Annotated in this window: 47 protein-coding genes and 1 pseudogene (1 of these 48 running past the window's edge); 28 read left to right on the top strand and 20 right to left on the bottom strand. The window is 72.2% G+C overall.

Features of this window, described 5'->3' with window-relative positions:
* Positions 1–129 precede the first annotated feature (129 nt).
* From PVK37_RS07965 to PVK37_RS08060, 20 genes are all read left to right on the top strand, one after another.
* Positions 130–1,356, top strand: coding sequence for an LPXTG cell wall anchor domain-containing protein (locus PVK37_RS07965; RefSeq protein WP_275033129.1), 1,227 nt, complete (start codon positions 130–132; stop codon positions 1,354–1,356).
* Positions 1,357–1,480: 124 nt separating this feature from the next.
* Entirely contained in the window at positions 1,481–2,713 is a 1,233-nt protein-coding gene (locus PVK37_RS07970) for a PT domain-containing protein (protein ID WP_275033130.1), read from the top strand.
* 69 nt (positions 2,714–2,782) lie between these two features.
* Complete coding sequence (locus tag PVK37_RS07975) at positions 2,783–3,493, top strand: demethylmenaquinone methyltransferase (RefSeq protein ID WP_275033131.1); 711 nt, start codon at positions 2,783–2,785, stop codon at positions 3,491–3,493.
* 149 nt (positions 3,494–3,642) lie between these two features.
* Positions 3,643–3,873 (top strand): DUF2267 domain-containing protein, encoded by a 231-nt coding sequence (locus PVK37_RS07980; RefSeq protein WP_275033132.1) that lies wholly within the window; start codon positions 3,643–3,645, stop codon positions 3,871–3,873.
* 136 nt (positions 3,874–4,009) lie between these two features.
* Positions 4,010–5,284 (top strand): geranylgeranyl reductase family protein, encoded by a 1,275-nt coding sequence (locus PVK37_RS07985; protein WP_275033133.1) that lies wholly within the window; start codon positions 4,010–4,012, stop codon positions 5,282–5,284.
* Positions 5,285–5,392: 108 nt separating this feature from the next.
* Positions 5,393–5,758 (top strand): NADH-quinone oxidoreductase subunit A, encoded by a 366-nt coding sequence (locus PVK37_RS07990; protein WP_275033134.1) that lies wholly within the window; start codon positions 5,393–5,395, stop codon positions 5,756–5,758.
* A 14-nt stretch (positions 5,759–5,772) separates the two neighbouring features.
* The gene (locus tag PVK37_RS07995; RefSeq protein ID WP_275033136.1) at positions 5,773–6,450 is read left to right on the top strand and encodes a NuoB/complex I 20 kDa subunit family protein; all 678 of its coding nucleotides are present in this window, start codon (positions 5,773–5,775) and stop codon (positions 6,448–6,450) included.
* A 55-nt stretch (positions 6,451–6,505) separates the two neighbouring features.
* A complete protein-coding gene (locus tag PVK37_RS08000) occupies positions 6,506–7,243 on the top strand; it encodes an NADH-quinone oxidoreductase subunit C (protein WP_275033138.1) in 738 nt (245 codons plus the stop codon).
* Complete coding sequence (locus tag PVK37_RS08005; protein WP_275033140.1) at positions 7,240–8,556, top strand: NADH-quinone oxidoreductase subunit D; 1,317 nt, start codon at positions 7,240–7,242, stop codon at positions 8,554–8,556. Before PVK37_RS08000 ends, PVK37_RS08005 begins: the two co-directional genes overlap by 4 nt.
* Positions 8,553–9,605, top strand: a complete 1,053-nt coding sequence (nuoE, locus tag PVK37_RS08010; RefSeq protein WP_275033141.1) for an NADH-quinone oxidoreductase subunit NuoE — start codon at positions 8,553–8,555, stop codon at positions 9,603–9,605. Before PVK37_RS08005 ends, nuoE begins: the two co-directional genes overlap by 4 nt.
* On the top strand, positions 9,602–10,918 hold the full coding sequence (gene nuoF, locus PVK37_RS08015; protein ID WP_275033142.1) for an NADH-quinone oxidoreductase subunit NuoF: 1,317 nt from the start codon (positions 9,602–9,604) through the stop codon (positions 10,916–10,918). Before nuoE ends, nuoF begins: the two co-directional genes overlap by 4 nt.
* Complete coding sequence (locus PVK37_RS08020) at positions 10,918–13,410, top strand: NADH-quinone oxidoreductase subunit G (RefSeq protein WP_275033143.1); 2,493 nt, start codon at positions 10,918–10,920, stop codon at positions 13,408–13,410. The genes nuoF and PVK37_RS08020 overlap by 1 nt, the downstream gene beginning before the upstream one ends.
* Complete coding sequence (gene nuoH / locus PVK37_RS08025) at positions 13,407–14,756, top strand: NADH-quinone oxidoreductase subunit NuoH (RefSeq protein ID WP_275033144.1); 1,350 nt, start codon at positions 13,407–13,409, stop codon at positions 14,754–14,756. The genes PVK37_RS08020 and nuoH overlap by 4 nt, the downstream gene beginning before the upstream one ends.
* A gap of 1 nt (position 14,757) precedes the next feature.
* Positions 14,758–15,399, top strand: coding sequence for an NADH-quinone oxidoreductase subunit NuoI (nuoI, locus tag PVK37_RS08030; RefSeq protein WP_275033145.1), 642 nt, complete (start codon positions 14,758–14,760; stop codon positions 15,397–15,399).
* Entirely contained in the window at positions 15,396–16,166 is a 771-nt protein-coding gene (locus tag PVK37_RS08035; RefSeq protein ID WP_275033146.1) for an NADH-quinone oxidoreductase subunit J, read from the top strand. The genes nuoI and PVK37_RS08035 overlap by 4 nt, the downstream gene beginning before the upstream one ends.
* Before the next feature lie 118 nt (positions 16,167–16,284).
* A complete protein-coding gene (nuoK, locus tag PVK37_RS08040; protein WP_275033147.1) occupies positions 16,285–16,584 on the top strand; it encodes an NADH-quinone oxidoreductase subunit NuoK in 300 nt (99 codons plus the stop codon).
* 12 nt (positions 16,585–16,596) lie between these two features.
* A complete protein-coding gene (gene nuoL, locus PVK37_RS08045) occupies positions 16,597–18,522 on the top strand; it encodes an NADH-quinone oxidoreductase subunit L (RefSeq protein WP_275033148.1) in 1,926 nt (641 codons plus the stop codon).
* A gap of 64 nt (positions 18,523–18,586) precedes the next feature.
* Complete coding sequence (locus PVK37_RS08050; protein ID WP_275033149.1) at positions 18,587–20,119, top strand: NADH-quinone oxidoreductase subunit M; 1,533 nt, start codon at positions 18,587–18,589, stop codon at positions 20,117–20,119.
* Entirely contained in the window at positions 20,116–21,672 is a 1,557-nt protein-coding gene (nuoN, locus tag PVK37_RS08055; protein ID WP_275033150.1) for an NADH-quinone oxidoreductase subunit NuoN, read from the top strand. Before PVK37_RS08050 ends, nuoN begins: the two co-directional genes overlap by 4 nt.
* A gap of 239 nt (positions 21,673–21,911) precedes the next feature.
* The gene (locus tag PVK37_RS08060; protein ID WP_275033151.1) at positions 21,912–22,997 is read left to right on the top strand and encodes a polyprenyl synthetase family protein; all 1,086 of its coding nucleotides are present in this window, start codon (positions 21,912–21,914) and stop codon (positions 22,995–22,997) included.
* A gap of 135 nt (positions 22,998–23,132) precedes the next feature.
* On the opposite strand, the gene PVK37_RS08065 is transcribed toward PVK37_RS08060, so the two are convergent.
* Positions 23,133–24,341, bottom strand: coding sequence for an MFS transporter (locus tag PVK37_RS08065; protein WP_275033152.1), 1,209 nt, complete (start codon positions 24,339–24,341; stop codon positions 23,133–23,135).
* 185 nt (positions 24,342–24,526) lie between these two features.
* Here PVK37_RS08065 and PVK37_RS08070 point away from each other — a divergent pair, with 185 nt between their 5' ends.
* Entirely contained in the window at positions 24,527–25,309 is a 783-nt protein-coding gene (locus PVK37_RS08070; protein ID WP_275033153.1) for an IclR family transcriptional regulator, read from the top strand.
* A gap of 67 nt (positions 25,310–25,376) precedes the next feature.
* Here the strand turns inward: PVK37_RS08070 and PVK37_RS08075 are convergent, their stop codons facing one another.
* Positions 25,377–27,497, bottom strand: coding sequence for a PhoX family protein (locus PVK37_RS08075; RefSeq protein ID WP_275033154.1), 2,121 nt, complete (start codon positions 27,495–27,497; stop codon positions 25,377–25,379).
* A gap of 232 nt (positions 27,498–27,729) precedes the next feature.
* On the opposite strand from PVK37_RS08075, the gene PVK37_RS08080 reads away from it, so the two are divergent.
* Together PVK37_RS08080 and PVK37_RS08085 are read left to right on the top strand one after the other, a co-directional pair.
* Positions 27,730–28,224, top strand: a complete 495-nt coding sequence (locus PVK37_RS08080) for a sigma-70 family RNA polymerase sigma factor (protein WP_275035018.1) — start codon at positions 27,730–27,732, stop codon at positions 28,222–28,224.
* Complete coding sequence (locus PVK37_RS08085; RefSeq protein ID WP_275033155.1) at positions 28,221–28,901, top strand: anti-sigma factor family protein; 681 nt, start codon at positions 28,221–28,223, stop codon at positions 28,899–28,901. Before PVK37_RS08080 ends, PVK37_RS08085 begins: the two co-directional genes overlap by 4 nt.
* A 207-nt stretch (positions 28,902–29,108) precedes the next feature.
* Here the strand turns inward: PVK37_RS08085 and rarD are convergent, their stop codons facing one another.
* The 4 genes from rarD to eccE all read right to left on the bottom strand — a co-directional run bounded on the left by rarD (position 29,109) and on the right by eccE (position 33,079).
* On the bottom strand, positions 29,109–30,038 hold the full coding sequence (gene rarD, locus PVK37_RS08090; protein WP_275033156.1) for an EamA family transporter RarD: 930 nt from the start codon (positions 30,036–30,038) through the stop codon (positions 29,109–29,111).
* A complete protein-coding gene (locus PVK37_RS08095; RefSeq protein WP_275033157.1) occupies positions 30,035–30,478 on the bottom strand; it encodes a GNAT family N-acetyltransferase in 444 nt (147 codons plus the stop codon). The genes rarD and PVK37_RS08095 overlap by 4 nt, the downstream gene beginning before the upstream one ends.
* 164 nt (positions 30,479–30,642) lie before the next feature.
* Complete coding sequence (locus PVK37_RS08100; RefSeq protein ID WP_423791016.1) at positions 30,643–31,020, bottom strand: phage holin family protein; 378 nt, start codon at positions 31,018–31,020, stop codon at positions 30,643–30,645.
* A 154-nt stretch (positions 31,021–31,174) separates the two neighbouring features.
* Positions 31,175–33,079, bottom strand: coding sequence for a type VII secretion protein EccE (gene eccE / locus PVK37_RS08105; RefSeq protein WP_423791061.1), 1,905 nt, complete (start codon positions 33,077–33,079; stop codon positions 31,175–31,177).
* Positions 33,080–33,346: 267 nt separating this feature from the next.
* Here eccE and PVK37_RS08110 point away from each other — a divergent pair, with 267 nt between their 5' ends.
* Positions 33,347–33,664 (top strand): WXG100 family type VII secretion target, encoded by a 318-nt coding sequence (locus PVK37_RS08110; protein ID WP_275033159.1) that lies wholly within the window; start codon positions 33,347–33,349, stop codon positions 33,662–33,664.
* Between the two features lie 30 nt (positions 33,665–33,694).
* Complete coding sequence (locus PVK37_RS08115) at positions 33,695–33,988, top strand: WXG100 family type VII secretion target (RefSeq protein ID WP_275033160.1); 294 nt, start codon at positions 33,695–33,697, stop codon at positions 33,986–33,988.
* A 160-nt stretch (positions 33,989–34,148) separates the two neighbouring features.
* Here PVK37_RS08115 and mycP read toward each other — a convergent pair whose 3' ends face one another.
* A complete protein-coding gene (gene mycP, locus PVK37_RS08120; protein ID WP_275033161.1) occupies positions 34,149–35,348 on the bottom strand; it encodes a type VII secretion-associated serine protease mycosin in 1,200 nt (399 codons plus the stop codon).
* A gap of 151 nt (positions 35,349–35,499) precedes the next feature.
* Between mycP and PVK37_RS08125 the strand changes: the two genes are divergently transcribed.
* Together PVK37_RS08125 and PVK37_RS08130 are read left to right on the top strand one after the other, a co-directional pair.
* Positions 35,500–38,391, top strand: coding sequence for an SseB family protein (locus PVK37_RS08125; protein WP_275033162.1), 2,892 nt, complete (start codon positions 35,500–35,502; stop codon positions 38,389–38,391).
* Complete coding sequence (locus PVK37_RS08130) at positions 38,388–38,753, top strand: hypothetical protein (protein ID WP_275033163.1); 366 nt, start codon at positions 38,388–38,390, stop codon at positions 38,751–38,753. The genes PVK37_RS08125 and PVK37_RS08130 overlap by 4 nt, the downstream gene beginning before the upstream one ends.
* Positions 38,754–38,876: 123 nt before the next feature.
* On the opposite strand, the gene PVK37_RS08135 is transcribed toward PVK37_RS08130, so the two are convergent.
* From PVK37_RS08135 to acs, 4 genes are all read right to left on the bottom strand, one after another.
* Complete coding sequence (locus tag PVK37_RS08135) at positions 38,877–39,809, bottom strand: alpha/beta fold hydrolase (protein ID WP_275033164.1); 933 nt, start codon at positions 39,807–39,809, stop codon at positions 38,877–38,879.
* A 149-nt stretch (positions 39,810–39,958) separates the two neighbouring features.
* Positions 39,959–42,349, bottom strand: a complete 2,391-nt coding sequence (locus PVK37_RS08140; RefSeq protein WP_275035023.1) for an immune inhibitor A domain-containing protein — start codon at positions 42,347–42,349, stop codon at positions 39,959–39,961.
* A 351-nt stretch (positions 42,350–42,700) separates the two neighbouring features.
* A complete protein-coding gene (locus tag PVK37_RS08145; RefSeq protein WP_275033165.1) occupies positions 42,701–45,493 on the bottom strand; it encodes an immune inhibitor A domain-containing protein in 2,793 nt (930 codons plus the stop codon).
* Positions 45,494–45,783: 290 nt separating this feature from the next.
* Positions 45,784–47,748 (bottom strand): acetate--CoA ligase, encoded by a 1,965-nt coding sequence (gene acs / locus PVK37_RS08150; RefSeq protein WP_275033166.1) that lies wholly within the window; start codon positions 47,746–47,748, stop codon positions 45,784–45,786.
* A gap of 369 nt (positions 47,749–48,117) precedes the next feature.
* On the opposite strand from acs, the gene PVK37_RS08155 reads away from it, so the two are divergent.
* Positions 48,118–48,864 (top strand): Fic family protein, encoded by a 747-nt coding sequence (locus tag PVK37_RS08155; RefSeq protein ID WP_275033167.1) that lies wholly within the window; start codon positions 48,118–48,120, stop codon positions 48,862–48,864.
* A 127-nt stretch (positions 48,865–48,991) separates the two neighbouring features.
* Here the strand turns inward: PVK37_RS08155 and PVK37_RS08160 are convergent, their stop codons facing one another.
* The 9 genes and pseudogenes from PVK37_RS08160 to PVK37_RS08200 form a co-directional block, all read right to left on the bottom strand.
* Positions 48,992–49,579 (bottom strand): TetR/AcrR family transcriptional regulator, encoded by a 588-nt coding sequence (locus PVK37_RS08160; RefSeq protein WP_423791062.1) that lies wholly within the window; start codon positions 49,577–49,579, stop codon positions 48,992–48,994.
* Positions 49,519–50,917: pseudogene (locus PVK37_RS08165) on the bottom strand (methyltransferase). Before PVK37_RS08165 ends, PVK37_RS08160 begins: the two are co-directional and overlap by 61 nt.
* The gene (locus PVK37_RS08170; protein ID WP_423791017.1) at positions 50,914–51,810 is read right to left on the bottom strand and encodes a hypothetical protein; all 897 of its coding nucleotides are present in this window, start codon (positions 51,808–51,810) and stop codon (positions 50,914–50,916) included. The pseudogene PVK37_RS08165 and the gene PVK37_RS08170 overlap by 4 nt, the downstream one beginning before the upstream one ends.
* A gap of 357 nt (positions 51,811–52,167) precedes the next feature.
* Positions 52,168–52,971: an HAD family hydrolase gene (locus tag PVK37_RS08175; protein ID WP_275033170.1), complete on the bottom strand. Its 804-nt coding sequence runs from the start codon at positions 52,969–52,971 to the stop codon at positions 52,168–52,170.
* 352 nt (positions 52,972–53,323) lie between these two features.
* Positions 53,324–54,595 (bottom strand): tyrosine-type recombinase/integrase, encoded by a 1,272-nt coding sequence (locus tag PVK37_RS08180; RefSeq protein WP_275033171.1) that lies wholly within the window; start codon positions 54,593–54,595, stop codon positions 53,324–53,326.
* Positions 54,595–54,867 (bottom strand): helix-turn-helix domain-containing protein, encoded by a 273-nt coding sequence (locus PVK37_RS08185; protein ID WP_275033172.1) that lies wholly within the window; start codon positions 54,865–54,867, stop codon positions 54,595–54,597. The genes PVK37_RS08180 and PVK37_RS08185 overlap by 1 nt, the downstream gene beginning before the upstream one ends.
* Positions 54,868–54,894: 27 nt before the next feature.
* Positions 54,895–56,673 carry a replication initiator gene (locus PVK37_RS08190; protein WP_275033173.1) on the bottom strand — a complete coding sequence of 593 codons (1,779 nt, stop codon included), beginning with the start codon at positions 56,671–56,673 and terminating at the stop codon, positions 54,895–54,897.
* Positions 56,673–56,942 (bottom strand): hypothetical protein, encoded by a 270-nt coding sequence (locus PVK37_RS08195; RefSeq protein WP_275033174.1) that lies wholly within the window; start codon positions 56,940–56,942, stop codon positions 56,673–56,675. The genes PVK37_RS08190 and PVK37_RS08195 overlap by 1 nt, the downstream gene beginning before the upstream one ends.
* A protein-coding gene (locus PVK37_RS08200; RefSeq protein WP_275033176.1) for a DUF2637 domain-containing protein crosses the window boundary here: on the bottom strand, positions 56,939–57,671 show its 3' portion. The gene runs 182 nt beyond the window's last position; only the last 733 of its 915 coding nucleotides appear in the window; its start codon lies beyond the right edge, outside the window; the stop codon is at positions 56,939–56,941. Before PVK37_RS08200 ends, PVK37_RS08195 begins: the two co-directional genes overlap by 4 nt.

The raw sequence follows: 57,671 nt of genomic DNA on the forward strand, positions 1-57,671 counted from the left end.
GCAGGTCATGACACGTTTCCCGCAGGGGTGGCGATGATGATCGCGGACCGCTAACGTGCGGTCCGGCGGTGGCGGACGCGAATCGCGGCCGGCCGCCCATCCTTCCCGTCTTCCATGGGGGAACCCTTCATGATCTTCCGTAACCGTCCGCTGGCGCGGTTCGGCGCTGCCGCGCTGCTCGCCTCCGGCGTGTTCACCGCGCTCGGTACCCCGGCTTACGCCGCCGGCACCGAGACGGACCTTTCGCTCGACGTGGCCGGCACCCGGATCGCCGCCGGCGCCTCCGGCAAGGTCGCCTTCGTCAAGGTCACCAACAACGGGAAGAACACCCCGGGCAGCCTCGCCATCAAGGCCGACCTGTCGAAGGTGGACATCAACAAGGTCGTGCCGGTGCCGGTCGACGAGGGCCCGGACGGATGTGACTACGAGGAGGACGGGGAGACCCTGAAGAGCTGGGTCTGCAACGTCCCCGCCGGTGCGCTGCCCGGTCCGGGCGAGACCCTCGAGCTGCCGATCGTCGTCTTCAAGGCCGGTGAGTCGCTGGAGGGCACGTACCAGGCGCCGGTCAGCTTCACGCTGATCTCGAAGGACGACACCGACGACAGCAACAACACCAAGGACACCGTCGTCGAGCTGACCGACGAGAGCGGCGCGGACCTGACCGTGTTCGCCCCGGACGTCAAGCAGGCCGTCAAGGTCGACCAGGACGGCCTGATCAGCGTCGTCGGCGACCTGCACGCCGGCGAGACCGGCCAGCTCGTGTACGTGGTGGCCAACCAGGGTGACCAGGCCGTGGCCGGCCTGAAGATCACCGTCAAGCTGCCGAAGGGCACGACCTTCACCGAGGCCGAGCCGGGCTGCGAGTACAACGCGGCCAACACCGAGGCGGTCTGCACCTACGGCGAGTTCCCGCTGATCCCGGTCGAGCAGGACGGCGAGGAGAACGACAAGCTGGTCTCGGTCGCCGAGTTCTACCACCTGCTCTCGGTCGGCAAGGACGTCAAGGCCGGCGCGCTGTCCGGCGGCAGCGTCACCGTCGACCCGATCCTGCCCCGTACCGAGCTGCGGGCCAGCGCCCGTGAGCTGCGGAAGCTGCCGGAGAACGCCAAGGCGCTCTCCACCGACGACATCGACGCCAGCGACAACACCGACGGGTACGCCGTCATCGTGGCCGCCAAGGGCGGTACCGGTGGTGGCGACGGCGACGGCGGCAGCCTGCCGGTGACCGGCCCGCAGGCCGGCCTGATCGGTGGCATCGGCGGTGCCGTGCTGATCGCCGGTGGCGTCATGTTCCTGATGGCCCGTCGTCGCCGGGTGGTCCTGGTGACCCCGGGTGACGAGAAGCCGACCGCCTGACGGTCGTCCTCCATCGGCCCAGGAGGGCCGTTTACATAACGCACCGCAGCGGGGGCGGGATGGGTGACCATCCCGCCCCCGCTGTCTCTCCGCTCCGTTCCCAGCTCCCAACCCCGAGGGACCGATGACATCGTCAAACCGATCGGTGCTGGCCCGTGCCGGTACCGTCACCCTGCTCGCCGCCGGTCTGGTCGCCGTCGCCGTCCCGGCACAGGCCGCCGACCAGGCCGACCTGGCGCTCGTGCCGGTCAGCACCCAGCTCGCCAAGGGGGTCACCGAGGCGAAGGCCAAGCCGTTCAGGTTCACCGTGGACAACACCCGTGGCACGGTCGCCGCCCGCAACGTGACCGTCGGCGTGGACGCCCGCAAGGTCAACAAGAAGAAGGTCGGCTTCGTCGTACCGGAGGGTTGCCAGCAGCAGCGGGCGGCCATCTACTCGTGCGTCCTCGGCGACCTGGCCGCCGGCACGAGCGAGGACTTCTTCATTCCGCTGTTCAGCAAGGGCGGCCGGGGTGACGCCGGCACGCTGACCGTCACCATCAACTCCGAGACCACCGACCCGGAGCTCGAGGACAACACCGTCGATGTCGACCTGACGGTGACCAAGCCCGGGTACGACCTGGTCACCTGGGCCCAGGACGTCTACGCCAACGTCGAGGTGGACGGCGCGGCCACCGAGACCGACCTGAAGCCGGTCCGGCCGGGGCAGACCGCCCCGCTGGACTGGGTGGTCTACAACGGCGGCAGCCGGCGGGCGACCGGTGTGTTCTACGGCATCACCCTGCCGGCCGGCGTCAGCTTCGCCGAGGTGCCCGCCACCTGTGTCGTCCAGGACGTCGCCGGCTTCGTGCAGGCGTTCTGCGAGGACCGCGCGGTGGTGCTGAAGCCGGGCGAGTACTACACGGACAAGGTCACCGTGAAGGTCGCCGACGACGTGACCGAGCCGGTGCTGCGGATCGGCAACGTCTTCGCGTACGGGCTGGACCGTGCGGTGGAGGGTGAGCCGCTGGAGGAGCCGCAGGCCGCCGACTCGGCGCAGCGGCGTACCTTCACCGAGGCGGACGGGGCGGACAACAGCGCCGTCTTCGACGTCTTCGTCGACCTGTCGGCGGCACCGACCCCGACGCCGGGTCCGACCGGTGAGCCCACCGGTGAGCCGACCGCCTCGCCGACCGTCTCGCCGGGCACCGGCGGTGAGGGCGGCGGTGACGGCGGACTGCCGGTGACCGGCGCGCAGGCCGGCCTGATCGGCGGCGTCGGCGGTGCCGTACTGATCGCCGGTGGGGTGATGTTCCTGATGGCCCGCCGTCGCCGGGTGGTGTTGGTCACGCCGGACGACGAGACCTCGACCCGCTGACTCTCCACGACGGCCGGGCGGGGTGGTCCCGCCCGGCCGTCGGCGTCCGGCGGCTGGCAGAGTGGAGGGGTGAGCCGTACCCCGCAGGGCCAGCGCGCTGGTCTGGACAAGCAGCCGCACGAGGTCGCCGCGATGTTCGACGGCGTGGCCGCCCGCTACGACCTGACCAACACGGTGCTCTCCTTCGGGCAGGACCGCCTCTGGCGGCGGGCGACCCGGGCCGCGCTGGAACTCCGTCCCGGGCAGCGGGTGCTGGACGTCGGGGCGGGGACCGGGGTCTCCACCGAGGAGCTGGCCCAGTCCGGGGCGTACGCGGTCGGCGCCGACCTGAGTCTGGGCATGCTCGCCGCCGGTCGGCGGGTCCGCCCGGAGGTGCCGCTGCTGGCCGGGGACGCGCTGCGGTTGCCGTTCGCCGACGCCACCTTCGACGCGGTGACCATCTCGTTCGCCCTGCGCAACGTCACCGACCCGGATGCGGCCCTGCGGGAACTGGCCCGGGTGACCCGGCCGGGCGGCCGGCTGGTGGTGTGCGAGTTCAGTACCCCGACCAACCCCGCCTTCCGGACGGTCTACCTGTCGTACCTGATGCGGTCCCTGCCGGCGGTGGCCCGGACGGTGTCCAGCAACCCGGACGCCTACGTGTACCTGGCGGAGTCGATCCGGGCCTGGCCGGACCAGTCGGCGCTGGCGGCGCGGGTGGGCGCGGCCGGCTGGGGTCGGGTGGCCTGGCGCAACCTCACCGGCGGGGTGGTCGCCCTGCACCGCGCGACCCGCGACTGACCGCTGCGGGCAAGTGCCGGGCGACCCGCGACCGACCGGTGCCGGCGAGGGCCCCGCGACCGACCGCTGCTGGGCGGACCGGGATCGGCATCGCGTTCACGTTCCGTGTTATCCGTTTTAGGGGTGCTTCGTCCCAGTAGGCTGCCGCCATGGCAGGAGCAGACGAGACGGTCGGGTCGACCGGCGACGAGGACGACACGCGCGAACTCGTCGCCCAGCTGCGGCAGCTCGCCGGGGCCGATCCGGCGACCGTCCGGCAGGTGGTGACCGAGGTGCTGACCGCCCTGGACCGGGCGGCCGGCGGGTCGTTGCGGGACCATCTCCCCGAGGCGATCCGGCTGGACACCGGCCGTAACGCCACCACCGGTAGTCACTCCTGAGTTACCGCTCAGCGCTCCCGGAGCGCTCTCCAGGCGAGTTAGGGTCACCTAACCCCTGGCACCTGTAACGACGGTCATAGACTCCTCTCCGGTTGGCTTGTGAAGCATTTCACGAGCGTATGGGGAGGAGGCCCGGATGACATCGGTCGAGCGCGACGCCGACGTGATCGTCGTGGGCGCCGGACCCGGCGGCTCGGCGACCGCGTACCACCTGGCGCGGCACGGAGTACGGGTGCTGCTGCTGGAGAAGACCGAGTTCCCCCGGGAGAAGGTCTGCGGTGACGGCCTGACCCCACGGGCGGTCCGCCAGTTGATCCGGATGGGCGTGGACACCTCGCCCGAGGCCGGTTGGCTGCACAACCGGGGCCTGCGGGTGATCGGCGGCGGCCTCCGCCTGGAACTGGACTGGCCCGACCTGGCCAGCTTCCCCAACTACGGCCTGGTCCGCACCCGGCTGGACTTCGACGACCTGCTCGCCCGCCAGGCCGTCACGGCCGGCGCGGAGCTGCGTACCGGGGTGAACGTGATCGGCCCGGTGCTCGACGGCGACGGCCGGGTGACCGGGGTGACCGCCGAGGTCGGGCCGGACAAGACCCCGGCCACCTTCCACGCCCCGCTGGTGGTCGCCGCGGACGGCGTCTCCGGCCGGTTCCCCCTCGCGCTCGGCCTGGCCAAGCGGGAGGACCGCCCGATCGGCGTCGCGGTCCGGCGCTACTACAAGTGCCCGGCCAAGCACGACGACAACTACCTCGAGTCCTGGTTGGAACTGCGGGCCAAGGGCAGCGACGCGCTGCTGCCCGGGTACGGCTGGATCTTCGGCCTGGGTGACGGCCGGGTCAACGTCGGCCTGGGCGTGCTCAACTCCTCCGCCGCCTTCGGCAAGACCAACTACCGGCGGCTGCTGACCGACTGGCTGGCGAACACCCCGGCCGACTGGGGCATGACCGACGAGGCGAACGCCGAGGGCCCGATCCTCGGGGCCGCGCTGCCGATGGGCTTCAACCGGGTGCCGCACTACACCCGGGGCGTCATGCTGGTCGGCGACTCCGGCGGCATGGTCAACCCGTTCAACGGTGAGGGCATCGCGTACGCGATGGAGTCCGGCGAGGTCGCCGCCGAGATCGCGGTGCAGGCCCTCGCGCGGCCGGCGGGCGCGGAGCGCGAGCGGGCGCTGCACGCGTACCCGACGGAGCTGAAGGCGCGGTTCGGCGGCTACTACCGGCTCGGCGGCATCTTCGTGAAGCTGATCGGCCGCCCCGAGATCATGCGGATCGCCACCCGGCACGGCATGCCGCACCCGATGCTGATGCGCTTCGTCCTCAAACTGCTGGCCAACCTGACCGACCCGCGGGGCGGGGACGCGATGGACCGGGTCATCAACGCGATGACGAAGGCGGCCCCAGCGGTCTAGGAGACACACCCCGGCGCACGTTGCCGGAGGTGAAGTTAATAGTGTGATTTCGCCAACCACCGACCGACGCCAACCACCGAGGGCAGGGAAGGACGAGCAGGAGACCACATGACGCTCTCGCCTTACGCACCCATCATCGGGCTGTTCGCCCTCGCCGCGGCGTTCGCGCTCTTCTCGATCGCCGCCGCCCGCCTGACCGGGCCACGCCGGTACAACAAGGCCAAACTCGAGGCGTACGAGTGCGGTATCGAGCCGAGCCCGCAGCCGGTCGGCGGCGGCCGGTTCCCGATCAAGTTCTACCTGACGGCGATGCTCTTCATCGTCTTCGACATCGAGATCATCTTCCTCTACCCCTGGGCGGTCTCCTTCGACGCCCTGCCGATCTTCGGCTTCGTGGAGATGGTCCTGTTCATCGTCGCGGTCTTCGTCGCGTACGCCTACGTGTGGCGGCGCGGCGGCCTGGACTGGGACTGAGGGAGGAACCTCACATGGGTATCGAGGAGAAGCTTCCCGCCGGCATCCTGCTGACCTCGGTGGAGAAGCTGGTCAACTGGTCGCGGAAGTCGTCGGTCTGGGGCGCCACCTTCGGCCTGGCCTGCTGCGCCATCGAGATGATGGCCGCCGGTGGCCCGCACTACGACATGGGCCGCTGGGGCATGGAGGTCTTCCGGGCCTCGCCCCGCCAGGCGGACCTGATGATCGTCGCCGGCCGGGTCAGCCAGAAGATGGCCCCGGTGCTGCGGCAGATCTACGACCAGATGGCCGAGCCCCGCTGGGTGCTCTCGATGGGCGTCTGCGCCAGCAGCGGCGGGATGTTCAACAACTACGCCATCGTGCAGGGCGTCGACCACGTCGTCCCGGTCGACATGTACCTCCCCGGCTGCCCGCCCCGGCCGGAGATGCTCATCGACGCGATCCTCAAGCTCCGCGAGAAGATCGGCCACGAGCCGCTCGGCCCGAACGGCCGCAAGATGCTCGAGGCCCGGCAGGCCCGCGGTGACGTCCCGGTCGTCCCCTACGGCTCGATGCCGTCGTCGTACCGGGAGGACAAGGCCCGGCGCGCCGAGTGGACCCAGGCGGTCAAGGAGGGGCGCGAGGAGCAGCTCCGGATCGAGAACTGGATGAAGGCCCAGAACCACCTCCACCCGCACGGGGGCATCAAGTGAGCGCGAGGAGTGCAGCGGAGCGGAGCCCCGCAGTCGCGAACGGAGGGCATGCACGGTGACCGCACCGAACGACAAGCCGAACGACGGCGGCGTGCCGGTACCGGTGACGCCGGCCGGCGCGAGCACCGGCGCGCCGGCCGAGTACCCGCCGGCCAGCCCGGCCGGTCGGGGCATGTTCGGCATCCACGGCTCCGGCGACACCTCCGGCTTCGGCGGCCTGGTCCGGCCGCGCGTCCCGATCGAGGAGGCCCCCCGGCCGTACGGCGGCTACTTCGACGAGGTCCGGGACGCGCTGGAGGAGGCGTACCCGGGCTTCAACGAGGCGATCGAGAAGGTCGTCGTGGACCGGGGTGAGCTGACCCTGCACATCCGCCCGGAGAAGATCGTCGAGGTCTGCCAGGTGCTCCGGGACGACCTGGCGCTCCGCTTCGAGCTGTGCTCGTCGGTCTCCGGCGTCGACTACCTCGGCGCGGACGAGCGCCGGCTGCACGTGGTCTACCACCTCACCTCGATGACGTACCGCCGCCGGCTGCGGCTGGAGGTCGCCGTCCCGGCGGACGCCCCGCACCTGCCGAGCGTGACCAGCGTCTACCCGACCGCCGACTGGCAGGAGCGGGAGACGTACGACATGTTCGGCGTGGTCTTCGACGGCCACCCCGCCCTGACCCGGATCCTCATGCCGGACGACTGGGAGGGGCACCCGCAGCGTAAGGACTACCCGCTCGGCGGCGTGCCCGTCGAGTACAAGGGCGCGGAGATCCCACCGCCAGACCAGCGGAGGTCCTACCAGTGAGCTACGCCACCGAGCGCGAGACGACCGAGGGTCGGGTCTTCACCGTCACCGGCGGGGACTGGGACACCATCGTCTCCAACACCGATCCGATCAACGACGAGCGGATCGTGGTCAACATGGGTCCGCAGCACCCGTCCACGCACGGGGTGCTGCGGCTGATCCTGGAGCTGGAGGGGGAGACCGTCCGCGAGATGCGGTCGGTCGTCGGGTACCTCCACACCGGCATCGAGAAGAACCTCGAGTACCGCAACTGGGTGCAGGGTTCCACCTTCGTGACCCGGATGGACTACCTCTCGCCGATCTTCAACGAGACGGCGTACGCGCTGGCGGTGGAGAAGCTGCTCGGCATCGAGGAGCAGATCACCGAGCGGGCCTCGGTCATCCGGGTGCTGATGATGGAGCTGAACCGGATCTCCTCGCACCTGGTCTGGCTGGCCACCACCGGCATGGAGCTGGGCGCGATCTCGATCATGCTGTACGGCTTCCGTGAGCGGGAGTACATCCTCGACATCTTCGAGACCATCACCGGCCTGCGGATGAACCACGCGTACGTCCGGCCCGGCGGGGTCGCGCAGGACGTGCCGGACGACGCGATCGTCAAGATCCGCAAGTTCCTCAAGGACATGCCGAAGAAGCTTAAGGAGTACGAGGACCTCCTCTCCGGCCAGCCGATCTGGATCGAGCGGACGAAGAACGTCGCCGTCCTCGACGTGACCGCCTGTGTGGCGCTCGGCGTGACCGGGCCGGTGCTCCGCTCCGCCGGGCTCCCCTGGGACCTGCGCAAGACCGACCCGTACTGCGGCTACGAGACGTACGAGTTCGACGTGCCGACCCACCCGGACGGCGACGTCTGGGGCCGGTACGTGGTCCGGCTGGCTGAGATCCGGGAGTCGCTGAAGCTGGTCGAGCAGGCCGTCGACCGGCTGAAGCCCGGCCCGGTGATGGTGGCCGACAAGAAGATCGCCTGGCCGGCGCAGCTCGCCATCGGCGTCGACGGCATGGGCAACTCCCTGGAGCACGTCGCCAAGATCATGGGTCAGTCGATGGAGTCGCTGATCCACCACTTCAAGCTCGTCACCGAGGGCTTCCGGGTCCCGCCGGGCCAGGTGTACGTGGCGATCGAGTCGCCCCGGGGCGAGCTGGGCGTGCACGCGGTCTCCGACGGCGGTACGCGGCCGTACCGGGTGCACTACCGGGAGCCGAGCTTCGTCAACCTCCAGGCCCTCCCGGCGATGGCCGAGGGCGGCCTGATCGCCGACGTGATCGCCGGTGGCGCCTCGCTGGACCCCGTGATGGGTGGTTGTGACCGATGACTCTGTTCACTGACGAGACGCGGGCGCGGGCGCGCGAGATCATCTCCCGCTACCCGGCCGACCGGTCCCGGTCGGCGCTGCTGCCGCTGCTGCACCTGGTGCAGTCCGAGGAGGGGTACGTCTCCCCGGCCGGTGTCGAGTTCTGCGCCGAGGTGCTCGGGCTGAACAAGGCCCAGGTCGGCGCGGTCGCCACCTTCTACACCATGTACAAGCGCAAGCCGACCGGCGACTACCTGGTCAGCGTCTGCACGAACACGATGTGCAACGTGCTCGGTGGGCAGGAGGTCTACGACACCCTCACCGAGCACCTCGGCGTCGGCCACGACGAGACCACCGCCGACGGGAAGATCACCCTGGAGCACGCCGAGTGCCTGGCGGCCTGCGACTACGGCCCGGTGATGACGGTCAACTACGACTTCTTCGACGGCGTGGACCCGCAGACCGCGCTCGGCGTGGTCGAGGAGCTGCGCGCCGGTGGCCGGCCGATGCCGACCCGGGGCGCCCGGCTCTGCACGCTGAAGGAGATGTCGGTGCAGCTGGCCGGCTTCGCCGACGAGCGGGAGGGCGCGGTCGCCGACGGCGGCCCGGGTGAGCCCACCCTGCGCGGGCTGCGCCTGGCCCAGCAGCACGGCATCTCGGTGCCGGGCTTCGACCCGAACACCCCGATCCGCAGCAAGGCCGAGGCCGACCGGGCCGCCGCGGAAGCCAAGGCGAAGGCCGAGGCGGAGAAGACGAAGACGGCCCCGGCCCCCGAGCCGGCGGTGCCGGCGGCGGCCAGCGGCAGCACCGCCCCGGACGTGAAGGCCCCGGACGACAAGTCGCCCGAGGTGCGGGCCGCCGAGACCCGGCAGCCGGACGCGCAGACCGCCGTCCCCGACGCGCCGGGCACCAAGGCCCCGGTGGACGGCGCGCCGCCGGCCCCGCGCGACGCCCAGAACGCGGAGGCGGAGGGCGCGGCCGCCAACCCGCCGGCCGGTGACGGCAAGCCCGCCGGTGACAACGCCGCTGCGCAGGAGCGCTCGCTCAAGGAAGCGGAGGCAAACAAGTGACCACGCCTCGGCCGGAAACCCTGGCCAAGCTCACTCCGGTGCTCACTAAGCGCTGGCTCTCGCCGGACGCCTGGAAGATCGACACCTACCAGAAGCTGGACGGCTACGCCGCCCTGCGCAAGGCGCTCAAGGCGCACCCCGACGACCTGATCCAGCTCGTCAAGGACTCCGGCCTGCGCGGCCGGGGCGGCGCGGGCTTCCCGACCGGTCTGAAGTGGGGCTTCATCCCGCAGGGCGACGGCAAGCCGCACTACCTGGTGGTCAATGCCGACGAGGGCGAGCCGGGCACCTGCAAGGACCTGCCGCTGATGACGCACGACCCGCACTCGCTGGTCGAGGGCGTGATCATCGCGTCGTACGCGATCCGGGCCAACCGGGCGTACATCTACATCCGCGGTGAGGCGGTGCACGCCGCCCGCCGGCTGCGCAACGCGGTGGACGAGGCGTACGCCAAGGGCTTCCTCGGGAAGAACATCCTCGGCTCCGGGTTCGACCTGGACCTGGTGGTGCACGGCGGCGCGGGCGCGTACATCTGCGGTGAGGAGACCGCGCTGCTGGACTCGCTGGAGGGCTTCCGGGGCCAGCCCCGGCTGCGCCCGCCGTTCCCGGCGACCCACGGCCTGTACGCCTGCCCGACGGTGGTCAACAACGTCGGCACCATCGCCAGCGTGCCGTACATCGTGCTGGGCGGGGCCGACTGGTGGAAGAGCATGGGCACGGAGAAGTCCTCCGGGCCGATGATCTACTCGCTCTCCGGTCGGATCGCCAACCCCGGGCAGTACGAGTGCGGCCTCGGCATCACCCTGCGCGAGCTGATCGAGCTGGCCGGTGGCATGCAGCCGGGGCACAACCTGCGCTTCTGGACCCCGGGCGGCTCGTCGACGCCGCTGCTCACCGCCGAGCACCTCGACGTGCCGCTGGACTTCGAGGGCGTCGCGGGAGCCGGGTCGATCCTGGGCACCACGGCCACCCAGATCTTCTCCGACCAGGACTGCCCGGTCTACGCGACCTACCGGTGGCTGGAGTTCTACCACCACGAGTCGTGCGGCAAGTGCACCCCGTGCCGGGAGGGCAACTACTGGATGGTCCGGGTCTACCGGCGGATCCTCGCCGGCCAGGGCACCCACGAGGACCTGGACACCCTGCTCGACACCTGCGACAACATCCTCGGCCGCTCGTTCTGCGGTCTGGGTGACGGGGCGACCAGCCCGGTGACCTCGTCGCTCCAGTACTTCAAGCAGGACTACCTCGACTACATCGAGGGACGCACCGCGCCGAAGCTGTCGGAGAAGACCCTGGTAGGGGCGCACTGATGACTGACGTAGCCAAGCAGACCGAGACCGTCACGCTCACCATCGACGGCGTCCAGGTCACCGCCCCGAAGGGGGCGCTGCTGATCCGGGTCGCCGAGCAGTTGGGCACCGAGATCCCCCGGTTCTGCGACCACCCGCTGCTGGCCCCGGCCGGCGCCTGCCGGCAGTGCCTGGTCGAGGTGGAGGGGCAGCGCAAGCCGGTCGCCTCCTGCACCCAGCCGGTGGCCGAGGGCATGGTGGTCCGGACCCAGCTCACCTCTCCCGTCGCCAAGAAGGCGCAGGAGGGGATCATGGAGCTGCTCCTGGTCAACCACCCGCTCGACTGCCCGATGTGCGACAAGGGCGGTGAGTGCCCGCTACAGAACCAGGCGATGTCCACCGGCCGCACCGACTCCCGCTTCCACGAGCACAAGCGGGAGTACGAGAAGCCGCTGAACATCTCCACCCAGGTCCTGCTGGACCGGGAACGCTGCGTGCTCTGCCAGCGCTGCACCCGGTTCTCCGAGGAGATCGCCGGGGACAAGTTCATCGACCTGATGGGCCGCTCCTCCGCCGAGGAGATCAACATCTACCGGGACGAGGCGTACGGGGCGGAAGAGGGCGAGGACGACGGCGACGTGCCGTTCAACTCGTACTTCTCCGGCAACACCGTGCAGATCTGCCCGGTCGGCGCGCTGACCGGCGCGCAGTACCGCTTCCGCGCCCGCCCGTTCGACCTGGTCTCCACCCCGAGCGTCTGCGAGCACTGCTCGGCCGGCTGCGCGCAGCGCACCGACTGGCGGCGCGGCAAGGTGCTGCGCCGGCTCGCCGGTGACGACCCGCAGGTCAACGAGGAGTGGAACTGCGACAAGGGCCGGTGGGGCTTCCAGTACACCCGCGCCTTCGACCGGATCACCACCCCGCTGGTGCGGGACGCCAAGACCGGCGAGCTGCGCGAGGCGTCCTGGAGTGAGGCGCTCACCGTGGCCGCCGAGGGGCTGGCCGCCGCCCGCGACGGTGGGCAGGGCACCGCGGTGCTCACCGGCGGCCGGCTGACCGTCGAGGACGCCTACGCGTACGCGAAGTTCGCCCGGGTCGCGCTGAACACCAACGACATCGACTTCCGGGCCCGGCCGGTTTCCCGCGAGGAGACCGAGTTCCTGGCCAGCAACGTCGCCGGCATCACCGACGTCACGTACGCCGATGTCGAGAACGCCCCGGCGGTGGTGCTGGCCGGTCTGGACCCGGAGGAGGAGTGCCCGATCCTCTTCCTCCGGCTGCGCAAGGCGTACCTGAAGAAGAAGCTCACCGTGTACGCGCTCGCGCCGTTCGCCACCCGGGGCCTGGAGAAGCTCGGCGCGAAGCTCGCCCGGGTGGTGCCGGGCGAGGAGGCGCTGCTGCTGGCCGAGCACGCCACGGTCAGCGAGGCGCTGAGCACCGAGGGCGCCATCCTGATCGTCGGCGAGCGGCTGGCCGGGGTGCCCGGTGGGCTCTCCGCCGCCGCCCAGGTGGCCCGGCGTACCGGCGCGAAGCTGGCCTGGGTGCCGCGCCGCGCGGGTGACCGGGGCGCGGTCGACACCGGCTGCCTGCCGAACCTGCTCCCCGGCGGACGCCTGGTCACCGAGCCGGCGGCCCGCGCGGAGCTGGGCGAGGCGTGGGACATCGCGGCCGGGGTGATCCCCAGCCAGGCCGGCCGGGACACCGACGGCATCGTGGCCGCCGCCGCGGCCGGCAAGCTGGGCGCGCTGGTGGTGGCCGGGGTCGACCCGGCCGACCTGGCCGACCCGCGACTGGCCGAGCAGGCCCTCGACGAGGTGCCGTTCCTGGTCAGCCTGGAGCTGCGGATGAGCGCGGTGGCCCGCCGGGCCGACGTGGTCTTCCCGGTCGCCCCGGTGGTCGAGAAGGCCGGCAGCTTCCTGGACTGGGAGGGCCGGCTACGCCCGTTCGACGCGGTGCTCCAGACCCCGGCGATGACCGACGCCCGGGTGCTCGACGCGCTCGCCGACCGGCTCGGGGTGGCGCTGGGCACCGGGGACGTGCTGAGCGTCCGCCGGGAGCTGGGCTCGCTGCCGGCGACCCGGACCGACCGCCCGTCGGCCCCGTCGGTGGAGCCGCGACCGGCCCCGCAGCCGGGCGCGGGCGAAGCCGTGCTCGCCACCTGGCACCAGCTGCTCGACCTGGGCAGCCTCACCGACGGCGACGAGATCCTGGGCGGTACCGCCCGGCCGCCGGTGGTGCGGCTGGGCAAGGGCACCGCCGAGGCGCTCGGGGTGGCCGACGGCGACCCGGTGACGGTGGGCACCGACCGGGGGGCGCTGACCCTGCCGGCGGCGATCACCGAGATGCCGGACGGCGTCGTCTGGCTGCCGACCAACTCACCCGGTTCGACCGTCCGGCGCAGCCTCGGCGCGACGTCCGGCACGGTGGTACGCGTCTCCGCGGCGACCGCTCCGGTCGCCGCCGACGCCGCCGACCGCCCGGGTCCGCTCCTCAACACCGGGGGTGCCCAATGAACATCCTCTCGCAGGACCCGACGCTGGCCGATTTCGGCAAGGACCCGTGGTGGCTGGTCCTGGTCAAGATCCTCTTCGCCTTCGTGTTCGCCCTGGTCGGCACCCTGCTGGGGGTCTGGTTCGAGCGCCGCGTGGTGGGCTTCATGCAGGTCCGGCCGGGCCCGAACCAGCTCGGTCCGTTCGGTCTGCTGCAGACCCTCGCCGACGGTCTGAAGATGGCCTTCAAGGAGGACATCCTCCCGAAGGCGGCGGACAAGGTCGTCTACTTCTTCGCCCCGGCCATCTCGGTGATCTGCGCGGTCACCGCGCTGTCGGTGATTCCGTTCGGGCCGATGGTGAGCATCTTCGGCCACCAGACGCCGTTGCAGGTCACCGACGTGTCGGTGGCGGTGCTGGTGGTGCTGGCCTTCTCGTCGCTGGCGGTGTACGGCATCGTGCTCGGCGGCTGGGCCTCCGGTTCGACGTACTCGCTGCTCGGTGGGCTGCGCTCCACCGCCCAGCTGATCTCGTACGAGGTCGCGCTGGGGCTGAGCGTGGTGGCGGTGTTCATGACCGCCGGCACGATGTCCACCAGCGGGATCGTCGCAGCCCAGGCCAACGGCACCCAGTTGAACCTGTTCGGCCAGGAGTTCTCGGCCCCCGGCTGGTACGCCCTGCTGCTCTTCCCGAGCTTCGTGATCTTCTTCATCGCGATCGTCGGTGAGACCAACCGGCCCCCGTTCGACCTGCCCGAGGCCGAGTCGGAGCTGGTCGCCGGCTTCATGACCGAGTACAGCTCGCTGAAGTTCGCGCTGATCATGCTCTCCGAGTACGTGGCGATGGTCAGCATGTCGGCCTTCACCGCGACGCTCTTCCTCGGCGGCTGGCGGGCACCCGCGCCGATCAGCACCTTCTGGGAGGGCGCCAACTCCGGTTGGTGGCCGATGCTGTGGTTCTTCGGCAAGGTCGTCCTGCTGGTCTTCGTCTTCGTCTGGCTGCGCGGCACGCTGCCCCGGCTCCGGTACGACCAGTTCATGCGGCTGGGCTGGAAGGTCCTGCTGCCGATCAACCTGGTCTGGATCCTGGTGCTGGCCTGGCTGCGCTCGATCGAGGACTGGGAGACCCGGGGCCGGCTGACCGGCATCGGCGTGCTCGCCGGTCTGCTGCTGCTCGTGGTGCTGCTGTGGCCGAGCCGCAAGCCGGAGCGCAAGCCGACGCCGCAGGAGGTCGTCGACAGCCGACCGCACGGCAGCTTCCCGGTACCCCCCATGGACCTGCAGGTGCCGCCGAGCCCGCGTACCCGGCGGGTGGTGGCCGAGCGGGAGCCGGCCAACATCGGTACCGGCTCTGACTCGAAGGAGGTGTGACGTGGGCGGGATCACCGGAACGTTCAAGGGCTTCGGCGTCACCTTCTCGCACATGTTCAGGAAGGTCGTCACGACCGACTACCCGTTCAAGCCGCCGACCCCGGCGCCGCGCTACCACGGGCGGCACATCCTCAACCGGCACCCGGACGGGCTGGAGAAGTGCATCGGGTGTGAGCTGTGCGCCTGGGCCTGCCCGGCGGACGCGATCTACGTCGAGGGCGGCGACAACACCGACGAGCAGCGGTTCTCGCCGGGTGAGCGGTACGCCAGCATCTACCAGATCAACTACGCCCGCTGCATCTTCTGCGGGCTCTGCATCGAGGCCTGCCCGACCCGTTCGCTCACCATGAGCAACGAGTACGAGCTGGCCCGGGACAACCGGCAGGACCTGATCTTCACCAAGGAGCAGCTCCTCGCCCCGCTGCTGCCCGGCATGGAGCAGCCGCCGCACCCGATGCGGCTCGGCGACAGCGAGAAGGACTACTACGTCGGCGCGCTGGAGAACCCGGGCACCTCGGCCGGGGCCGAGCGGTCCCCGATGGGCCCCGGCCGGTACGCGCTCGACGACCACCCGGGGGTCACCTTCCCCGGTGCCGAGCAGGCCGCCCAGCGGGCGGAAGCGGGCAAGGGAGACAAGGCATGACCACGTCCACGGTGCTGGCCGCGGCGGGCGAGGTGAGCGGCGGCGAGGAGGTCACCTTCTGGATCCTCGCCCCGCTGGCGCTGCTCGGCGCGATCGGCATGATCTGGGCCCGCAACGCGGTGCACTCGGCCCTCTGGCTGGTGCTGACCATGCTCTGCCTGGGCGTCTTCTACGTGATCCAGGCGGGGCCGTTCATCGGCATGGTGCAGATCATCGTCTACACCGGCGCGATCATGATGCTGTTCCTGTTCGTGCTGATGCTGGTCGGCCGGGAGAACTCGGACTCGCTCATCGAGACCCTGCGCGGTCAGCGGATCGCGGCGATCCTGCTCGGGCTCGGCTTCGCCGGCCTGGTCGCCGGCGGGATGACCCGGGCGCTGGACGGCACCACCCCGGTCGGTCTGGACGAGGCCAACGCCGAGGGGAACGTCGAGGGCATCGCCCGGCTGCTGTTCACCAAGTACGTGCTCGCCTTCGAGCTGACCTCGGCGCTGCTGATCACCGCCGCGATCGGCGCGATGGTGCTGGCGCACATCGAGCGGCGGCGCGAGGACAAGATGGACCAGATCGCGACCATGAAGGCCCGGTTCCGGCCCGGTAACTACCCCGGCCCGAAGCCCGGCCCGGGTGTCTTCGCCACCTCCTCCTCGGTGGCGACCCCGGCCCGCCTGCCCGACGGCCGGCTGACCGAGCGCAGCATCCCCGAGATCATGCCGGTCCGGGAGCTCAGCGCCGAGGAGACCACGCTGAAGGGGACGGACCGGTGAGCGCGAGGAGTGCAGCGGAGCGGAGCCCCGCAGTCGCGAACGAAAGGCGCGCACCGGTGAGCGCGAGGAGTGCAGCAGAGCGGAGCCCCGCAGTCGCGAACGAAGGGTGGGCTCAGGGATGACCCCCGACTACTACCTGATCCTGGCCGCGGTGCTGTTCACCATCGGCGCGGTCGGGGTGCTCATCCGGCGCAACGCGATCGTGCTGTTCATGTGCGTCGAGCTGATGCTCAACGCGGCCAACCTGACCCTGGTCACGTTCAGCCGGATCAACGGCGACCTGAACGGCCAGATCATGTCCTTCTTCGTGATGGTGGTGGCCGCCGCCGAGGTCGTGGTCGGGCTCGCGATCATCATGTCGATCTTCCGGACTCGGCGCTCGGCGAGCGTCGACGACGCCAACCTGCTCAAGTACTAAGGGGCCGACGCAGTGGAAGAGACTGTGCGTTACGCAGAGGCCACGGGTCTCCTCGGCAGCGTCTGGCTGCTGGTGGCGATCCCGCTGGTCAGCGCGGCGATCCTGCTGCTGCTCGGGCGGCGGGCCGACCGCTGGGGGCACTGGCTCGGGGTGGCCGCGATCGGGGCCGCGTTCGTGCTGGGTCTCAGCTACTTCTTCCAGCTGCGCGGCCTGGAGAACAAATCCGTCGAGCTGAGCCTCTGGGACTTCATCACCGTCGGTGACCTCCGGGTGGACTTCGGCCTGCTGTTCGACCCGCTGGCCGCGGTCTTCGTCCTGCTGATCACCGGGGTGGGCTTCCTGATCCACCTGTACGCGGTGGAGTACATGGCGCACGACGCCGGCCGGCGGCGCTTCTTCGCGTACTTCAACCTGTTCGTCGCGGCCATGCTGCTGCTGGTGCTCGGCAACAACTACGTGATGCTGTACTTCGGCTGGGAGGGCGTCGGTCTGGCGTCGTACCTGCTGATCAGCTTCTGGACCGACCGGCCGAGCGCGGCGACCGCCGGCAAGAAGGCGTTCCTGATGAACCGGGTCGGCGACGCCGGCCTGGCCATCGGCATCTTCATCATGTTCGCCACTCTCGGCACCACCCAGTACGACGAGGTCTTCAACGGGGTCAGCGGCCTGGCCGGCGGCACCGTGCTCGCGCTGGGTCTGCTGCTGCTGCTCGGCGCGACCGGCAAGTCCGGCCAGTTCCCGCTCCAGGCGTGGCTCCCGGACGCGATGGAGGGCCCGACCCCGGTGTCGGCGCTCATCCACGCGGCCACCATGGTCACCGCCGGCGTCTACCTGATCGCCCGGTCCAACCCGGTGTTCTCCGCCAACGAGACGCTCCAGCTCGTGGTGGTCAGCGTCGGTGCGCTCACCCTGCTGCTGGGCTGCATCATCGGCGCGGCCAAGGACGACATCAAGCGGGTACTGGCCTGGTCGACGGTGAGCCAGATCGGCTACATGTTCCTCGGTGTCGGGCTGGGCGGCGCGGCGTACGCGCTGGCCATCGTGCACCTGCTGGCGCACGGCTTCTTCAAGGCCAATATGTTCCTCGGGGCCGGTTCGGTCATGCACGGCATGAAGGACCAGGTGGACATCCGCCGCTTCGGTGGCCTGGCCAAGCACATGAAGATCACCTGGATCACCTTCATGATGGGCTGGCTCGCCATCATCGGCATGTTCCCGTTCTCCGGCTTCTTCTCCAAGGAGCCGATCATCGTGGCCGCGTTCGAGCGCGACGACTGGACGGCCTGGCTGTTCGGTGGTGCCGCGCTGCTCGGTGCCGGGCTGACCGCGTTCTACATGACCCGGCTGTTCGTGCTCACCTTCCACGGGCCGAAGCGGTGGACCGAGGACATCGACCACCCGCACGAGTCGCCGGCCCTGATGACCATCCCGCTGATCCTGCTGGCGATCGGTTCGGTCGGCGCCGGTTTCCTGCTCGCCACCTCGGTACCGGACTGGCTGACCGCCACCGCCGGGCTGGGCGGCGAGGCCGAGGAGCACGAGGCGGTCCTGTCGCACACCGTCATCACCATCCTGTCGCTGCTGGTCACGGCGCTGGGTGTCGGGCTGGCCTGGACGCTGTTCCGCAACGGCACCGCCACCACGCCGCAGCCGGCCGGGGTGCTGGTCACCGCCGCCCGGCGCAACCTCTACACCGACGCCTTCAACGAGGCGGTCTTCGAGAAGCCCGGCATCTTCCTCACCCGGGCGCTCGTCTACCTCGACAACCGGGGCGTCGACGGCCTGGTCAACGGGCTCGCCGCCGGGGTCGGCGGTGGTTCGGGTCGGCTCCGGCGGCTCCAGACCGGCTTCGTCCGGTCGTACGCGACGTCGATCCTGACCGGCGCGCTGCTGGTGGTCGCCGCGTTCCTGGCCGTACAGGCGGGGTGGTTGGCGTGATCGACCTCTTCCTGGCCGCCACTGCCGGCGGACCGCGCAGTCACGACGGAGGTAAGGCCGCATAATGTCCGACTTCCCCTTCCTCTCGGTGCTGACCGTCGCGCCGCTGGTCGGCGCGCTGATCGTGGCTCTCCTGCCGCGCAGCCGGCCGGAGTTCGCCAAGCAGGTCGCGTTCGTCTGGTCGCTGGCGGTGCTGGCGCTGACCGTGGTCATGTGGATCACCTTCAAGGCCGGCGGCGAGCGGTTCCAGTTCCGCGAGTCCTACACCTGGATCCCGCAGTGGGACGCCCGGTTCACCTTCGCCGCCGACGGCATCGCCCTGGTCATGCTGATGCTGATCGGGGTGCTGGTGCCGCTGGTGATCCTGGCCTCCTGGCACGACGCCGAGCAGTCCAAGCGGTCCGTGCCGGTCTACTTCGCGCTGCTGCTGGTCCTCGAGAGCACGATGATCGGCGTCTTCGCCGCCGCCGACGTCTTCCTGTTCTACGTGTTCTTCGAGGTCATGCTGGTGCCGATGTACTTCATCATCGGCAGCTACGGCGGCCACCAGCGGCAGTACGCGGCGGTGAAGTTCTTCCTGTACTCGCTGGTCGGCGGTCTGTTCATGCTGGCCGCGGTGATCGGCCTGTGGGTGGTCGGCGGGAAGACCTTCGACTGGCAGACCCTGGTGCAGGCGGACATCTCCACCGGCACCGAGCGCTGGCTGTTCCTCGGCTTCTTCGTCGCCTTCGCGATCAAGGCACCGTTCTTCCCGTTCCACACCTGGCTGCCGGACGCCGGTGGGGCGGCCCCGGCCGGTTCCGCCGCGCTGCTGGTCGGCGTGATGGACAAGGTCGGCACGTTCGGCATCCTGCGGTACTGCCTGCCGATGTTCCCGGAGGCGTCGAAGTGGTTCGCGCCGTGGGCGCTGGCGCTGGGCGTGATCGGCATCATCTACGCCGCGCTGCTGGCGGTCGGGCAGAACGACCTGAAGCGGCTGGTGTCGTACACCTCGATCGCGCACTTCGGCTTCATCGGGGTGGGCATCTTCGCCTTCACCACCCAGGCCGGCACCGGCGCGGTGCTCTACATGGTCAACCACGGGCTCGCCACCGGCCTGCTCTTCCTGGTGGTGGGCATGCTGATCGCCCGGCGCGGCTCGGCCCTGATCAGCGACTTCGGCGGCGCGGGCAAGCTGGTCCCGGTGCTGGCCGGGGTGCTGTTCTTCGCCGGTCTGGCCTCGCTGGCGCTGCCCGGCACCGCGCCGTTCATCTCCGAGTTCCTGGTGCTGATCGGCACGTTCACGGTGAACAAGCCGGTCGCGGTGATCGCCACCCTGGGCATCATCCTGGCCGCCGCGTACGTGCTGTGGATGGTGCAGCGCACCACGCAGGGGACGCTGAACCCGGCCCTGACCGAGGTCGAGGGCATGAAGCGGGACCTGAACCTGCGCGAGAAGGTCGTGGTCGCCCCGCTGATCGCGCTGATCGTGCTGCTCGGCTTCTATCCGAAGCCGCTCACCGATGTCATCAACCCCGCCGTCCAGGCGACCATGCAGGACGTCGGCAAGACCGACCCCGCCCCGACGGTCGGTAGCGTCCAGGAGGCAGCAAAGTGACCGAGCAGCTCCAGTTGCCGTCGATCAACTATCTGGCGCTCCTGCCGATTCTGATCATGCTGGGCGCCGCCCTGTTCGGCGTCCTGGTCGAGGCGTTCGTGCCGCGCCGGGGCCGCCACTCGACCCAGCTGGTGCTGGCGCTGGCCGCGGTGGTCGGCGCGTTCGTGGCGGTGGTCTTCGCCGACGACCGGCGCGGCATCACCATCGGCGGGGCGATCGCGGTGGACGGGCCGACGCTCTTCCTCCAGGGCGGCATCCTGATCCTCGCGGCGGTGGCGCTGCTGATGATCGGCGAGCGGACCGTGGAGCGGGGCGGCGCGTTCGTGGCCCAGGCCGCGGTCACCGCCGAGTCGGCCGACGACCGGCGGCAGGCCGAGGGGCAGAACGGCACCACCGAGATCTACCCGCTGACCAGCTTCGCCATCGCCGGCATGCTGATCTTCGTGGCGGCGAATGACCTGCTGACCATGTTCATCGCCCTCGAGGTGTTCTCGTTGCCGCTCTACCTGCTCTGCGCGCTGGCCCGTCGCCGGCGGCTGCTGAGCCAGGAAGCCGCGATGAAGTACTTTCTGCTCGGCGCGTACGCCTCGGCGTTCTTCCTGTTCGGTGTGGCGCTGGTCTACGGGTTCACCTCGGGCATCCCGAACCGCGAGGCCGGGGTGGACATGAACACCATCGCCGCCGCGGTGACCGAGTCGACCTCCAGCCGGGTGCTGCTCTTCGCCGGTATCGCGCTGATCTCCATCGGTCTGCTGTTCAAGGCCGCGGCGGCCCCGTTCCACGTCTGGACGCCGGACGTCTACCAGGGCGCGCCCACCCCGATCACCGGGTTCATGGCCGCCTGCACCAAGGTCGCCGCGTTCGGCGCGCTGCTGCGGATCTTCCACGTGGCGTTCGGCGGGGCGGCCTGGGACTTCACCCCGGTGCTGGGCGCGGTGGCGGTGCTCACCATGCTGGTCGGCGCGGTGCTGGCGGTCACCCAGACCGACATCAAGCGGCTGCTGGCGTACTCGTCCATCGCGAACGCCGGCTACCTGCTGGTCGGGGTGCTCGCCCCGGGCAGCGAGGGCCTCTCCGGCACGATGTTCTACCTGGTCGCGTACGGCTTCTCGGTGCTGGCCGCGTTCGCGGTGGTCACCCTGGTCCGGGACGCCGACGGCGAGGCCACCCACCTGTCCCGCTGGGCCGGGTTGGGCCGGCGGTCGCCGTTCTACGCCGCGCTGTTCACCTTCATCCTGCTGGCCTTCGCGGGTATCCCGCTGACCAGCGGCTTCATGAGCAAGGTCGCGGTCTTCGGTCCGGCCCTGGACGGCGGCCAGGCGTGGCTGGTGGTCGCCGGTGTGCTGACGAGCATGGTGCTGGCCTTCCCGTACCTGCGGGTCGTGGTGATGATGTGGCTCTCCGAGCCGGGTGACGCCACCCCGACCGTCACCGTGCCCGGCGGGCTGACCGCCGCCGCGCTGATGATCGGTGTGGCCGCCACGCTGATCCTGGGCGTGGCCCCGGCCCCGCTGTTGGACCTGGCCGACGGAGCCGCCCAGTTCATTCGGTGACCGACCCGGCCGTTCCGTTCCGGCCGCAGCCGCCGTACCCGTTCACCCGGGTACGGCGGCTGCCCCCGTTGCACCCCCACCCCCCCCACCCCCTGCCCCCCACCCCCCAACCCGCTTCGCCCTGTTGACCATGAAGTTGTTGTCGTCCGCATCGGCGTGTCGCGGGCAGTAACTTCATGATCAACGCGGGTGGCGGCGGGCGGGCCTGCCCCGACCGGACGGGGTCGAGTGGGTGTGGCATGGTTGAGAGCGTGGAGACAGCGGCTGGCCAGCGAACAGGTGCCACCGGCTCCGGCAGTCGCCGGAGCCGGCCGAGCGTGGGTCAGTTCGACTCGCTCGGGCTCTACCTCGCCGACTCCCGGATCGAGGCGTCCGTGCTCGGGCTGCTCGAGACGGTCGAGACCGAGCTGAGGTCGAGCGTGGCGAGCGCGGACCCGCTCGTCACCGAGGCGGCCCGGCACCTGGTGGAGGCCGGTGGGAAGCGGTTCCGCCCGCTGCTGGTGGCGTTGGGCGCCCAGTTCGGCGATCCGACCGGCGCGCAGGTCGTCCCGGCGGCGGTGGTGATGGAACTCACCCACCTGGCGACGCTCTACCACGACGACGTGATGGACGAGGCCGCCGTGCGCCGGGGCGCGCCCAGCGCCAACTCCCGGTGGACCAACTCGGTGGCCATCCTGGTCGGCGACTACCTGTTCGCCCGCGCCGCCGACATCGCGGCCGACCTGGGAACCGAGGCGGTCCGGCTCCAGGCGCGGACCTTCGCCCGGCTGGTGCACGGCCAGATCGCCGAGACGGTCGGCCCGCGCGCCGGTGACGACCCGGTCCAGCACTACCTGCACGTGATCGCCGAGAAGACCGGCTCGCTGATCGCCACCTCGGCCCGGTTCGGCGGCATGTTCGGTGGTGCGCCGGCCGCGCACACCGAGGCCCTCGCCGGGTACGGCGAGACCATCGGGTTGGCGTTCCAGCTCTCCGACGACCTGCTGGACATCTCCTCCGAGTCGGTGCAGTCGGGCAAGACCCCGGGCACCGACCTGCGGGAGGGGGTCCCCACCCTGCCGGTGCTGTACGCGCTCGCCTCGGACGACGCGGACGCCGCCTCGGTGCGGCTGCGGGAGATCCTGGCCACCGGTCCGCTCACCGACGACGAGCTGCACGCCGAGGCGCTCGGCCTGCTCCGCGAGTCCCCGGCGCTGAAGCGGGCCCGGGAGACGGTGCGCAGCTACGCCGAGGACGCCCGCGAGCAGCTCGCCCCGCTCCCGGAAGGGCCGGCCCGGCGGGCCCTGGAGTCGCTCTGCGACTTCGTCGCCGACCGGACGAGCTGACGGGACGGGTCGACCGCACGAGCTGACCCGCACGGACTGACCGCACGAGCTGAGCGGACGGACTGACCGGCCCCGCCGACGCCGGCCGGGCCCCGGTCCCGGGTCAGCCGGGTGGCGTGGTGGTCGTGACCCTGATCAGCCGGGCACCGTCGCGGTGGTGGTGGCCGGCCGGGGGAGGTTCCGGGTGGCGGTCAGCATCAGGGTGGCGGCGAGCAGCATCGCCAGCGCCGCCGTGAGCCACATGGCGGGGTAGCCGAGCTGAGCGGCCAGCGGGCCGAGGGTGAGCGGGCCGAGGCAGCCGCCCGCGTACACGCCGGTCTGCGTGATCGAGGTGGCGGCGGCCGGGCTCTGCGGGTGCAGCTGCACCACGGCGAAGTTCATCACGCCGGGCCAGGCCCAGCCCAGGCCGAAGCCGAGCAGCACCCCGACGACCAACGGCCCGGTGCCGGCCACCGCGAGCAGCGCCAGCCCCAGCGCGCCCACCACCAGCATGCCGGCGATCCCCGTCAGGTGGCCGCCGGTCCGCCGGTCGGCGAGCCAGCCGAACCCCACCCGGGCCAGCACGCAGGCCACACTGCCCAGGGTCAGGGTCAGCCCGGCCAGCCCGGGTGCCAGCCCCCGGCCGGCGGCCGAGTCGACCAGGAAGGTGCCGAGCGCGTTCGCGGCGGCGGCGGCCAGCGTCGCGGCCACCCCGATCAGCACGAGGGCCGCAGCGGGCCGGCCCCGACCGCCGCCGCCGGGTCGGCGGACCGGTCCGGCCGGCTCCCGGGGTACGGCGAACAGGGCGGCGACCGCCGCGACCGCCGCGATCACGAACGCCCACCGCCAGCCGGCGGTCAGCGCGACGGCCGGGACGGCCGCCCCGGCCAGCAGGGTGGCGACCGGTACGGCGGCCTGCTTGACGCCGAACGACAGGCCCTGCCGGTGGGCGGGCACGTGGCGGGCCAGGGCGGTGTTGCTGGCCAACTGGCCGAGGGCGTTCGCCGTGGCGCTGACCGCCAGCAGGGCGAGCAGCACCGGGTACGAGCGGGCGAGGGCGGCGACGGCGAGCAGGCTGGCGGCGGCCAGGCCGATCCCGGTCCGGGCGACCCGGGTGGGGCCGTACCGTTCCACCAGCTTCCCGCAGGGCACCGAGGCGAGCGCGCTGACGCCGAAGTAGACCGCCACGGCCACCCCCAGCCCGCTCGGCGAGAAGCCCAGCTCGTCGCCCATCTGCACGGCCAGGCCGCCGACCAGGAACACCGGCAGGACGCAGGCGACGGTGGTGGTGACCGCGCCGAAGCCGATCCGTACCGGACGGGTCGACGAGGGCCGGACGGTGGGGGTGGTATCGGTCTCGGTCATCGTCCGCGAACCTACCGAGCGGCGGTTACAACCGGCGGGAATCGGGCGCAGATCACAAGCTGATCAACCCACGGTGTCTGTCGGTACACACACAGTCGACGGATATCTGGCATCCTCGATCGGGCAGGCATTCCACACCACGCCTGTTTTTCATATGGTGTAGATCCCCGGCGGCGGAGGTGGTTGTGCGCGACCCCTTGGCGGAACCTTCCGATCTCATCCGCAGCGTGTCCCGCGCGCTACGGGTCCTCGAGGCGGTCGGTCGAGCTCCGAAGGGCCTGACCGTCAAGCAGATCGCCCGACGCTGCGAGCTGACGGTGGCCACCACCTACCATCTCGTCCGGACGCTGGCCTACGAGGGCTACGTGATCCGGCGCGAGGACGGCACGTACATCGTCGGGCTGGAGATCGCCGACCGGTACCGGGAACTCGTCACCGCGTTCCGGGGGCCGGCGGTGGTCGGCGAGACGCTGCGGCGGGCCGCCGTGGACAGCGGCTACAGCCACTTCCTGGGCCGGTTCGTCGGCGGCCAGGTGGCGATCACCGCGGTCGCCGAGGGGGGCCGCTCGCCGTACCTGGAGGACCTGGTGCCCGGGTTCGACGAGGCCGCCCACGCGACGGCCCTCGGCAAGGCGCTGCTGGCCACGCTCACCGCCGAACAGCGCTTCCGCTACCTGCGGGAGTACGGCATGCGTCCGTTCACCGGAGCCACCCTCACCACGGCCGAGGCGTTCGAGACCGACCTGGCCGCCGGGGACCGTCGGGGCATGCAGATGGAGCTGGGCCAGTTCCGCCAGGGGGTGGCCTGCGCGGCGGTGCTCGTCGCGCCGGACAAGGACCTCGAGCGGCGGGTGGTGCTGGCCTGCGCCCTGCCGGCCAGCGAGATGATGACCTCCGCCCGGGTGGTCCGCGCCAAGCTGCTCGCGGTGGCCCGCAACGTCGCCGACGGCATCGCCGCCGAACACTGACCCCGCCGTCCCTATCCGGACCACAGGAGGGGCACCCTGCGCGCGCAGGGTGCCCCTCCGGCGTACCTCAGGCGCCGATGTGGCCGCCGTCCAGCCGCCAGGTGACGACCACGCCCGGCTTGGCGAAGTCGCCGTCCGGCCAGTTCGAGGCCGGGTTGTCGATCGAGGCACCGCCGATCTCACCGGGGTGCTGCACGGCCACGAAGACCGAGCGGTCGTCGCCGGTGATGAACGGGCCGCAGGTCTCCGCGCCGAGCGGCACGGTGAGGAACTGCTTCAGGTGCCCCTTCTCCGGCCCCTCGACCGGCGTGGCGAAGAGGCCGTCGTTGCTGCCCAGCGCATTGCCGTCGGTGGAGATCCACAGGTTGCCGGCGCTGTCGAAGGCCACGTTGTCCGGGCAGGAGATCGGGGAGACCTTCGTCTTGTCGTACCCGGAGAAGTAGGTCGACGGGTCGGCCGGGTCGCCGCAGACGATCGGCAGCGACCAGGCGAACGTCTCGGCGGTGTTGTCCGACCGGTCCTCGACCAGCTCCAGGATGTGCCCGTGCCGGTTGGCGGTACGCGGGTTGGCCTCGTCCGCCTTCGGGTTGCTGCCGGTACCCCGGTTGGAGTTGTTGGTCAGCGCCACGTACACCTTGCCGGTGCGCAGGCTCGGCTCGACGTCCTCCGGGCGGTCCATCTTGGTCGCCCCCACCTTGTCGCCGGCCTGCCGGGTGAAGGTGAGCACCTCGGCGGCGGTCATCCCGTCGACGTAGGAACGGTTGCCGCTGACCAGCCTGATCCACCGGCCCCGGCCGTCGAACGCCCCGTCGGTGGGCAGCTTGCCGGAGCCGTCGATCTCGGCGGCGCTGGTGTACTCCAGCTTCGCCACGTACAGCGTGCCGGACTCCAGCAGGCTCAGGTTGTGCTGGCGGGCCACCCAGGAGTTGCCCTTCATGTACTTCTTGTCGGAGACGAACTTGTACAGGTAGTCGAACCGCTCGTCGTCACCCATGTACGCGACCACGTGGCCGCTGCGCGCCACGATGACGTTCGCGCCCTCGTGCTTGAACCGGCCCAGCGCGGTGTGCTTGCGCGGGCGGCCCTCCGGGTCGAACGGGTCGACCTCGACGATCCAGCCGTGCCGGTGCGCCTCGTTGGGGTGCTTGGCCAGGTCGAACCGCTCGTCGGCCCGCTCCCACTTGCGGCTGCCCGACGGGTACCGGTTGGTGGTGTCGATGCCGTACCGGGCCAGCTTCGGCTTGAGGTCGGCCGGGGCGGCGTCGCCGCCGACGAAGTACTGGTTGAAGTTCTCCTCACCGGAGAGCACGGTGCCCCACGGGGTGACGCCGCCGGCGCAGTTGTTCAGCGTGCCGATCACGGTACGGCCGTTCGGGTCGGCGGCGGTCCGCAGCCACGACGAGCCGGCCGCCGGGCCGGTCAGCTCGAACTTCGTCGCCAGCGCGGTGATCCGCCGGTTGTACCGGCGGGCGCCCTTGCCGACCACCCGGTACTCGCCGGTGTCGCCGACCCGCTCCAGCTCGACCACGGAGAGGCCGTGCGCGGCGATGGCGGCCTTCACCTGCTCGACGCTGAGCGCGTCGTGGCTGGTGAAGCCGGGGAACATCAGCTCCTCGTTGGTGTACTCGTGGTTGACCACGAGCAGCGCCCGCTTGCCCTTCCTGTCCAGCGGCAGCACGCCGACGAAGTCGTTGTTGTAGCCGAACTGCTTCGACTGGCGGGCCCCGGTCTGCCGGTGCACGTCCAGCTCGGGCGCGCCGGGCACCACCTCGTCGCCCCAGCGGATCACCACCGCGTGGTCGTAGCCGTTCGGCACGATGAAGCTGTCCAGCTTGTTCGGCGGTACCGCCTTGAAGGTCAGCGCGCCGTTGCCGGCCCGCTGGCCGGCGGCGAAGTTCTCCACCTCGGGCAGCGCCGGGGCGGCAGCTCCGGCGGGCGCGGCGGTGGCCGGGCCGGCCCCGGCCAGCGAGCCACCGACGCCCAGCACCAGCGCGCCGATCGCGCCGGCCCGGACGACCCCGCGCCGGGAGACCTCCGCGTCGACCAGGTCACCGAGGTACGGGTTGTCGGAGGTGTTGGGCACCGGGTGGTCACAGGCGTTGCCGCAGCGGTAGAGACAGGTCATCGAGTCGCGGCTGCCGTGGCGGTTGGCGCCCAGCAGGGGAAGCAGCCGGCGTCGGTCGCTCATGGGGAGTTGCCTCCTGGAGGGGTGGGTGCGCGCCGGGACACGTCGGGCGCGCGTACCTGCCGGACGCTAGGAGGGCCGGTTGATCGTGGGTCGGCCTCGACGTGAACCGGACGTGAACACCTCCAGGTCAGTGAACCGATCCGGTTGGTGGCACGTATGTTCCGGCGTACCGTCCGTACCCTCCGCTGCGGCGACGAGCGAGGAGACCGCCATCGGCGACCAGGATGCCCACCTGTTGCGGGCGCTGCACGACGAGCACGCCGACGCGCTCTACGCGCACGCCCTGCGGCTGGTCGACGGGGACCGGCAGCGCGCCGAGGACCTGGTGCAGGAGACCCTGCTGCGGGCCTGGCGCAACCCCGGGGCGCTGGACCCGGAACGCGGCTCGGTGCGGGCCTGGCTGTTCACCACCGCCCGCAACCTCGCCATCGACGCCTGGCGGCGACGGTCCACCCGGGTCGGCGAGATCGTCACCGACGAGCTGCCGGAGCCGGTGGAGACGGTCGACGAGACCGAGCGGGCGGTGGAGGCGTGGACGGTCGCCGAGGCGCTGGCCCGACTCAGCCCGACCCACCGGGAGGTGCTGGTGGAGTGCTTCTACCAGGGCCGGTCGGTGGCCGAGGTGGCGGCCCGGCTGGGGGTGCCGCCGGGCACGGTCAAGTCCCGCACCCACTACGCGCTGCGGTCACTACGGTTGGTGCTGGCCGAGATGGGGGTGACGAGATGACGGGCTGCGAGTTCGCGTACGACGACGGCGCGTACGTGCTCGGCGCCCTCGCCCCGGCCGAGCGGGCGGCGTACGAGCGGCACCTGGCCGGCTGCCCGGCGTGCCGGGACGCGGTCGCCGAGATCGCCGTGCTGCCGGGGCTGCTGGGTCGGCTCGACCCGGCCGACCTGGACCAGCTCATGCCGCCGCCGGAGCATTCCCGGGTGCCGGCCCTGCTGGCCGCCGCCGACCGGTCCCGGCGCGCCGCCCGGGTCCGCGCCCGCTGGCGGTACGCGGTGACCGCGCTGACCGCCGCCGTGTTCACCCTGGTCGTCGGGTTCGGGACGGCCGCCCTGTGGCCGGCCGGCGAGGACGACGGGGTACGCATGGTCGCCATGCGGCCGGTCGCCGGGACCGCACCGGTACGCGCCGAGATCGGGCTGACCGGCACCGAGTGGGGCACCGAGGTCCGGATGCGGTGCGGCTACGACCCGCGCCCCGACTACCACAAGGCGTACGTGTTCCGGCTGGTGGCGTACGGCCCGGACGGCGCGTCCGAGCAGGTCGGGTCGTGGGTGGCCGCGCCCGGCGACGAGGTCCGGTTCACCGGGACGACCCGGTTCACCGGTGCCGAGCTGGCCCGGCTGGAACTGCTCCGGGCCGACGGCAGCCCCGTCCTCGGCTACGACGTCCGCTGACCCGGGTCCGCTCTCCCCGGTTTCGGGCCGGTCCCGGCCCGTCGCCCGGGCGGGCGGCACCGGCTGCGGGAGGTGCCGGCCCGACGGGCCGGGCGACCGGCCGCAGCGGGCGTGCCGGGCTGACGGACCTGACGTGCGGGCGCAGCGGGCGTGCCGGGCGTGCGGACCTGACGTGCCGGCCGGGCGTGCGGGCGGTTGAGGGGCGTGTCAGCGGCCCGCGACCGCCGCAGCCTGGTCGGGGGTCGGACCGGTGACGCGGGGTCGCTGACGGGCCTGTCGGAGGGCGTCCACGGTGAACACCGCCAGCGCCGCCCAGACCAGCACGAAGCCGGCCAGCCTGGTCGGCGGCATCGGCTCGTGGAAGATCAGCACCGCGCAGCCGAGCTGGAGGCTCGGGGTGAGGTACTGCATCATGCCCAGCGTGGTCAGCGGCAGCCGGTTGGCCGCCCCGGCGAACCAGAGCAGCGGCCCGGCGGTGGCCGCGCCGGTCAGCACCAGCAGCACGGTGTGCCCGACCGACACCCGGCCGAAGGTGAGCCCACCGGCCAGACCGAGCCAGGCCAGATACCCGACGGCGGGCAGGACCAGCACCGCCGACTCGACGAACAGCGCCTCGGCGGCGGGCAGCCCGAGCCGCTTCTTGACCAGGCCGTACCCGCCGAAGCTGACGGCCAGGACCAGCGCCAGCCACGGCGGGCGACCGTAGTCGGCGGTCAGTACGGCCACCGCCAGCGTCCCGACCCCCACCGCCACCCACTGCGCCGGCCGCATCCGCTCCCGCAGTACGGCCACCCCGAGCAGCACCGACACCAGCGGGTTGACGAAGTACCCGAGCGCGGTCTCCACCACCTGCTCGCTGTCCACCCCGTAGATGTAGACACCCCAGTTGACCGCGATCAGCAGCGCCGCGAGGCCGATGCCGGCCAGCGTCCGGGGGCGGCGCAGCAGGGCCCGTAGGGCGGCGAACCGGCGCAGGACGGCCAGCAGCAACGCGACCAGCACCACCGACCAGACGATCCGGTGGGCGAGCACCTCCACCGGCCCGGACGGCCGGAGCAGCCGCAGGAACAGCGGATAGAACCCCCACACCAGGTACGCCCCGAGGGCGTACAGGTAACCGGAACGGGCTGCGGTCACGAGCCGTCGCGCCGGTCGAGCTGCATCCACCGGGCGGGCTCCGGCAGCGGGGTGAAGCCGGCCTTCGCGTACACGTCGTGCGCGTCGTTGGTGGCCAGCAGGATCCGGCGTACCCCGAGGTCGGCCAGGTGGTCGCGGACCGCGTCGGCCAGCCAGGTGCCCAGCCCGCGGCCCCGCTCGGCCGGGTCGACGTACACGTCGCAGAGCCACCCGAAGGTGGCCCGGTCGGTGACCACCCGGGCCACCCCCACCTGGCCGCCGTCGCCCGGCCGGTACACCCCGTACCCGATGGAGCCGGCGAACGCCCGGACCACCAGCTCCCGGTCCCGCCCCATCGCCCAGTACGCGTCGGTGGAGAGCCAGCGGTGTACCAGGTCCAGGTCGAGGCGGGTCGGGTCGGTGGAGAGCTGGTAGCCGTCGGCGCGGGTGATGGTCAGCACGTTCGTGAGGCTAGCCCTGGCGGGCCGACCGACGGTGACCGGTTTCCCGGATGGTGGCCGACCGGTGCGGGGCCGGTCACCCGGCCGGCGGCCGACCGGTCCCGGTCGAGCGCTTTCCGTCGGGGGTGGTGCCGGCCGGGTGGTCTCCGTCGGGGAGTGGTGGGTCAGTCGCGGTCGAGGACGACGCCGAGGATCCAGGTCACCACGCCGACGAAGAGCGCGCCGAGCACTGCGGTGGGCCAGAAACCGTCCACCTCGAACGGCAGCCCGGCCTGGCCGGCGATCCAGCCGGTGAGCAGGAAGAGCAACCCGTTGACCACCAGCGCGATCAACCCCAGGGTCAGCAGGTAGAACCCGCAGCCCACGGTCTTGATGATCGGCTGGAGCACGGCGTTGACCACGCCGAAGATCACCGAGACGAGGATCAGGGTGACGACGGTCTCGACGGTCGAGTCGGAGTCGACGGCGATCCCGGGGATGAGGAGGGTGGCCAGCCAGAGCGCCAGCACCGTGCTGCCCAACCGGATCAGAAGGGATTTCATGGCGGCGATGGTGCCATGACCAGGCGACCGGTGGAACCCGTCACCCTCGGCATCGTCGACGCCGGTCGATGCCGGGGGCGGTGGCCGCCGGCAGCGGGGGTCAGCGGGCCGGCGGGCCGGCCGTCCCGTGCAGGAGCGGCGGCCGACGTCGGGGTCAGCGGCGGGTCGGTGGCCCGATCAACTGGCTCTCGATCGGGGTCGGCGACAACAGCGCCCACCGCAGCGCCCGCCGGTTCACCACCGCGACCATGTCCTCCCGGATCCGGGTCAGCCACTCGGCCGAGCCGCCCAGTCCGAGCGCACCACCCGCCAGGGCGGCCTCCGCCCGGTCCAGCGGCTGGAGCACGGCCAGGTCGGACCGGCCGAGGGCGTCCCCGTCGGCCGGGGTCAACTCGTCCCGGACGACCAGGGTGGCCTGCCAGCCCGGCCCGGGAGCGGGATCCGCGACGACCGGCCCGGCGTCCACCACCAGCAGCAGCGGACGCAGCGGCGACCCGGCCGGGCCACCCGGTGGCCGACCGGGCGGCAGCGTCGCGATCGAACCGCCCGGCACCCCCACCCCCCGGACGAACGGCTCCCAGGCCCGGGGCCGGGCGGTCTGCACCACCACCCGGGCCCCCAGCGCCATCGCCCGCAGGGCGACCACCTGGGCGGCACGTACCCCGCCGACCAGGAAGATCCGGGTGGCCTCCGGCCGGAAGATCCGGAGGGTGACCGCACCACCGCGCCGGTTCATGCCGATCATCAGGCCGGCGGTGCCGAGAGGCAGTTCCAACGTGTCGATCCGGCCGACCGGCAGGGCCGGGCCCAGCCCGGCGCGGGCGAGCGGCAGGGTGGCGGCGAACCCGGGAAGCTGGTAGCCGTCGAGCCGGCGCACCTCGCCGCCCAGCCCACCGACCAGCCGACGTAACGCCTGCTCGGCCACGGACAACTCGCCCGGACTGTCGGCGGCCAGCCGCACCGACAGCTCGACCGGCAGCACGGCCGGGTCGGTGCCGCGCGGGCCGGCGCACACCGCGACGGTGACCGCCGCGGTGGGCAGGCCGAGCAGCCGCGGTACGAGCTGCCGGCCGCCCTCGGCAGCCAGGTCGGGCCAGCGGCGCAGCCGGAACGTGCTCTGCACCAGGCCACCCAGGCGGACCACCTGCCAGCTCTCCCGGGCCGGCTGGTCGCCGTCGTGGTGGGCCAGTTCCCCGAGTACCCGCAGCGCGGCGGCCCCGCCCAGCGGACGGGTCGCAGCCGGCCCGAGCCGGCGGGCCACCTTCCGGACCGCGCCGGAGAGGGCCCGACGCAGCTCCTCGTCGGACCAGCCGTCGACCCGGAGCACCCGGACGGCCAGCACCGCCCGCTCCCGACCGGGCAGCCGCCCCTCGGTGAGCTGCCGGTACGACGTCGCCACCTTGCTGCCACCCGCACCCGGCGTGGGCGCGGGCGACCCGGCGAACAGCAGCTGGACCCGCAGCGGAGGGCTCTCCGGGCCGACCGGGGGGAGCAGCGCGGCCGGGGAGGGCAGCAGCCGGGGGTCGTCCCCGAGCAGCCCGCCCGGGTCGGCCAGTTCCAGCAGGGCGGTCAGCCCGTCCGGGTCACCGACCACGGCGGCCGGGTCACCGGCCAGCTCGGCGGCGCGCAGCGAGGCGTCCGGCGCGACCAGGGCGAGCAGCGCCCCCGGGGCGGCGGCCGGCGGCAGGACCCGCCGGCGGGTCAGGTGACCGACGGCGATCGCCAGCCACTCGAACAGCCACCGTCCCCGGATGCGCAGCCAGGCGACCGGCAGCAGCACCGCCGCGACCAGCACCGCCGCGCCGACGGCCAGCATGCCCCGGCCGACGGCGGCGGCGACCACGGCGACCGCCACCTGCGCGGCGACGACCTGCCCGGCCCGTATCCCGAACACCGTCCGGGCTCGTCGCGCACTCCACCGGGCGGGCGGCGGGGTCCGCTGTCCGGCCCGGCCGTCCACGGTGGACGGCGGTGGAACCGGCGGACCGGGCCGCCCGGCCGTGGCCGGGGCCGGTGCGCCGACCTGCGCCGAGGAGCCCGGATGCCCGGTCTGCGTCATCGTCACCGTGCGCCTCCCCGTCCGATCCACGAACCAACGGTCCGGTACAGCGGCCCATGCTAGGGGCTCGGTCCGCCCGGGACGGGGCCGGTTGTCCACAGGCGACCTGGGCGGGGTAGCACAACCATGGGCCGCCCGCTACCGTCAGCGACGAACTCCGCTGACCCGCTCCGACCGCGGTCCGCTGACGGGACGCGGGGCGACCGACGCGTCCACCCGGGGGTGTCGGCGGGCAGCCACGACCGATGAGACGAGGTGACATCCGGGGTGTCCCAGACCCAGGCAGAAGCCGCGGTGATGCAGCAGACCGCCACGAAGTTCGAGCAGGTCGACCAGTCGCTGCAGACGATGTTGAGCCGGCTGATGGCCGAGCTGGAGGTGTTGCAGCAGGCCTGGCGAGGGGCCGGTGGCCGGTCGTTCGAGCAGGTCAAGCAGCAGTGGTCGCAGGACCAGGCGACGCTGCACCGGGCGCTGCGGGAGACCTCGCAGGCGATCCGTACCGCCGGCACGCAGTACGACACGTCGGACTCTGAGGCGGCCAGCCGGGTGGCCAACACCAACCGCGGCATCCAACTGCCGCTGTAGACCACCGATCCGCGAGAAGGGGAAGATCCGATGAACGACGGTGTGCTGGTCGTCAACTTCGCCGCGCTCCAGCAGGCCAGCGCGGACATCCAGCGGGCGCTGAACACGCTGGACTCGCAGCTCGGTCAGTTGGAGCGGGACGCGGCGCCGCTGGTGGCGACCTGGTCCGGCGACGCCAAGGAGGCGTACGCCCAGCGGCAGACCCGCTGGCGTTCGGCCTCGCAGGACCTCCAGACGATGCTGCGGGACATCAAGGTCGCGGTGGACGACTCCGCCGCCGACTACCTGAACACCGAGAAGAGGAACGTCAACCTCTTCCAGTGAGGCCGGCGGCCGGCGGGAGTCGCTGCCAGGGCGTTCCCGCCGGCCCTCCGGACGCCCGGTCGCGCGGCGGGCCGTCACGTCCCGGCGTGGCCGGGACGCCATGGATCCGGAGCCGGTCCCGGCGTGGTGGGGACGCTGTCGGTCCGGGGGTGGGATGCGGTCAGTCCGGTGCCGGGGGATGCCAGCGACGGCGGGCACCGCGCGGCAGCACCACCGCCAATACCAGCGCGACCGCGACCCCGCTGGCGGTGACGGCGGCGACCAGGAGCGCCCGCCGCCGGGCCTCGGCGCGCCGCTGCTCCCGGGCGATCAGCGCCGGGTCGGCCCGGTCCGCCGGGAGCCCCTCGGCCCGACCGGACCGCCCGGCCCCGCTCGTCCCGGTCCCGGTGACCGCCCGGTACGGGTTGAGCACCCCCGCGCCGTAGCCGGCCCCCCGCCCGGGTGCCGGGTCCGCGCTGGCGACGATCCGCTGAGCCACCTGGGCGGCGGTCAGCTCCGGCCGGTACTGCCTCAGCAACGCGGCGGTGGCCGCCACGAACGGGGTCGCGTAGCTGGTCCCCTCCGCCCGCCGGTGTCCCCGCCCAGGGGCGGCCATCAGCACCTCACTGCCCGGGGCGACCACGTCGACGTAGCTGCCGACCTGGGAGAAGTCGGCCCGGGAGCCGCTCGCGGCGATGGCACCCACCCCGAGCACCCCGTCGTAGGCGGCCGGGTAGGGGCGCGGGTCGCCGTTGTCGTGCAGGTTCCCGGCGGCGGCGACCACCACCACGTCCCGTTCCACCGCGTACCTGATCGCGGCCCGCACGACGGGCTCGTCGGCGTACAGCACGACGGAGAGGTTGAGCACGTCGGCGTCGTTGTCCACCGCCCACCGGATGGCCCGGGCGAAGACCGCCGCGCTGACCGTACGCCCCGACTCCCGGCCCTCGACCACCTGCTGCTCGCTGACCCGTACCGGCAGGACGCGGGCGTCCGGAGCCAACCCGCGGAAGGCGACTCCGGCCGCGGGGCCGGCGGCGATGATGCTCGCCACCCCGGTGCCGTGGCCGGCGCAGTCCCGCCGGCCGTCGCCGCCCGGGTCGAGGAAGTCCGCCCCGTCGAGGACCCGCCCCCGCAGTTGCGGGTGCCGGCGGTCCACGCCCGAGTCGATCACGGCGACGACCGTCCCGGTCCCGGTGGCGAGCGGGGCCAGCCGGTCGGGGGCGTACCGTAGCTGTGGCCAGGGTGCCTCGGCCACCGGCCGGGTCGGGGCGAGGGGCGTGGCACAGTCCGGCGCGGCGGCGGCCGGGCTGACCGGGAGAGCGGCCAGCAGCAGGGCGGCCAGCCCGGCGGCGACCGGACGCGAACTCGGTCCGGGCATTCGTCGCCTCCGTATCGTGTCGGCTCCGGGACGGCATGTTAGCGCCCCGAAGTCATCGACGCGGGTCGCGGCGGCCAGACATTGTGATCTTGTTACTACCTTGTAGGTTGTACGCGATGCCTATGGCCTGTTCACGGGAGGAGAGGTGGCCGTGACCGAATGGGAGCCGGCCACCGAGGCCGAGGCCGCGATGCGGGACGCGCTCCGCGCGAACGACCAGGAACTCTACTTCCGGGTCCTGGCCCGGACGGACCTGCACCTGCCGGTCTCGGCGGAGGCGCTGGCCGGGCAGGCCCCGATGGGGTGGGGGACCTGGACCACCGGCGGTCGTACCCACGTGCTCGCCTTCACCTCTGAGGCCGCGCTACGGGCCTGCCTCGGGGACAACGGTGGGTCGAGCCGGCGCAGCGCCTATCACGACCTGGCGGCCGGCTGGCCCAACCACGAGTGGTGGCTGGCGGTGAACCCGGGACTACCGATCGAGGGTTACCTGCCGGCCTGGTTCGTGTCGCAGTTGTCCCGGGGGGACGTCCGGTTGCCCGGCCGTACCCTCGGTGCCCGCGCCCGGCTGGAGCGGGCGGAGCAGATCGCCCGGACCCGGGGCGGGGGCGGCGAGCCCACCGCGCCCACCGACGCCGTTCCGCCGTCGCCACCGCCGCCCCGGGTGTCGTCGCCCACGCCGTCCCCGTACGGGACGAACCGTCCGCCGATGGCGACTCCGCCGCGCCGCAGCACCCTGGACCGGTCGGCGGAGGCCACCGAGGCGCTCCGGTTTCCGCCGCCCGACCAGGCCCAGCCCGGTCCCGATCCGGCCGGGGGCCCCGGCGAACCGGTCTCCGGCTGGCTGACCAACCCGCGTCGGCTGGCCCGTCCCGACCCGGGGCCGCCTCCACCGGCGAACGGCCAGCCCGCTGGGAGCGCCCCCCGGAACTCCTTCTTCGAGCCGGCTCCTCCCGGGCGCAGTGCCGGGCCCGCGCCGGTGTCCCCGCTGCGTCCGCAGGAACGGGCCGTCCCGCCGTCCCGCCTGGGTGAGCCCGGCCGTGCCTTCCCCCGACGGCGACCGGTCCAACCGGGCGACGAGCCCACCCGGGCGTTCCAGTTCACCGAGCAGCCGCCCGCCGAGCAGCCGCCGGTACCGCCCCCACCGCCCCCCGCGACCGGAAGCCGGTTCGGCGCGCCGGCGTCGGCCGCCGAGCCCACCCAGGCGCTGCCCCGCCGTCAGCCGCCGCCCCCGGAGCCGGCGGTCGCCGAGCCCACCCAGGCCCTGCCGCGCCGGATGCCGCCGCCCGCCGTCGCCGAGCCCACCCAGGCGTTGCCGCGGCGGACCCCACCGGGTCTGGACGAGGCGGTCGGGCAGGAACCGACCCAGCCGATCCCGCCGCCCGCCGGGCCGGCGAGCCACCCGGATCCCGCGCCGGTCACCACGTCGGGCGGTTACCCCACGGCCGCCGTCGCCCCGGTAGCGGACCCACCCGGGTACGTCGATCCCGCCCCACCTGGCTATCCGGAGGCCGTGCCATCCGGGTACGCCGGTCCCGTGCCACCCGGGCATCCGGACACCGTTCCGACCGGGTACGCCGATCCGACGTCGGGGACGGACCCGTCGACCGGGTACGCAGGCGGGGCGGCGACCGGGTATGCGGGTGAGGCGGCGCCGACCGAGCCGATCCCGGTCCCGCCCGAGCCGCGTCGTCCGCCCTCGCCGGTCGTCATCGAGGGGACCGTCGTCGACTCCCGGGATCTTGCCGCGCCGGCGCCGGCGTACCACCCGGAGACCGGCGTCGGGTCGGGGTACCCGGCCGACCCGGCACCGACCTCTCCGTCCGGTGGGGTGACCGGGGCGTGGGGGGACGAGCCGACCGCGGTGACCGTGCCGGACCGGCCAGCTCCGGAACCGGCCGGGCCGGCACCGACCGTGTCCGAGCCGTCCCTGGCCGGGTCGCCGGTGGTCGGGCCGACTGTGGCCGAGCCGACCGTGGTCGAGTCGCCAGTGGCCGAGTCGTCGGTGGCCGATTCCTCAGCGGCCGAGGCGACCGCGCCGCTCGGGACCACGGACCCGTCGACCGTCGACTTCCGGCCCGCCAACGACGTGGAGGAGGATCTGCTCGCGGCGGCGGGCACCGGCAGCACCGACACGTTCCTGTCCACCCTGCTCCTGGCCCGGGTGCTGCTGCCGGTCGCCGCCGAGTCCGCGCCGGGCAGCCAACCCGGCGAGAGCGGGTTCGTCTGGCGTACCGAGCAGCTCGACGGTGAGACGTACGTGGTGGTGTACACCTCGCCGGAGCGGCTGGCGGACCGGGCGATCGTCTCGGTCGAGACGGTACGGGTCAGGTTCGTCCAGCTCATCCGACGGTGGCCGGACGAGCAGTGGTCGTTCGCGGTGAACCCGGGCACCCCGGTCGGGGCGAAGCTCCCCGGCGAGCAGATCGTGGCGCTGGCCAACTGGGCCGCCGAGGTCGGGCTGGGCGACGACGTTGAGCCGGAGCCGAGCCCCGAACCGCCGGCCGCCGACGTGCCGGTCAGCCCGGCCCGGTACGCCACCACGCCCGAGGACCCGACCCGACCGCCGATGATGCAGAAGGCCATCGCGCCCAGCCAGCTCGCCTACTACCTGGAGCGGGGCTACGACCGGGTCTCCGGCTTCGTGCACCGGGCCGGTGAGGTGGCGCACCTCAACACGCCGGGGCGGCTGTACGCGGCCCTCGGCCTCGGCTACCCGGACTCCCCGTTCTCCCCGGACGCCGACGAGGTCTACGTGCTGCGCTGGCCGGCGTACCGGCCGAGCCTCTACCGGATCCCGTACGGCGGCCAGAACGAGGGCGCGATGCGGGCCATGGAGGGCTGGGTGATCGAGCGCCCGCCGTTCCGGGGCAACGGCTTCGCGCCGGGCGAGAGCAGTGACGTGGTCGCCGAGTTCAAGGTGGACAGCGCCCGGCTGCCGCACGGTACGCAGCTCTGGCGGATCGGGGCGGACGGCAGCGAGCGGGTGGTCGCGGTCCTGGACACCGACGCGGTGCTCTGGCGACAGGTCGGGGAAGCGTGATGCGCGACGGCTACGTGGCCCGCTGGCGCGGGCGGGAGTACCAGGCCAGCCCGGACGGCGGCGAGGTCCGGCTCTACCAGCCGGAACCGGGGGAGGGCTTCGAGGAGGTCCGGCCCGGCCGGTACGTGCGGGTGCTGCCGGTGGACGAGGTGGACGACCTGGCGTACATCCGGACCACCTGCACCTGGCAGGGGCAGCCGTTCATCGTGCTGGCCGAGCACGACGGCTGGCTGCGGGTGGAGTACACCGGCGGCCGCTGGCCGGTGGCGCAGGCGATGGGGCTGGAGGTCTTCGACTTCGGCGTCTACCAGGGTTGGGCGCCCGCCAGCGAGGTCGCCGACCTGCGCGAACACCGGGTCTGACGACCCGCCCCCGTCGTCCCCGATCCCGTCCACGAGCCCCGGCCGCCGGGGTCGTCCGGGCGGCCGACGGGCGGTGTGCGGCCGGCGGGGTGCGCGCGTCGTCCCGGGGCGGCGCGGTACGGGTCAGGACTTCGCCCAGCGCAGCACCTCGCCCAGCACCACGTCCGGCGACTCCAGGTGCGGGAAGTGGCCGACGGACTCCAGCAGTCGCCACTCGTACGGGGCCTGGACGTAGCGGCCGGAGCCCTGGGCGGTACGCGGCAGGGAGGCGAGATCCTCCGCGCCGTGCAGTTGCAGGGTCGGGGTGACCAGCGGCTTCTGCATCAGCTTCACGAACCGGTAGCCGTGCAGCCGCAGCACCGACCGGAACGCCCACCGGTACGCCTCCAGGGCGCAGAAGGCGGCCTGCGGGATCCGCATCGCCTCCCGGCAGCGGGCCGCGTACGGGGCGAAGCCGGGACTGTCCACCCACTGCTGTCCGCCCCAGCGGCGCAGCACCTCCTCGACCCGGGCCGCCTCGTTGCGGGTGAGCACGTGCTCGTACCGGGGGAGCTGGAACTTCAGGGTGGGGGTGGCGGCGCTGAACTGCCCGCGGGGGTCGGCGAAGATGCCGGCCCGCAGCCGCAGCGGGTGCGGCGCGCCCAGCACCACCAGCCGCCGGACCAGCGCCGGATGGAACGAGGCGGCGGTCCAGGCGAGCAGTCCGCCGGCCCCGCTGCCGACCACGGTGGCGGAGCGTTCGCCGAGCGCCCGGATCAGGCCGGCCACGTCGGCGGCGAGGGTGTAGCCGTCGTACCCCCGGGGTGGCTTGTCGGTGGCGCCGTAACCGCGCAGGTCGACCGCGACGGCCCGGAAGCCGGCGTCCGCGACGGCGGGCAGCATCTCGTGCCAGGCCCACCAGAACTCGGGGAAGCCGTGCAGGAAGAGCACCATCGGCCCGGTACCGGCCTCGACCACGTGGAACCGGCTGCCGTTCGCGCCGACGAACCGGTGGTGCCACGGCCCTTCGGTCAGGACGCAGGACTCGTCGATCGGCCCGTCATGCTGCTCGGTCATGTCCACAGCCTAGGACCCGGCGGCATCCTGGCTGCTGGTACGGGGTTACCGGGGCGTTCCGGCCGGGTCGGGTCAGGTCGGCGGGCCGTGCCCGGACAGGCGAACGGCGCCCGGGGGTGCCCCGGGCGCCGTCGCGTGGTGCGGTCGGATCAGGAGAAGCGGACCTTGACGGAGGTGCCGTCCTGCTCCAGGACCCGGATCTTGGTGCCGGTCGCGGGGAGCTTGACCCCGTGGTTCGGCAGCTCCGGGAACCAGTACTGCTTGGTGTCGTCGAACAGCGGCTGCGCCGCCTGGCCGCGGATGTACTGCGGCTGGCTGTTGAGGTGCAGCGTGAACGAGTCGGCCTTCTTCAGGCTGAACGGCGCGTCGTAGACCTGGACGCGGGCCCGCCAGGGCTGCCCGGTCAGGTTGTAGAGGGGCCGCGGACGCGAGTCGATGATCATGTTCCGGCCCTCGCCCGGGTGGTCGAACGTGTCGTTGTCCGCCCAGCGCAGGTTCCAGTACGAGATCAGCAGACCCTCCTGGTACGCGTAGTGGTCCACGTAGTCCGGGCGGGTGTTCGCGTAGCCGAAGAAGTACGGGCCGGTCTTCAGGTACTTGTCGTACGACACGTACGTCCGGTTGCCGGCGATGTAGTAGTTGTCGAACTTCCGGGTGTAGGTCTCCGCCTGGATCGTCCAGCCGTTGAGGGCCCAGGCACCCGGGCCGCTCTCGCCGCCGTCGACCGAGATCGGGGCACCGTCGGCGGTCACGGTGATCGCGTCACCGTAGAAGCCACCCTCGGAAACCCCACCGTCGGTCTGGTAGCGCAGGCGGACCTGCACGTTCTGGCCGGCGGCGAAGTCCAGCGGGATGTTGATGTCGCGCCACGCGCCGTTGCTGGAGCCGTCCAGCGCCGGCACGGTGGTGTCCGGGATGTTGGGGATCGGGGTGCCGTCGACCGTGCCCGGCAGCGGGGTCCAGGCCCCGCCGTTGACCGACGCCTCGAAGAAGAGGTAGTCGTAGCCGGCCTCGATGCTGTAGCGGCCCTTCAGCGACAGCGCCGCCGACGACTTGCCGGTGAGGTCCACCGACTTCGTCATCGTGGTGTTGAGGTCGTCCTCGTTGCCGGAGAAGAACTGCTTGGTGCCCTCGAACGGCTTGCCGTTGTCGAAGGCGTAATCCCGCTGCGGGAGCACCACCACGGCGGCCTGCGGCTTGGCGGAGTTGTACTCCTGCGGGCCGAGTTCCAGGGTGCGCTGCTGACCGGCCACGACCACCTCGTAGTCGAGCCAGCCGAGCTGGAGCTTGTTCCACGCGCCGAGGTCACCGCCGCGCTCACCGATGCCGCCGTCGTTCTTGGCGCCGAGCCGGCTCTGGGCCATCAGGGTCCAGTGCTCGTTGTTGTTGTCGCCGCCGTTGTTGAGGTTGTAGTCGTCCGGCAGGCCGAGGTCGTGGGCGTACTCGTGGTAGAAGACGCTCCGACCGCCGTTCTCCGGCTGCACGGTGTAGTCACCGATCCAGATCCCGGTGCTGCCGATCTGGGTGCCACCGGCCGGGAAGTTCGCCGGGCCGGTCCGACCGATGTCGGAGTTGTAGGCGTACCAGCGGTGGCTCCAGATGGCGTCCTCACCCTGCCACGGGTCACCGTCGGCCTGGTCGCCACCGGCGTGCACGATCTGGAAGTGGTCGATGTAGCCGTCCGGCTCGTTGAAGTTGCCGTCGCCGTCGTGGTCGTACCGGTCCCACTGGTCGAACGACTTCATGTCCGCGGCGATCTGCGCGTCCGTCCGGCCGGCGGCCTTCTGGTCGGCGACCCACTGGTTGGCGGCGTCGCGGACCAGCGCCCAGATGTTGCTGCAGGTGGTCGCGGCGCACGGGTAGCCGTTGGAACGGCCGTACCGGGCCTCGTTGTACCGCACCTTCACCCAGTCGGTGACGGTGCCGTCCACCGAGTACCGGCCCGAGGACTGCGCCTCGTAGTACTGCTTGACCGACTCGTCGCCCTTGCCGGTGCCGAAGTACAGCTTCCGGAAGTAGTCGGCGTTGAAGTCCTGCTCCCACACGGTGGAGTTGTCCACCGCCCGGTTCGGCTCGGGGATCTCGTTGCGCAGCGGCCCGTCGAACCGGGCCGGCCCGGCGGTGTTCGGGTCGGTGTCCTGGTCCGGGTAGTCCGGGTGCCGCTCGTTGCCGAACTCGGCGAGGATCACGAAGATCCGGTCGGTCTTCTCGCGGGCCAGCTCGACGTACTGGTCCTTGGTCTGCTTGCCGCCCTTGGCCGAGCGGGCCGTGGGGCCGGCGGCGGCCGGGGTCTCGCCGACCTTGACGACCGTGCTGCCGTTGATCTTCTCAGCCTTGGCGCGCCCGGAGAGGACGTTGCTCAGACCTTCCTGGCGCAGGGCGCGCCGCTTGGTCTCGAGCGGGTTGGGCAGGTCGTGGTCGGCGTGGGCGGGTTCGGCGACCGACGGGGCCGCGCCCGGCGTGTTGGCCGGGGGCGCGGCGGTGGCGGAGGTGCCGACCGCCAGACCCGTCGCCGTCAACGTCAACCCGAGCAGACCCACTGCGACTTTGCGCACGTGGTACCTCCGGTGTAAAGGGAACCGGCCCGATCGGGGTGCTGGGCCGGTGATCAGATCCCACGAGTGGGACTACTGGTGAACATAGACACTGGTGGGACCGGTGGGAAGACGCTGACATGGATTTGTTGCACAAACTAGTTGCGAACGCTTTTCAGTGTCACAAGCATGATCCCCGCCCCCGCTGGACGATCTCGGCGCCCGCACCGCCGTGCGTACCGCCCGCACCGGCGGTCGCCCCCGCAGCAGCACGACGGGGCCCGCCCGGAGCGGTCAGCTCCGGACGGGCCCCGCCCGGTACCGCCCGTCGCCGGGACGGCACGGCACCGGTTCAGGTCACGGAGTGGCCGGGGTGACCTGGATCCAGGCGTGCTGGTTGTTCGGCGCGGCCCGCTTGATGGTGAGCTTCACGCCGTAGTTCACCCCCAGGTCACCGGGATTGCCGGTGCCCAGGATGGTGAAGCCGAGGTCGGTCCCGTACACCCCGGTCGCCGGGGTGCCGTCCGGGTTGACCGCCCGGGTGGTGTATGCCGCGTTGCCGCGCGACGGCAGCACCACCGAGGCGTCGCTGTCCCGGGCGAACAGCTGCGAACCGTTGCGCACCTCGATGCCCGGGACCCAGCCCCTGGCGTCGGTGAAGCCCTTCACCGCCGGCTGCGCCGGGAAGCTGGTGCAGTACTCGCTGAACGGCTCACCCGCCGCCTCCAGGCACTCGGTGAACGGGTACGTCGGGTGCAGCGAGAACGCCGCGTTCGACGACTGCGGCCGGCTGGGCAGGTTGTCCAGCGTCGACGGGTCCTTCACGGCCGCCTCGCCGGTACGGCGCAGCGGGTCGAAGTTGGCGTCCACGATCAGCAGGCCGCCCTTGGCCCCGTAGCTGGGCAGCGAGGTGAGCTGCGCGGTGGTGTGGTTGACGTCGCCGAGAGTGGTGTCCCGGTACCAGACCAGCATGCCCGGCGCGTTGTACGCGACCCGGTCGACCTTCCAGGCGTCGTTCGAGTACACCGTGTCGTAGGTGTACTTCAGGCCCTTGTCGAAGCCGTCGAAGTTGCGCCACTCGGCCAGGTAGTAGTGCGCCTGGACCTTGGTGCCCGAGTCGGTGTGCCAGCCGCCGCCGGTGGTGTCGGTGAAGGTGCCGCCGGTCTTCGTCCAGCCGGCCTCGCCGCCCTCGACGTCGTCGCTCCAGGTGGTGGCCCCGCCGCCGGTGACCGAGAAGTCGTCGGCGAACCAGCCCCGCTCGGCGAACGCCGCGTCGGTGGCGTACCGCAGCCGCACCTGGACCGTGGTGCCCGCGTACGCCGACAGGTCGACGTAGTCGTGCCGCCAGCCGTGCGAGTCACCGGTCAGGCCGTACTTCTTGTTGCCGAAGTCGACCATCCGGCCGTTCGGGTCGGCGTACCCGTCGTTGGTGCTGACCAGGTTGCCGGCCTCGTCGTACACCTTCAGCTCGGTCCAGGACGTACCGCCGTTGGTCGAGACCTCGACGAAGCCGTAGTCCCAGTCCTCCTCGATGACGTAGTTGTTCCACATCCAGAACTTCGCGTCGGCGGCGGCCGGGACGGCCACCTCGCGGCTCAGCTTGACGTCCGCCCAGTCCTGGTCGGCGCCGCTGTACCACATGTTCTCGCCGCTGTGCGGATCGGCAAGGTTGATCACCTTGTCCGGCAGGTTCACCTTGATGCCGTCCTGGGTGCCGCGCGGGGTCCGCGAGGTCTGCCCGAGCAGGACGGTGCGCGGACTCGCGCCGACCGGGATCTCCAGCGGGTCGGCCCAGCCGAGCACCCACTTGTCCCACAGGCCCATGTGCGTGGGCAGCGCCTGGAACACCTCGCCGGAGTGCGAGCCGGACGCCATCAGGTCCCAGAAGTCCACGTCCGAGTCGGCGTTGCCGGAGGTGTCGTAGAGGTCCGGCAGGCCCAGGTCGTGGCCGTACTCGTGGGCGAAGACGCCGACCCCGGCGTCCTCCGGCTGCACGATGTAGTTCGAGATCCGCTTGTCGGTGCCGGGGATGGTGTAGCCGCCGGCCACCGCCGAGGAGTGCGCCCAGATGGCGTACGTGCCCTCCGCGCCGCCGCCGCGCGACTTGCCCTGGCCGGCGTGCACCAGCACCAGGTGGTCGATCACGCCGTCCGGCTCGTGGAAGTTGCCGTCGCCGTCCCGGTCGCCCTGGTCCTCGATGTCGTAGTCGGCCCAGGGGAAGCTCGGGTCCATCGCGGCCAGCGCGTTCACCGCGTCGGTGGCGAGCCGGCCCGCGCCCTGCGGGTTGTCCGGGTGCCCGTTCATCGACTGCTGCCGGCCGGCCACCCACGCGCCGGTCTCGTCCTGGAAGCAGCGCGACGCCGCGTACCAGCCCTCCGAGTGCGGCAGCTTGATCCACGGGCTGGCCTGCCCGTCGACCGTGTACGCGCCCTTGGACATCTCCAGGTACATGTTGCGCATGGTGCGGCCGGAGATGTCGATGCCCGGCCGGCCGTCCGGCCCGGTCAGGTCGGTACGGACCCGCTGGGTGATGCCCTGGGTGGAGTAGAGCATCTTGTTGAAGTGCGCGGGCGAGAAGTCCGGCACCCAGAACGAGTTGTTGTCCTCGTTGGCGTACGAGGCCGGGTTCGGGATGTTGTTGTGCAACGGTCCGTTCTGGACGGTGCCGGGGACGCAGGTCCGGTCCCCGAAGACCGTCTTCGGCACCATCGTCCCGGTGAAGTCGTCGTTCGCCTGGTCGTTGAACTCGACCAGCAGGGTGAGCAGCTTCGCCGTCTGGGTGCTCGGGGCCTTCTTGAACCGCCGCGGGTTCTCCCCGGTCCGGATCGCCTTCGCCTCGGCCTTCGCCAGTTCCCGGGCGGTCACCGGGTTGCCCCGGGCGTACTTTCGGTCGTACGCGCGGGCCGCGTCGACGGCCGGCGCGTGGATGCCACCCTTGCCCTTGACCTCGCGACCCTCGGTGTCGGGTTGCACCGCCGGCTCGGCGTAGTTGATGTAGTACTCGTCCGCGCCGATCACGGCGGGGGCGGGTCCGGTCGGTTCGGCCGCGGCGTTGCCGGGCACGATCAGTGCCGAGGCGGCCAGCGCGACGGCCGGGAGTGCGACGATCAGGCGTCGACGCGACCCGCGTAGCGGGACAATGTGTTTCATGCCGCTCCATCTCTCGGGCATGGAAGGAAAGCCGGAATCACGACCGGGCGGTAAAGCGACGGTCGTCAACGGATCCGACGGCGTGAAAGTAGTTCAGAAATCGACCGGGGTACAGATCTCCGGACGCTCTCCAGCCGATCAGCCTTCTCCGGTTCCCCCGACCGTCCGAGAGTGGATCACGGCCGGGCCGAGGCGGATCCCGCCCCGGGGCCGCAGTGGAGCATGCCGGAAAAACAACGGTGGGTGACGGTCCGGTCGGACCGTCACCCACCGGGCGACACGTCGGTACGTCAGTCCTCGTCGGACTTTCCGCCACCCATACCGGACGAGATCAGCTCCATCACCGACGAGTCCTGGAGCGTGGTGACGTCACCCAGCGAACGGTTCTCCGCCACGTCCCGCAGCAACCGGCGCATGATCTTGCCGGACCGGGTCTTCGGCAGCTCCGGCACCAGCATGATCTGCCGGGGCTTGGCGATCGGGCCGAGCGTCCGCGCCACGTGGTTGCGCAGGTCGGCGATGAGCTGCTCGCCCGCCTCCCCGGCGGTGTCCACGGTGCCGCGCGGGATGGCGAACGCGACGATCGCCTGCCCGGTGGTCGGGTCGGTCGCGCCGACCACCGCCGCCTCCGCCACCGACGGGTGCGACACCAGCGCCGACTCGACCTCGGTGGTGGAGATGTTGTGCCCGGACACCAGCATCACGTCGTCCACCCGGCCGAGCAGCCAGATGTGCCCGTCGTCGTCGCGCTTCGCGCCGTCCCCGGCGAAGTACATGCCCTCGAACCGCGACCAGTACGTCTCGATGAACCGGTCGTCGTCACCCCAGATGGTGCGCAGCATCGACGGCCACGGCTCGCGCAGCACCAGGTAGCCACCGCCGCCGTTGGGCACCGACTGGCCCTGGTCGTCCACCACGTCCGCGCTGATCCCGGGCAGCGGGGCCATCGCGCTGCCCGGCTTCGTCTCGGTGACCCCCGGCAGCGGCGAGATCATCATCGCCCCGGTCTCGGTCTGCCACCAGGTGTCGACGATCGGCAGCTCACCCCGGCCGACGTGCTGCCTGTACCACATCCACGCCTCGGGGTTGATCGGCTCGCCGACGCTGCCGAGCAGCCGCAGCGACGACAGGTCGTGCTGGGCCGGGATGTCCTCGCCCCACTTCATCATGGTGCGGATCAGGGTCGGCGCGGTGTAGAGGATGGTCACCCCGTACCGCTGCACGATCTCCCAGAACCGGCCCTTGTGCGGGGTGTCCGGGGTGCCCTCGTACATCACCTGGGTCGCTCCGTTGGCGAGCGGCCCGTACACGATGTAGGAGTGCCCGGTCACCCAGCCGATGTCGGCGGTGCACCAGTAGACGTCCGTCTCCGGCTTCAGGTCGAACACCGCCCACGCCGTGTACGCCGCCTGGGTGAGGTACCCGCCGGTGGTGTGCAGGATGCCCTTCGGCCGGGCGGTGGTGCCGGAGGTGTAGAGGATGAACAGCGGCTGCTCGGCGTCGAACGGCTGCGCGGCATGCTCGGTGGACGCGGTCTCCACCGTCTCGTGCCACCAGTGGTCCTTCGCCGACCAGGCGACCTCCTCGCCGGTGCGCCGGACCACCAGCACGTGCTCCACCGACGGGCAGTTCGCCACCGCCTCGTCCACGGTCGGCTTCAGCGCCGACGGCTTGCCCCGCCGGAACCCACCGTCGGCGGTGATCACCACCTTGGCGCTGGCGTCCTGGATCCGGTTGGTGAGCGAGTCGGCGGAGAAGCCACCGAAGACCACGCTGTGCACCGCCCCGATCCGGGCGCAGGCCAGCATCGCGACCGCCGCCTCCGGGACCATCGGCAGGTAGATCGCCACCCGGTCACCGGCCGCGACGCCCAGGTCGGTCAGCGCGTTCGCCGCCTGGCAGGTCAGCCGGTGCAACTCGGCGTAGGTGATGGTCCGGGTGTCGCCCGGCTCGCCCTCCCAGTGGATCGCCACCCGGTCGCCGAGCCCCGCCTCCACGTGCCGGTCCAGGCAGTTGTACGCCACGTTGAGCTGCCCGCCGACGAACCACTTCGCGAACGGCGGGTTCGACCAGTCGAGCACCTGGTCCCACTCCTTGGCCCAGGTCAGCCGGTGTGCCTGGGTCGCCCAGAAGCCGAGCCGGTCGGCTGCCGCCTCCTCGTACGCCCCGGCGGTGACGTTGGCGTTCGCGGCGAGCGCGGCCGGCGGCGGGAACTGCCGCGTCTCGTTCAGCAAGTTGGCCAAGGCCTCGCTCATGGGCGTGACTCCTCGTCGCTCGGATGACCTGCGTCTCGTTGCAGGAAGGTTAACTTCGCCGGCCTGCCCCCGCGACCGCCGTCACCTCCGGCGCGCCCAGCGGCCCACCCGGCGCGCCCACCGGCGGCCAGGACCGGCCGACGGCAGCCGCACCGGCCCGGGCCGGTGCGGCCGTCCCCACCAGCGGCCACCGGTCCCGGAACCGGCGGCGGCCACCGGTCCGGGACCGGCCGGCGGCGACCACCAGCGGCCAGGGTCGGCCGGCGGCGGCCACACCGGTCCTGGGCCGGGCCGACCCGTCCGGCCCCGGCGTCGGCCCCGGGTCCGGTTGCCCGTCGGTGGGTCCCGGGCGGTCGCTAGCGTGGGTGGGTGACCACCGATCCGCTCGCCCCACTGCTCACCCTCGCCGACGTCGCCCCGGCCGTCGAACGGGCCCGGGACCAGGTCGACCAGGCCCTGCGACACCGCGCGCTGCGGCGGCACGGCGGCCAGGTCGCCGCCGAGGTGAGCCTGCGGTCCGCGGTGGCGAGCGCCGCCCTCGAGGGGTACGCCCACGAGCGGGAGTCGGTCCGCGCCGGTACGGTCACCGATCCGGTGCTCCAGGGCGCGCTGCGGGTGGCCGGAGCGCTACCGGGACTCACCGAGCTCTGGCCGAAGGCCCCCCGGCAGGTGCTGGCGAAGCTGCACGTGCTCGCCGCCCGGGACGTCGTACCCGAGGCGGAACTGGGACGTCCGGTGGCCGACCCGGTGGTCGGGGCCCGGTTGGACGGGCTGGCCGGGCTGGTCGCCGGTGGCACCAGCGTCCCGCCGCCGCTGCTCGCCGCGGTGGTGCACGGGGAACTGCTGGCACTGCGGCCGTTCGCCGGGCCGTCCGGCGTGGTGGCCCGCGCCGCCGCCCGGCTGGTGCTGCTGTCGACCGGCTTCGACCCGCGGGGCCTGCTGGCGATGGACGTCGGGCACCGGGAGCGGGAACCCGAGTACGTCGGCGCGGCCGGCGCTTTCGCCACCGGAACCCCGGACGGGCTGCGTTCCTGGCTGCGCCACTGCATGACCGCCACCGAGGTGGCCGCCGCCCAGCTCACCGTCGTCGGCGACGACGTCCTCGCCGCCGCCTGACGGCCGCCGGTCACGGTACCGTCGGCGGCTCGCGGCCGGCCGGCACCGCTGCCGGGTCACGGTGCCGGCTCCCGGCCGGCGGGCACGGTACCGGCGGCGGCTCCCGGCCACCGCCACCGCTGGCCGGTCATGGCCGGCGGGTGGCCTTGGTGATCTTGCGCTGGAGGAGCTGCCGGGTGACCGGGCCGAGCTCGTCCACGATCTCGATGAGCACGCCGAGCTGGTCGAGCGCGGCCATCGCCCGCTCGGCGCCGGCGGCGTCCACCCCGTCGTAGAGTTCCAGCCCGACGAACGCCGCGGACACCGCCCGTGCCAGCCCCGGCACGTCGGCGACCTCGGCGAAGGGCGAGCCGGTCAGCAGCCGGCGCAGCACGGCCTCGATCTCGTCCACCCAGATCCGGAGCGCGTCGGCGGTCGGTGCGACGAGCCGCTCCTCGGTCTGCGCTCCGGCCAGCATCTGGGCCAGCACCGAGACGTTGCCCGAGGTCCGCTCCTCGGCGTGCAGCGCCCGCCCGACCTCCAGCAGCTCCCGCAGGCTGCGTACCCCGGCCAAACGGCCCGACCAGCTGGCGACCCGCTCGGCGGTACCGGCCCGGCAGGCCGCCGCGAGCAGGTCGTCCACGCTGCCGAAGTGGTAGAACACCAGCGCCTGGTTCACGCCGGCGGCGGCGGCGATGGTCCGCGCCGACACCCCGGCGATACCGTGCTGGCGGATGGCCGTCAACGCTCCGGCGAGGAGACGCTGCTTGGTGTCGGACATCGCTCTCCTCGCGGTCGTGCCGGTGCGGCGGTGCGATCATCCCGGACGGGCCGGGTGCGGCGGTGCGATCATCGCATCGGTCACCACCTGCGCCAGCCAGGTGACTCCCGGCAACCGCAGCAGCCACCCCAGCCACGCCCAGCCGAAGTGCAGGTGCTCCAGCGCACGGGCGACGGCGGCCACCCCCCGTTCCGCGTGGCCGTCGCCGCCCGCGTACCCGGCCCGCCACAGCACCCCGTACGGGTACCGCGCGGCGGGCACGATCACGAGGTTCACCGGACCCCGGCGGTCGAGGAACCGGCGGAGCCCCGAACACGGCCCGCACCCGTCGTCGAGCCAGAGCACCGCCGGTTCACCCGGGAGGTACGGCCGCCACCGGGGCCACCAGGGGCGTACCCGCAGGCGGTGGTCCCGCCAGCGTGCCCCGTACCGGCTCTCCAGGTCGTACGCCTCGTGCGGGCCGGCCACCGCGACGCCGAAGGCCACCGCGAGCGCCGCGCACCCCACGAGCGGAAGGCTGCCGGTAACCAGTGCGGTGAGCAGGAGCAGGGCCACCGCGCCGGTCTGCATCGGATTGGCGAGAAAGGCGTACGGGCCGGTGGTCACCAGCCGGCGCGGCGGATCCCACGGGTACGGCGTTCCGCCGCCCCGGACCGCGAACTCGCGCACCGCCGCGAGGGCCGGGACGGCGGGTAGCAGGGCCAGCTGCGCGAGGAGCAGCGCGCCGGACACCGTCAGGTCGCCCAGGCGCGCCCAGGAGCCGTCGGTGAGGGTGAAGGTCACCGTGGGGAGGAACCACAGCAGCAGAACGCCGAACAGCCCGGTCTGGAGCAGGACGCGGGCCCGCAGGTGTCGTCGCCGGGCGCTCCACCGGCCGAGCAACTGGGCCGGCAGGGCCACACCGAGCAGCCCGACCGCCTCACCGGCCAGCCAGTCCGGCCCGAGCCGGAGCAGCGGAGCCAGGGCCGGCATGGTGACCGCGTCCAGCCAACCCAGCAGGCCCAGGGCGACCGGCAGGGGCAGCACCCGGCGCAGCAGCACCGGCAGCGGCCCCCACAGGGCGGCCCAGCCGATCCACAGGTCCACCGGCAATTCCCGGTACGCCCCGTGCACCGGCGCGAACGTGTACCAGCCGGTGGACCGGGCCAGCTCGTGCAGGACGGCGACGCCGACGGCGGCGGCCACGAACGACAGCAGCGCAGCCGCCCGCGCGTTCCGGTCCCGGTCCCACCGGGCCGCCGCCAGCACCGCCAGCAGGGGCAGACCCAGGCAGAGGTACCGGATCGCGGTCACCGCAGCGCCATCATGTCGAGCAGGTGCCCGCCGCCCTGGTGGAGCAGGGCGTCCTGGAGAGGCCCGAAGTACCAGGACGGGTCGAGACCGCGTCGGTACCCGATGAGGAGGCGGACCTCGGTGTGGTCCGCGTCGACCGCCCGCCAGCGCAGGTCGGCCCGCTGCCAGGTGAACCAGCGGCCGGTGATGGCGGTGTCCTCGACGAACCGGAAGGTCAGGTGTCCGGGCGTGCCGGCCGTGACCTCGGCGACGAGTCGCCCGCCGGGTCCGTGGGCGCTGCCGTGGTAACCGAACGTCCAGCGGTCACCCGGGCCGAGACCACCGCCGTCGACGTGTGCCGGCAGGGGCACGCCCAGCAGCCGTAGCGCCGGGGCCCGGACCGGGGTGGGCCGCGGACCGGCCGCCAGGCGGTCGGCCACCACGGCGGCGGGGAGCGCGACCAGCCGGACCACCTCCACCGACTGGTCCGGAGCGATCCGTGGCCCGATCCCGCTGCCCTCCAGGCCGGGCAGGAGCAGCAGCGGCACAAGGAGGACCGAGTAGCTGCGGGAGGAGGCGCGGCGAACCAGGTTGATCAGCGCCAGCGCGCCGTGGGCCACCGCGTAGACCAGGGGTGCCGCCAACACGACGCAGATCGCGCCCTCCTGCAGGGCCACCGCCGCCAGCAGCAGGGCGATCGTGGTGGTGACGAAGACCTGGCCGTGCGGGGTACGGCCCGGGGTCAGGGCCAGGGCCGCGGCCAGCAGGACCGGCAGGGCGACGAAGAGCAGCGCGCTGTCGGCCCGACCGTCCCGCACGGCGACCGCGAAGACCACCAGCCCGAAGAGGCCGATCAGCCCGGCCAGGATCCAGTTCGCGCTGGTCCGGCGGGGCGGTGGTGCCGGCTCCACCACGGCGTACCTCCTCGTTCTCGGGGTTTTGAGCGACCGCTCAACGGGAGCGTAGAGGAGTTTGAGCAACCGCTCAAGAGGGGTTGTCGGGTTCCGGACACGGCGACGAGCCGGAACGGCACGCCGGGCCGGACGGGGCCGGGAGGTGCGGAAGACACGGTCAGCCGACCGGATCGATGTGCGGAGAGGGCGCGGTCAGCGATCGGACCGACACGAGGAGGACAGGGCGGCCGACGATCAGGCCGACATGAGGAAGACGCGCGGCCAGCGACCGGACCGACATGGGGAGAATGCGCGGTCAGGCGACCGGGCGGTGCGCGGAAGAGCGGGGCGAACGGGGTGAATCCGGCCGGGTGGCGGTCAGGCGACCGGGGCGATCCGGGTGCGACGGTGGCGGCCGTACCAGGCGATGCCGATAGCGACACCCACCCCGACGCCCAGCGCGGCGGCGGCAACCGGGACCGCCGGCCGTTCCCGCAGCCGGCGGCCGAGCGGGATCGGGTGCCGGAACTCCAGCACCGGCCAGGAGTTCTCGCTGGCCAGCCTGCGGAGCTGCCGGTCCGGGTTCACCACCGTGGGGTGCCCGACACACTCCAGCAGCGGGCGGTCACTGTACGAGTCGGAGTAGGCGTACGACTCGGCCAGGTCGTAGCCCCGGGCGGTGGCCAACTCGCCGACCGCCTCGACCTTGCTCGGCCCGGCGGCGTAGAACTCGACCTCGCCGCTGTACCGGCCGTCCTGCACCGCCATCCGGGTGGCGATCACGTCGGTCACCCCGAGCAGCTCACCGATCGGCCGGACCATCTCCTCGCCGGAGGCGGAGACCAGCACGACGTCCCGGCCGGCGGCCTGGTGCTCCTCGATCAGGGCGGCGGCCTCGGCGTACACGTAAGGGTTGATCAGCTCGTGCAACGTCTCCGCGACGATCTGGCGGACCTGTTCCACCTGCCAGCCCTTGCACAGGGCGGCCAGGTAGTCCCGGGTGCGGGCCATGGTCTGCTCGTCGGTGCCGCCCAACCGGAACATCAGTTGGGCGTACGCGGACTTGACGACGTCCCGCCGGGTGATCAGCCCGTCGCGGTAGAACGGCCGACCGAAGGCCAGCGCGCTCGACTTGGCGATGACGGTCTTGTCCAGATCAAAGAAAGCGGCACCTCGGCCCACGGCGCGAAAGTCTAGCCCGATGGTCTAGGGTCGGCGGGTGCCTGGGGGCGGAGGACCCCGCTCACCTGCGCACACGCTGCCAGAAAGCCGGCTCCAAGTGACCACCGTCACACGACTTGAGTGGAAATTCGCAGGGAGTGGAGGTTAGGCCACTCGACGTGAGCAGGTCTGCTACGGCATGCTGGTAGTGCGACGACTTTTCACATCTGCACAACAACGGCCCTCGGCGGTTGCACCCCCCGTAACCGCTGAGTGAGTTCGGCTCAATCCCCCCCGGAGCCGAACTCCACGACGACCCCCGTCTCCCCCCGACGGGGGTCGTCCCTTTTCCCTGGGAGCGCGCCACCGCAGGTCACAGGTCATCCCCGTCCTCTTCGGGAGCGTTCTCAGCGGGCGTTTCCCCGGCCGGAGGCAGCAGAGAGGCAGCAGGGCCGTCGAAGGCAGCCAGGACGCGAGCCGCGTAGTCGTCCGGGGTGTGGGTGTACCGGTTGAGGGTCGTCGACGCCTGCTCGTGGCCCATCACCCGCTGTACCAGGTTGATCGGTACGCCGTCGGTCACCAGCCACGTTGCGTAGGCGTGCCGCAGGTCGTGGAACCGCATCCCGCCGGCAGCCTTGGCCGCGACCTGGGCGACCGCTTCCCGCTCGGTGGTGAACTCCGCCGACCGCTCGACGCCGTCCCGGTCGACCCAGACAGCTAGGTACCGGTGCGGACCGGAATTGATCACCTGGCCGAGCAGGCCGGCGCGGACCAGCGACGGGAGCCAGACCCGGCGACGGAAGTTCGACCGGCGCAGCGGACGTCCGACCCGGTCCCGGAAGACGAGGGTTCCGGGGTCCGGATCACCGGAGTCGGCGCGGAGCTGGCGCAGCGCGGCCAGCAGGAAGCCCGGCAGCGGGATGGTGCGGACGCCGGCCCGGCTCTTCGGGTACGGGCGGAGCACGATGCCGCCGTGCGTCTCCTCGGCGACCTGGACCACGCGCACGGAAGCCCGCTCGAGGTCGACCGACGACCAGGTCAGCCCGGCGCACTCACCCCAGCGGAGCCCGGCCCCGGCAGCAGCGCTGACGATGGCCCGGTGCCGAGGCGGGACGGCCGGGAGCAGTCGGTCAAAGAAGTCCTTCCGACCGATTGTGATCGGCTTGACGTCACGCGATCGGTCACGCGGTAGCCGCACACCCTCGGCGGGGTTGACGGCGATCAGCCGGGCCTGAACAGCCGTCTTGAGGATCATCGACAGCAGTTGGTAGCACTTGGCGATCGTGGTCGGCGCAAGCTGCCGGTTGAGGCCGGTCACCCACTCCTGCACCGACATGAAGTCGACCTTCCCGAGCGGCCAGTCACCCCACTTGGGCAGGACGTGAGCGCGGAGCATCGAGACGGTCCGTTCGGCGGTACGTGCCTCCACCGTCCGGGTGGCGAGCCACTGTTCAGCGAAGTCGCCGAACCGGGTCCGCCCGGCGTGCGGGTTGACGTACGTGCCCCGGTTGAGGCTGCCCTCCACTTCGGCCAGGAATGCATTGGCCTCGCGCTTCGTGCGGAAACTCTTCGACTTCTGCGCGCCGGCCGGGTCACGCCAGCAGGCCCGGAAGGTCCCGGCCGGAGTCTTGCGGACGAAGCCCATCAGCGCCTCCGTCCGTGTTCGGTGCCGGTGGCGGCGGCCGGTTCCGCGATGCCGTCGAGCCAGGCATGGAACCGGGTACGCGGGATCAGCCAGCGCCCACCGAGCCGGGTCGCGGGGATCGTGCCGTCACGGACGAGCGCGTACGTGCTGCCCAGCGAGATCCCGAGCAGCTTGGAAACCTCGCGGACGGTGTAGGTGACCGGTTCGACGACCGTCGCGCCGGAGCGGGGGAGGAGCCGGAGGACCGGACTCCTGCCAGCGGTGTTGCTCACTGCGTTGACCTCCTGAGGGGTGTCGGATCAGGCGGCGGCCGGCACGGTGCCGGCCGAGGGGGTGCCGAGTTCGTGGGCGAGTTCCTCGCGGCCGGCGGCGCGTCGCTCACGGGCGAGAGCGGCGGCGGTGTTGGCGAGCAGCGCGTCTCCGCTGGTGTGCCAGCCGACCCCGGCGAAGGTGAGAGCGCCGACGATCAGGGTGGTGTCGTCGAGGTGGTCGACGGCCTGGACGCCGTCGGGGTGCGCGTGGTCCTGGTCCTCACTGCGCCGGAAGGTGACCCGGGTGTCGCGCAGGAGTTGGAAGGTCACCGAGTAGCGGCGGGCTTTGGTGAGGAAGTGGCCGCCGAAGCCGAGCATGTGCGCCCAGCGGCGCAGCCGGGCGTACGGGTTGGCCGTCGCCGGTTTCGTCGATTCGGTGTCAAGGCCGGCTTGACGTTCGGCGACGCAGACGGGGCAGGCGGCGTACCGGGTGTGGGTGCCGCAGTCGGGGCACTCCCAGGGGTCGACGAAGCCGGGCCGGGGCCGGTGGTCGCGGGGCCGCTGCGAGAGCGGCACGGGCGTGCCGGTGGGTCGGCCGAGTCGCCAGCAGGCGTCGACGAGGCGGGCGGTGTGGTCGCCGTCGGGGTCGGCGTAGTCGCCGATGGTGTCGGCGGTCAGCCGGACGGATCGGTGCCCGGTTACCTCGGTGCTCTTGGTGGCGTACTTGGCAAGGTAGCCGGCAACCATGCTGTCGGTGACCTCGCCACGGCCGGTCAGCGAGATTGGCCGGATATCGAGCTGTGCGCCCCAGCGGATCAGCCACCCTTCCGGCTGGTCGGGGTGCGGCGGGGTGGTGAAGGCGATCAGGTCGACGGCGTACCGGATCGCGTCGTCGAGGTCGGCGGCGGTGAACCCGGCCGGTGGTGGGACGACGGCGGCCGGGTCGTGCGGGTTGACGCCGTCGAGGCGGATCAGGGCGTGGAAGTGCACCGCCGCGCGGGCCTGGAACTCGGCGGCCTTCCCGTGCGAGATCCGGACCGGGGAGACGAGGCGGGTCTTGCCGGACGGGCTGGTGACCTGCACGCGGGGGATACCGCGGCGGCGGGCGAGCTTGGTGAGGTACCGCTCCGCGGCCTGCTTGGTGCGGTGCCACAGTTCGCCGGTGTGCAGGTTCCAGACGACCTGGTGAGCGTGGTCGTAGCAGTCGAGGCAGAGCGGTTGCCCAAGAACGGCGTCGGCCTGGTCGTGCCGTGCCCAGCACACGGCCGGGCGGCCGTGGGGGCAGGTGCCGGCGTCGCGGCGGGCGTGGCAGGGGTCGGGCCGGCAGTCGCAGCGGTGCCGGTTGCCGCAGGTGTGCCGCTTGACCGCGCGGACATGCACCGCGCCGAACGAGGGTGCGGTGAAGGTGGCGAACACCGCCGGGTGTCGGGTGACGGTGTCGGGGACGCCCTTGCCGCCGACGAGGCCGGCGCGCAGGAGCTGGTAGGCGTCGCGCTGGTAGACGGTCGCGCAGGCCGGGCAGACGGTGGCCCGGCGGTTGCCGCACGCCTTGTAGATCGTGGCGTCGGGCATGCCATCGGTGTGCCGCTGGTCCAGCATCCGGCCGGTGGCCGGGTCGACGGTGTAGAGGCTGCCGGCGAGGCGGATCGGGCGGGTGCAGCCGGCGGCGGCCCGGACGTGCTCCAGCCAGCCGAAGTAGTCGGGTCGGCCGGCACGGTGCAGGGCCTGCCCGGCGGCGGTGTAGCCGGCCAGCGGGATGGTGTCGGCGTTCGAGCCCACACCCCGGGCCAGAGCGGCACGGGGTGTGAGGTCCAGCGTCGAGGCCATCAGGCGGCAACCCCGTCGTCGGGGTGCCGGTTGGTGATGGTGCGTTCGGAGACGATGACCCGGCAGGCACCGCACTGGCGAGCAGCCGGTTCGTGCCGGTGGCACGGGATGAAGGTGGTCACGTCGCCGCAGCGAAGGGTGACCGGAGTCCGGCAGGGACCGCCGGGGATGACGTGCACGACGGTGCGTCGGGTGTCGTACGGATGGGGCTCCGGCTCGGCCGGGCAGGTGTGGAGGACGTGTTCGATGTCGACGATGTGGATGGTCATCGGGCACCTACCGGGGTGCCGTTGACGGTGGGTTCGGTGATGGCGTCCAGGAGCGCCGCCGCGACGGGCGGGGTGAGGTTGAGCCGGGCGGCCAGCTCGTCGGCGGTGATGGGGTGGCCGGTGGCCTGCTCGTGCTGGACGGCGGCGAACCGTGCCGTCGGCAGCAGGTGGGTAGGGACCGTCACCGGCTCAGCGGCCGGCGTGCTGACCGGCTCAGGAGCCGGGACGGCGGTCGGTGTGGGGGTCGGGTCGGCAACCGCGACGGGCACCGGGTCGGAGTCGGGTTCGGTGGTGACGGCCGGCTCTGCCGGCGTGGCGGGTGCCGAGGTGATGGCAGCCGGCGGAGTCGGCTCGGAGGTGACCTGCTCTGCCACCTGGACGGAGATGGGGTTGACCTGCTCGACGGCAGACGGTTGGTTCTTGGCGGCCAGGTCGTTGGCGGCGGCGAGGAGTGCGGCGGCTTCGGCTTCGATGGCGGCGAAGTCGGGTCGGATGCGTCCGGCGACGAGTTCGACGCCGATGACGAGGACGACGACCAAGGCGAAGACGAGGCGTAGGCCGAGGCTGCCGGGGGACGCGAAGTTGATGGTTGCCGACAGCAGCGCGGCACCGACGAAGACGACCATCGCGCCCCGCTTGGCGTCACGGGCGATGCCCGAGGTACGGACGACGGTCAGCATCGACACCATGGCGGCGTCGAAGATCAGCGGGACGAGGTAGGCGAAGTAG

It is taken from the genome of Micromonospora cathayae, assembly GCF_028993575.1.
Classification (GTDB): domain Bacteria; phylum Actinomycetota; class Actinomycetes; order Mycobacteriales; family Micromonosporaceae; genus Micromonospora; species Micromonospora cathayae.

What these genes read in the sequence shown, in the direction of transcription:
- PVK37_RS07965 (WP_275033129.1), top strand. Translation starts at nt 130, where the DNA reads ATGATCTTCCGTAACCGTCCGCTGGCGCGGTTCGGCGCTGCCGCGCTG.
- PVK37_RS07970 (WP_275033130.1), top strand. Translation starts at nt 1,481, where the DNA reads ATGACATCGTCAAACCGATCGGTGCTGGCCCGTGCCGGTACCGTCACC.
- PVK37_RS07980 (WP_275033132.1), top strand. Translation starts at nt 3,643, where the DNA reads ATGGCAGGAGCAGACGAGACGGTCGGGTCGACCGGCGACGAGGACGAC.
- PVK37_RS07985 (WP_275033133.1), top strand. Translation starts at nt 4,010, where the DNA reads ATGACATCGGTCGAGCGCGACGCCGACGTGATCGTCGTGGGCGCCGGA.
- PVK37_RS07990 (WP_275033134.1), top strand. Translation starts at nt 5,393, where the DNA reads ATGACGCTCTCGCCTTACGCACCCATCATCGGGCTGTTCGCCCTCGCC.
- PVK37_RS07995 (WP_275033136.1), top strand. Translation starts at nt 5,773, where the DNA reads ATGGGTATCGAGGAGAAGCTTCCCGCCGGCATCCTGCTGACCTCGGTG.
- nuoE (WP_275033141.1), top strand. Translation starts at nt 8,553, where the DNA reads ATGACTCTGTTCACTGACGAGACGCGGGCGCGGGCGCGCGAGATCATC.
- PVK37_RS08020 (WP_275033143.1), top strand. Translation starts at nt 10,918, where the DNA reads ATGACTGACGTAGCCAAGCAGACCGAGACCGTCACGCTCACCATCGAC.
- nuoH (WP_275033144.1), top strand. Translation starts at nt 13,407, where the DNA reads ATGAACATCCTCTCGCAGGACCCGACGCTGGCCGATTTCGGCAAGGAC.
- PVK37_RS08035 (WP_275033146.1), top strand. Translation starts at nt 15,396, where the DNA reads ATGACCACGTCCACGGTGCTGGCCGCGGCGGGCGAGGTGAGCGGCGGC.
- nuoK (WP_275033147.1), top strand. Translation starts at nt 16,285, where the DNA reads ATGACCCCCGACTACTACCTGATCCTGGCCGCGGTGCTGTTCACCATC.
- PVK37_RS08050 (WP_275033149.1), top strand. Translation starts at nt 18,587, where the DNA reads ATGTCCGACTTCCCCTTCCTCTCGGTGCTGACCGTCGCGCCGCTGGTC.
- PVK37_RS08060 (WP_275033151.1), top strand. Translation starts at nt 21,912, where the DNA reads ATGGTTGAGAGCGTGGAGACAGCGGCTGGCCAGCGAACAGGTGCCACC.
- PVK37_RS08065 (WP_275033152.1), bottom strand. Translation starts at nt 24,341, where the DNA reads ATGACCGAGACCGATACCACCCCCACCGTCCGGCCCTCGTCGACCCGT.
- PVK37_RS08075 (WP_275033154.1), bottom strand. Translation starts at nt 27,497, where the DNA reads ATGAGCGACCGACGCCGGCTGCTTCCCCTGCTGGGCGCCAACCGCCAC.
- PVK37_RS08085 (WP_275033155.1), top strand. Translation starts at nt 28,221, where the DNA reads ATGACGGGCTGCGAGTTCGCGTACGACGACGGCGCGTACGTGCTCGGC.
- PVK37_RS08100 (WP_423791016.1), bottom strand. Translation starts at nt 31,020, where the DNA reads ATGAAATCCCTTCTGATCCGGTTGGGCAGCACGGTGCTGGCGCTCTGG.
- eccE (WP_423791061.1), bottom strand. Translation starts at nt 33,079, where the DNA reads ATGACGCAGACCGGGCATCCGGGCTCCTCGGCGCAGGTCGGCGCACCG.
- PVK37_RS08115 (WP_275033160.1), top strand. Translation starts at nt 33,695, where the DNA reads ATGAACGACGGTGTGCTGGTCGTCAACTTCGCCGCGCTCCAGCAGGCC.
- mycP (WP_275033161.1), bottom strand. Translation starts at nt 35,348, where the DNA reads ATGCCCGGACCGAGTTCGCGTCCGGTCGCCGCCGGGCTGGCCGCCCTG.
- PVK37_RS08135 (WP_275033164.1), bottom strand. Translation starts at nt 39,809, where the DNA reads ATGACCGAGCAGCATGACGGGCCGATCGACGAGTCCTGCGTCCTGACC.
- PVK37_RS08145 (WP_275033165.1), bottom strand. Translation starts at nt 45,493, where the DNA reads ATGAAACACATTGTCCCGCTACGCGGGTCGCGTCGACGCCTGATCGTC.
- acs (WP_275033166.1), bottom strand. Translation starts at nt 47,748, where the DNA reads ATGAGCGAGGCCTTGGCCAACTTGCTGAACGAGACGCGGCAGTTCCCG.
- PVK37_RS08180 (WP_275033171.1), bottom strand. Translation starts at nt 54,595, where the DNA reads ATGGGCTTCGTCCGCAAGACTCCGGCCGGGACCTTCCGGGCCTGCTGG.
- PVK37_RS08190 (WP_275033173.1), bottom strand. Translation starts at nt 56,673, where the DNA reads ATGGCCTCGACGCTGGACCTCACACCCCGTGCCGCTCTGGCCCGGGGT.
- PVK37_RS08195 (WP_275033174.1), bottom strand. Translation starts at nt 56,942, where the DNA reads ATGACCATCCACATCGTCGACATCGAACACGTCCTCCACACCTGCCCG.